The organism is Sinorhizobium sp. 8-89, from assembly GCF_030124325.1.
Taxonomy (GTDB): domain Bacteria; phylum Pseudomonadota; class Alphaproteobacteria; order Rhizobiales; family Rhizobiaceae; genus Sinorhizobium.
This window is the reverse complement of the sequence record NZ_JASKLR010000002.1, coordinates 436528-491918: the sequence shown is the minus strand read 5'-3', so window position 1 is coordinate 491918 and position 55391 is coordinate 436528. Positions and strand designations below refer to the sequence as shown.

Below are 55391 nucleotides of genomic sequence, written 5' to 3'. Positions count from 1 at the left end.
GTGCCACTCGTCCACGCCGAAATCGGCATCGAAGCTGTCGGTGATGGTGAACCACGGGATGTCCCAGCCCATCCGCGCCTTCAGCCGAGCGATCTCGGCCTGCGGTGCACGCGAGACGAAGACGAGGGTGGTGTCGCGGGCGTTGAGATGGGCGAGGTGGGCGACCTGGTCGGCCACCATGGAGCAGCCCCGGCAGGCGTGCTCCGGCCAGCCGAACACGCCCGGCTCGTAGAAGGCGCGGTAGACGATCAGCTGGTGCCGGCCGTCGAAGAGATCGGCGAGGCTCACCTTGCCCTCGGGCCCCTCGAACATGTAGTCCTTCGTCACCGCCATCCACGGCATCCGCCGGCGCTCGGCGGCGAGCGCGTCGCGGGCGCGGGTGAGCGCCTTTTCCTTCACGAGCATCTGCTGGCGGGCGGCCTCCCACGCCTCGGGCGATACGACCGGCGGGGTATGCATGGTGCTTGACGTCGTCATGGCTTTGGAACCTCCAGATTTGCGCGAGCGGCCGCGTCTCATGGGCGAGGCGCAATTCCGTTCGCCGTTCATCGCTCGCCGGACAGTCTCGCACCGGAAAACGGATGGTGCGAGTAACAAGTGTGTCGGTATTCCGACGGAGCCGCTGATTGCAGCCGCGGCGCGTGCGGCCGATGCAGGTGATCCGCGCCGCGCCGGCACGGCCGCTCCCCGGAACGCGATCCGAAGCCTCGCGTGGAACAAAGCTGGTCGCTGCAGGATTTTATGTTCATGAAGAACATGACCATTTTCGCAGCATCACTGGCAACGTCACTGGCAGCATTACTGGCATCGGGCCCTTGTGGCGCCACCGGTCCCGAGGAGCTTCAGCCGGAAGCCGTCAACAAGGCTTCGCTCGCCTCCATACCGCCGGAACGGCCGCCCAAGGCTCCGCCTCGGCCCGACCCCGCCATCGTTCGTCTCCAGGTCCTTCTGGACCGCGCGGGGGCGTCTCCCGGGGTGATCGACGGCTATTACGGCGAGAATGTCGCCAAGGCGATTGCGGGTTTCGAGGCGTTGCACGATCTTCCCGTGGATGGAAAGCTGGACCACGAGCTCGTCGGCCGGCTTTCGGGCGACAAGCCCGAGCCCCCCGTCATCGAGCCCTATGTCATCTCCGAAGAGGATGCCAGGGACCTCGTCGAGCGCATTCCCGAAGACTATTCCGAACAGGCCGAGATGAAGCACCTCGGATATACCAGCGTCGCGGAAAGACTGTCCGAGCGGTTTCACATGGATATCGACCTCCTGAAGGCACTCAATCCGGGTTCGGCATTTGCCGTCGGTGACACGGTGTCGGTCGCGATGCCCGGCGCGGCGAAGGAGGGCAAGGCCAAGCGGATAGAGGCGCGCAGGCGAGGGGGACAGGTGCTGGCCTTCGCCGAAGACGGCTCGCCGCTTGCGGTCTATCCCGCCACGATCGGCAGCGACGAGACGCCATCGCCATCGGGCACACACAAGGTGAAAGGCGTCGCGCGGATGCCGCCCTACATCTACAATCCCAAGGTGAACTTCAAGCAGGGTGACAACAGCGAGGTCCTGACGCTGCCCAAGGGCCCCAACGGCCCGGTGGGAACCGTCTGGATCGATCTGACGAAGCCAACCTACGGGATCCACGGCACGCCGGAACCGTCACACATCGACAAGTTCGGGTCGCACGGATGTGTGCGCCTGACAAACTGGGACGCGGAGGAACTGGCGGCCATGGTCAAGCCGGGGGTGATCGTCGAGTTCACCGAGTAGATCATCTGGCCGCCGAATACTCCGTGCTATTTTTTGCCGCCACGACAACACCCTCCCTCATTCCTGTGCTCGTCACAGGAACCCATCAGCGCCGCGTCTGCGGCGTGGATGACCCTTGGGGGTGTTGCATTGCGGACATGCAACTCAGGATCCGACCACTTGCTCGAGGACTTTGAGCAGGCGACGCTCCTCGGTCGGCTTGCCGACATTGGGTGCTCCGGCCAGGATGTCGCCGCCGATAAGTTCCGGTTGGTCATAGGCGCTTGCGACGACGAAGGGAACATTCTGCGCGTGCAGGGCCTCCGCCACCGGTCTCACCCCGCCGTCCTTGAGGGTTACATCGAGGAGTGCCACGGCCGGCAATTCGTCATCCAGCAAGCGGAGCGCTTCCGCGACCGTCGCCGCCGGCCCGAGCACGAACCAGCCGCCTCTCTCGAGCAGCAGCTTGAGGTCTATCGCGATGAGGAACTCGTCCTCTACGATAAGCACGGTCTTGCGCATGAAACCAGTCTCGATTCATGAGACCGGTCCCAAAGGGGCGACGATCTCGACCGCCAAACCCGCTGGTGCATAGTTCAGTTCCACCCGCCCGCCCAGTTCGCGGCTCACGGCGAAGTCAATGAGTTGCATGCCGAACCCCGGAGAGGCCGGCGGGGCAACCGGGGGGCCGCCGGTCTCCTGCCAGACCAGCCGTACACTTGGACCGCTCGCTTCCTCGACCTCCCAGCGGATGCGGACCTGTCCCGCGGGTGTCGAAAGCGCGCCATACTTAACCGCATTGGTCGCGAGTTCGTGCAGGATCAGGCTCAGCGACATGATTTGCCCTGACGCGAGAGACACGGCAGGCCCGGATTCGACGAGAACCCCGGTCGGCGAATAGGGCTCGAGCGTTCGCTGAAGCACCTCCTGAAGATCAGCCTCGCCCTCTTGCGTGTAAGCCGCATCATGGGCCTGCACGAGCGCATTGAATCGGCCGAGGAAAGCGTCGCGGTATTCCTCGCCAGAACGACCCACGGCCGTGGTCTGGCGCGCCATTGCCTGGACCAAGCCGAGCAGGTTCTTCATTCGATGCCGGAGTTCACCCAAGAGCACATCCTTCTCGGCCTCGCGTTGGCGTCGCTCCGTGGCGTCCACAATCGAGAGCAGCAAGGTGCGGCTGTTGTTGTCGGGATGGAACAGCCGGTGCGCACTGACGAGCATCGCCCGCCGACCGATCGTCGGAAAATCCTGCTCGACCTCATAGTCGACCACCGCCGTGCTCTTCGGGATCACCTCTTCGAGCAGGCGGCGCAGCTCGGGGATGTCCCATTGCCGATTGCCGAGTTCGTAGAGGTGCTGCCCAATTGTCTCGTCGCGGGTGACTTTGAAGGTCGTAAAGAAGGCCCGGCTGGCGGTCCGGACGTACAAGTTCTGGTCAAGCACAAGCAAGGGATCGGGGACTGTGTCGACTATGCCTTGCGCTTCGACATGGCCGTTCCGCAACAGGCGGTAGAGGTCTTCCAGGTTCATCGCTATTTCCGCACATTCAACTTTCCTGGGGATATTACAACATGCCGTCAGAGGTGTGCAAAGGGCGTCGTTCCCGGGCAGGTTGAACAGAATGGCGCCTCGCCCGGCTGGCAAGAGGCCGGTCGTTTTCTTGGCTCCGTTCGAGGGTTTCCGGTGCTCGCCGGCCATCGGAGACGTCGTCGTCCGGGGTGCGACCACATGCTGTCGCGGTCAGTTGAGCCGAATTGCGAAAAAGCGCTGCGCACTTTTCCAGGTTGCGGCTTACGGAAACGTTCGGTCGTCGCCGGTCCGGTCCGACACGAGTTTCAGGGCAGGGGCCCTTGTCGCTGAAAGAGGTCCGGTGCCGGCGGCCGGCCGCTGCGCTTCGCCGGGCGCCTCCGCCGGCTCGGTGATCTCATGGCCGAGTGCGGTGGCGATCTTCCTCAGCATTTCCCTCACACGAAAGGCATGCCGCGCGGCGGCATCGGCCTCGGTCGCGTAATAGGCGGCGCTCATCGCCTCGATCAGGTTGAGGGCGGCGAGATTGACGACGGCGTAGGTTTCGGCACGCATTGGGTTTCCGTCCGGAATGGCGTTACTTCAAGGATCTAGAGCTGTTGGCGATGATTGTGTGTGCCGACGAGGCGCTGGTCCATGCCCATGCCGCCGCCGGAAAATTCGCGCTCGCGATTAAGCTCGAAGAAGGCGTCGTCGGTAAGCTCGGAGGCGGGCAGGGCCTCGCGCTGAAAGACATTGCCGTCGGCGCCGAGATGCCAGGCGAGCGAAGCGAGGCTGGAATAGACGCACGCCAGAAAAGTCTTCAGCGCCTGCTGGTTCTCGGCATCGCTCGACCGGCGGAGATCGGCGGAAAAGAGTTCGTCGATATGGCTGTGCAGGTGGGATCTAATCGTCAGGATGGACATATGGCCGCGCTCGGTCTCCCGGTGTCCGATGGCCGGGGTGCCGGGGCATCGATCATGTCGTTCGTGTTGAATGCAAGATCGCGTACGACACGAATCGTGTCAACACGCATCGTGTTGTTTTGATGTTGTCGACATGGTTTGTATCTGGGGAATCGGGATGCCGGTGCCATTCGTGCGCTGTGAAAGCGGCGACGCTGGATTATCCGTGACGGGCACCATCGGCTGTCCGTGTTTGGATCCTCGGGTCAAGCCCGACGATGACGGGTGGAGTGGGACATGGAGGCACGCGGCGCGCCGCCACGCGCCCGCGCCTCACGCATTCCCGGCCAGCGCGATGTAGTGGACCGAGTGGACGGTGTTGGCGTCGAAGCGGAGTTCCTTCGGCGGGTTGAACTGCTCGAGCACCAGCTCGGCGGTGTTGTGGCGGACGAACTTCTTGACGTAGGCGAGCAGCGCGCCGTTTTCTTCGAGCCGGATCTGGGCGATCACATAGTCGCCGCGCCTCACCGGGCGTTTGGGGTCGACGAAACAGACCTCGCCGTCCTCGTAGCGCGGGTACATCGAATCGCCGGAGACCTTGACCGCGTAGGCGCCGGAAATGTCCGAGAGGATCGGCGGCGCCATGACTTCGTACAACACATTGCCATTCATTAGGAATTCACCATCCACTCCGCCGACGGCCTGACCGAAGACGGGGATCTTTTTGCCTTTGCCGACGACCGGGGTGAGAAGCGTACCGTTCGGCTCGGCGACCCCCACGGGCCCCGCGGGCGGAGCACCGTTGCCGGTCCGGCGGTCGCCTTCCATAAGCCAGAGCGGATCGACATCGAAGCGGCGGCCGTAGATCTTTGCCTCGGCGAGTTCGAAGTCGTTCTGGCCGTTTTCGTGGGCGCGATAGGTTGAGGCGATCACGCCAAGCGCGTTCGCGGCATCGGATGCAAACCGATAACCCGCCTTCAGGCGCGCCTCGCGCAGTCTTTCAGCTTTGTCGCTCATGGCTCGCAGCTTTGTTGCTCGTGGCTGGGGAACATAGCGACACGAATAACACAAATCATGTTGACATGGCAACACGAATAATGTCATTCCTGACGAGGTGAAACGCAGCCGGAAGGAGGGCGACCGATGAAGGACCGGCGTAAGATTTTACTGACCTTCGTCCGCTTCGCGCCTTTCAAGGCGTTGGCCGCGCCCTAGATCAGTCTCGAGGGCATCCGCGCCAGCGATGCTCTCAAGAAATGTCCCAAGGAGGGATTGGGCGGGGTTTAGCAGAAAACCGTTTCGCGCCGATTCCTTCCGGCCTTTGGGCTGCAGGTGCAGGCGGAAACCGCGTCGCACGTTTCCTGACCCGGGTTTCCTTGGGTGCGGGGTGCGGACGCTTTTCCTGCACCTGGGGTTCCCTTGGGATGCGGGGTGCGGACGGAAAACCGCTTCGCACTTTTCCTGCACCTGGGGTTCCCTTGGGATGCGGGGTGCGGGCGGAAAACCGCTTCGCACTTTTCCTGCACCTGGGGTTCCCTCGGGATGCGGGGTGCGGACGGAAAACCGCTTCGCACTTTTCCTGCACCCCGGGGGAACTGATCGCCGCTCTCCTCCCCGGCGATCAGCGCGAAGCCCTGTCGGCTGGTTTCAACCGACAGGGCTTCGCATCCGCCCTGGAAGTGCGCCCTGGCTGTGCGGCCGGGATGTGCCGCGCGGTCTTGGCCGGACGCGTGCGAGGGAGGTTCCGGCGGACGGCGTGGCCCGCGGGAATTCGTGAACATGGATGGGTAGGCGCAGCGAATTCGGCGTCGCGGCGGGGGTTCCCGCGCGTCCCGGAAGATGCGGCGCTGTGAAAGGTGGAACGGAGAATGCGGATGAGCGGCATGCGGATTTCGGCGATCGTGGAGGCGCTGGTGACGGCGGGGGCGACGCCCGAAATGATCCTTTCGGCGGTCTCGGCCGCGGAGGCGCATTCGCTCGAAGCGCTCGAGCGGCGCCGGGCCTCCGACCGTGCCCGCCAGCAGCGTCGCCGGCAAAGGCTGGCGCGCGAGGCGATGGCAGTTGACGGGGCGGAAGGCGAGAGCGCGGCGGCATGTCACGGGACGGTGGGTGACAGCCCCGTGACCGGCCGTGACGCACCCCTTCCCGATAAAGAAAGGTCCCCCGTACCCCCTAAAGAAATTAACCCAACCCGAAACCCAATTTCCGCTGGCGCGGTTCCTGCCGGTTCGGTGTCGGCTGGTCCTCAGCGCCCTGACGTCCGGGGCGCAGCCGCCGGGATCCTACCGGCCGCACCTCGGCAAGGCGAGCATCCGGCGGCGGGGCGTGGGCAAGCCGGGTATCAGTCGACCGAGCATCGGGACGCTCTGCATTGCGGGGCCGAGGCCGCAGCTCCGGGCGCCGTTCGCCGCGAAGGCGAGCATGGGCAGGCCGGAGGCTTGGAGCCGAGGCGGGGCGAGGGCAAACGGGATGAGGGCAAACGGGGCGAGGGAAAGCGGCGGGCGACGCGGCTGCCGGAGGGGTTTGTCCCCGATTGGACCTTTGCCGCCGGCGAAGGTTTTGGCCGGGCGGAGGCCGAAGCCGAGTTCGAAAAGTTCCGCGACTACTGGAGCGCCAAGGCGGGGCGCGAGGCGACCAAGCTCGACTGGCCGGCGACCTGGCGCAACTGGATCCGCAATGCCGGTCGGCCGAGGTCCTTTGGCGGACGGGCGCCGCCCCGGGGAGGGCTCAGACCGAAGGGCGATTTCAGGGCGCACCAGGACGAGGTGCAGCGAGAACTGGACAGGGCGCTCGGACGGGCAGGGGTATCGGGACGCGCAGGAGCATCGGGACGATCAGGAGAATGGGGAGCGGCAGGCGATGACGACTTTACCGGCACGACTTTCGAGCTTGAGCGAGGAGATTGGCAGGCTCGCCGATAGGCTGCGGCCGGCGCCGCCGGAGCGCGTGGCCGAGTGCCTCGACGCACTGAAACGCGGCGGCATGGTGGCCCCCGCCGGCATCGCGCCCGCCGACTTCCTGCGCGAATACGTGCTCGCGCTTTCGAACGTCCCGGCCTGCGGGCTCATGGCGGCGATCGTGAAGCTGAAGCGCGGCGAATATGCAGCGGTCAGGCCCGGCTTCATGCCGGTGCCGGCGGAGCTTGCGGCCCTTGCCCGGCAGGAGGCGCGCGGCGTCCGGGAAGACATGGCCCGGGCGCGGGCGACGGCGGAAACCCTGGGGGCGCTATCGAGGCCGCCGCCCTCGCCGGAAAGCAGGGCGCGGGTGCGGGCGCTCGTTGCCCGTTTTCGGGCCGAGGCGCGGGGCGAGCCGGCAAAGGCCACGCCGTCGGTCGGGCAGGGCGTTGGCGGGCCGGGGGCAGTGCCGCCGGAAGCGCCAAACGCGCCGGAGGTCTCCCGCGCCCCCCGACCTGCGCAGCGGCAGGATTTCTGTGACGGGCACCGGGGTGACGGAGGGTGAGGGTGGCGGTGTCCGGGCGGACGGAATCGTGCGGTACGACGCCGGGTGGTGCGAAGAAACTTAGCCGGCGAATGAATGGCGCTCTTTCATGGGCGCAGGATGACGAAACGGGGTCGGCGGCAGCTCGCCGGCGGCAAAACGGGAGAAAAGCATGACGGAAGTGATGGCTCCGAAGGGGGCAGATGCGGAACTGGCGCGGCAGCAGCGGCACTACGGCGCCGTGCGCGAGCGGCTGATGCGGCCGGCGAACGCGGTCGTCTCGGCCGCCGCGGCGGCGGAGCTCGAAAGGCGGCTGTCGGCGCTTGCCACCGATAATGCTGCCAAGGCGCGGCGGATCGCGGCGCTCGAGACGGAGCTTGCGGACGCCGGGGCGCGGCTGGTCGCCCAGGCGCAGGCGCTGCTCACGGGGCGGGCCGAGGAGGCCGAGAGCGGCGACCGCCGGCCGCCCGTCGAGGAGATCGTCGCCGCGGTACTTGAAGGTTTTCCGGGGGTGACCTGGGAGGACATCATCAGCGTGCGCCGCGAGCGCAGATTGGTCGAGCCCCGGCACGCCTGCATGCGCGCGGTCTACGAGGCGCGCAAGGATCTCTCGCTGCCGCTGATCGGCCGCATCTTCCGCCGCAAGCACACGACCGTGCTCGGCGTGGTGCAGCGGCGGTCCGCCGATGCTTGAGGCGGGTGTGGTGCCGGCGATTGGCGCAACTCTTTCAATGTCTTGCGTGTGGTTCCGGAGAAATCGAATCATGTCTCCTTGATCGGCACGGACAACCGCAAAATTGTTTCACCCCGGCCAGGATTTCTGCCGGTGCGGGGTGGACGGAAAACCGCTTCACACTTTTCCTACCCCGCTTCTTTGGTGACGCGGGGTGGGACGGAAAACCGGCAACCACTTTTCCTACCCCGCTTCCTTGTCGGCGCGGGGTGGACGGAAAACCGCTTCACACTTTTCCTACCCCGCTTGAAAGGACTCCGAAAATGACGAGCAAAGCCCAAAAACTGCGTGCAAAGCGCAAGGCGCAGCTTGGACGCCCGCGCAAGGCCAATGCCGAGCGCTTCGCCTGCGGCAAGATCCGGCCGGAATGGTCGAGGCAGGAGAGCGAGAAGGAGGCGATGGCGGTGGCGCTCGCCGCGCGCAAGCGCATGCACGGGCTCGACACGACGAGCGCCTTCGCCGGCTACACGCTCGGCCGTCTGTTCCTCGATGGCCGCATCACCGCCGAGCAGCGCGAGGCCGGCGACGACTATGCCGCGGCGATGGCGCGCTATTATCACCTGAACGGCATTCCATACCCGAGCGTGCGCGCCCAGGCGCTCGACCGGGTGGCGGGGCATCCCGGCGAGACGAGCGAGGAACGCGCCCGGATGGCGCTGAAGGCGGCCGACCGCATGATGCGGCTCGAAGGCGTGCTTGCCGGCTGCGAGGAGGGCCGGCAGGTGAAAACCACGATCTTCAACGTCTGCGTCATGGACTACGAGGGCCTGCGGCTAATGCCGGAGCCGCAGCTCGCGTGGCTAAGGCGCGGGCTGAACGCGCTCATCTTCGACAAGGGCTTGCGTGAATATGGGGCGGGGGGAGTCTTTGTTTGAGTAGAAATAGGAATATATTCCCTGCGGATTGCGGCGTGGGAGTTCCACTCATCGCCTCCAGTTGAGCTGATCCGGCCAGCAATACAGATGCTCTCGTCCCTGTGCTAGTCGCGGGGATGAGCGGCCCAGGTCGGCGGCGCGGGAGGCTCTGTCTCGACGGCCGTGGCGGCGTCGATCGCCACATGCGTATCGCGTGGCCTCACAGGCCGTGCAAATAGCGCGAGATGTCCTGCCATTCCGGATTCATGGCCTCGATGAGGTTCAGCTTCCACTGCCGTGGCCATTTCTTCATGGTCTTTTCCCACGTGATCGCAGCCGTCAAAAGGTCGAAGTCCTCGAACCAGACCAGGGTCTTGACCCCCTATTTCGATGTGAAACCGGGTGTGAGCTCGTGTTGCTCAAGGAGGCGGCGGGCCAGGTCGCGGGTGACGCCTGTGTAAAGCGTGCCGTTTCGTTTCGACGTGAGGATGTAGACATAGCTTTCATGTCTCTCAGCTTGATTGAAGAATTCGGCATGAGCAAGCAGGAGTTGCTTGCGGCGTGCGGGCGCTGGTACGCGTTGCAGTTTGGCGCGCGCGAACCGCGCTGGCCAGAGAGATCGTTCAGCCCGGCCCCGCGCCGGCGGCGCGGGAGACTCCCGCTTGATCAATGGCGCGAACGGCCGCGGCGTCGCGTCACCCTTCAGCCGGCCGTCGTCCAGAGCCCCTTGCCTTGTCGGCATATCCGACGTCAATCACGGCGCCGACGCGCCGTGGCTGGATCCCTGTGACGAGCACAGGGATGAGGTGCGGATGGTCAGCCGCAGGCGCCAACAGCGACCTCCGTCAGTCCCCGCCTTTGTTTTCCCCTGCCATGACAACGCACTCCCTCATCCGCATGACGCGCACAGGAATGAGCCAACCGCGGCCATGGCCGAGCAAGATCGAGCCAGCCGAGGAATGTTCGGCGGTTGATGCTGGTTGGGCGGCCAACCCAGAACTCCCTCATTCCTGTGCTCGTCACAGGAATCCAGCCGCGCCGCGTCGGCGGCGCGAGCGAGACTCGCTCCGTCGATCGCCTGTCACGAACTCACGATATGCCGTTGCAAACGCTGCTGCTTTGATTCCGCACGCGTTTGCAAGCCACATTTCGGGGGCACCCATGGTCACACAAGGAATGCGGTACAATTCCGCGATTGTCGACTTTCAGAGGAAACGCGGGGGCGACTCCGTCGCGTTCTTCGTGCCGTTTCTTACGCGGGAAATGGACTTGCTCGACATAGGATGCGGGCCCGGCACCATTACCGCAGGCTTCGCCAATGTCGTGCGAAGCGCCACAGGCCTTGACGTGGAGCCGAAAGCCATTGCCGCGGCCCAGCGGACGGCAAGCGATCACGCTAATCTTAGCTTTGTGGCCAATCTGAGCTTTGTGGTAGGCGACATGACTTCGCTGCCATTCGAGGACGGCAGTTTTGACGCGGTGTTCTTCCACGCCGTGCTTTATCACCTCGATGCCGCGAAACTTCAGAAAACGCTGGCGGAAGCGTTGTGGGTGCTGAAGCCGGGCGGGCTGATCGCTACCCGCGATGCCGATGCCGGCGGCAATGTCATCTACCCGGAGACACCGGGCATCCTGCTTTCCCTGGACCTGTGGCAGCGCTGGTATGAGCACTCATCGAGCGACGCCGTTTATTTCGGGCGTCGTCAGGGGGCTGTGCTGCGATCTCATGGTTTCCTGCCGGTCTGGAGCGGCGCAAGCTACGTCAACCACAGCGCCGATGCGCCGAACCGGCGGGAAACCGTCCAGGACGCGAAAAGGAGCCTCGAAAGCCTCTCCGAAGGCCTCGTTCAGCGGGGTCTCGCCGACCGCGAGGAGATCGAGACGGCGCTCTCGGCCTGGGACAGGTGGGGCAGCGATCCGGATGCGGTCTACCTGCGTTGTCGGTGCGAATGTGTGGCTACGGCGCCGAGCGTCTGATCAGGCGCGCAAGGATCGCTGCAGGTCCTTGAACTGCACACATGCAGTAAGACCGTTGGCGGCGGCTCGATGAGCTACTCCCCGAATGGCGTGAAAGACGCAGAGCCCAAGGCTGTGGCGTACCCATCCGGCGAGGACCGCGGTCTGGCCGCCGTGGCACCGTTACACTTCGGAAACTCCTGATTGGCAAACTGCCCGCTCGTTCAGTGAGGAATGCGGATGCGGTGCACGTTGAAGACAGTGTTCCTTTTGCTGGCGGTAATGTTGCTGCCGGAGAGGATCTTTGCCGGAGCAGTTGAGACAGTGCGCGCTCGGGAAAAGACCGCAATCTCCGCTGACGAAATGAAAATTCTCGCAGAGTGCTTTGCCTCTATCCAGCCCGGTGACAGCGCTGCGTTGCTTCCACACGCACCGGCCGAGGTGGTGCAATTCTGCATCGCCTGGAAGGGCTATTCGCAGCGGGCCGCTTCAAACCCTGATCTCAATACCGACTACATCGACGCTCTCGGCGAGTTCTACTCGTCGAGGCCTCGGCGGTATGTGGAGTGTCTGGCAAAGGCAACTGCCTCTTTTGCGTCGTGGCAAAAGCAGCAAATATACGAAGCCGAAGTGTCCGAGCGCGAAAGTCGCCTGTATGAGGCAATTGACCGTAGAAGGATTATGTTTCGAGACGAAGGTCCAGCGCGGGAAGTCAATAATTGCCATCAGTATTAGGGAAAGCAATTGCGGGTCACTTACCCGGCGCATCCGGTTGAAGGGCTCCAACTCCACGGGAGCAATTGCTCGAGCCTGGTGATCGGGTGCCGGCGATGCGAGCGAGCCGCCGACATGGTGCTGCTGAGGAATGCGAGCCTCAGCGCCGTTGTTTGCCCGGACGGAGAGAGCACCTTTTCCCTGGTTCAGGGCGAAGGCGGTGGCATTGGAACAAGCGTGTATTTCGAGTGCGAGAATCTGGACGCAACGGTCCGGGCTCTTCGCGACGTCGGCCTCCGGTTCGCAAGCGAGCCCGAGGATAAGAGCTGGCTCTGGCGAGAGGCCGAGCTATTCGATCCCGGCGGAAACGGAGTAGTCCTCTACTTTGCCGGACGGATCGCATCGATCCTCCGTGTCGCGTGACGCGACACGGATGGGGCCTGCATCCTTGGGACAAGGCTTCATCCTTGTGACAAGGTTTCCGGACGAAAAGCCGCTACAGCCTATCCCGGAATTGCTCTAGCACGCCCGCCGCTCAGGGAGCTGTCGGCGGGGGCGTGATGCCCAGGTAGTAGTCGTTCTGGTGGCTACCCTGGTACTCGTTGGTGTAGCGCTCGCGGGCTGCGCCGAGGTTGGCCGGCGGTATCCGCTCGACGTAGATGCTGCCGGTCGGCATCGGATCGACGTAGATGACTTCCGGGGGTGCCGGCTCGACATAGATGCTGCCTGTCGGCGCGCGATCCAAATAGTACATGTCGGCAAAGGCCGGTCCGGCCGCTCCGATAAGGGCGGCGGAGAGGACGAATGCAGCGGATGATGTTCTCAGGGATACTCTCATGGCATTGCTCCTGTTCGGTCAGCATCGAGCCGCGGCACGTCCCTTTCGGAGGCCGCTTCGATGCTGCGGTCGGAAGAATAACGCCTTACCGGTCAGACCGTTCCGACGGGCGTGAGAACTCCGGAGAGCCGCCGGGTACGGATTCCGGTAAATTCCTGTTCCGTCATCCCGCAATCCGGATCGGCGTGCCGTCCGGCACCCGCGACCAGATTTCGCGCATTTCTTCGTCGGTGACGGCGATGCAGCCGTCGGTCCAGTCGAGGAAGAGGTGGAGCCGGCCGATGAAGCCCCAGCCATTCGGCAGGCCGTGGATCATGATGTCGCCGCCGGGGTCTTGGCCGGCCGCGGCGGCGCGGGTCTTGTCGGCTGCGTCGGGGTAGGAGATATGGAGGCTCAGGTGGTAGCGCGAATTCGGGTTGCGCCAGTCGATCAGGTAGTCGCCCTCCGGCGTCCGCCGGTCGCCCTGGCGCTCCTTGTGGCCCAGCGGATTGCCGCCGAGCGACACGCTGTATTCGCCAAGCGTCGTGCCGTCGCGCAGGAGCCGCAGGGTGCGCTCGGACTTGTCGACGAGCACTTCCTTTGCCTGGAACTCGGGCGCCGCCATTTCGGGCGGAGTGCCGGAGCCGTGGTTTTTCGCCGAAAGCGTGTAAACGCCGGCGCCGGCGATGAGGAATATCGCCGCCAAAAGCGTGTGCTTCAATGTCCGTAATGCCGTCATCGAACGTCGATTATCGAGAGTTCACCAAAAGGCGGGTGGGGAAAAGCGTGAAGCGGCTTTCCGTTCCACCCCGACCATGTTTCCGTAACGGATAAAAACATGCAGCAGTTCAAAGAGCTACAGCGATCTTTGTGCGTCTGAAAGCAGCACCGCGCTGCAGGCATCGCGATGCAACTTACGTGCGGGTTTCGCGTTGTTCTACTACATGGCGGCCGTTTCAATCGGCGCGTGTGATCGGCGCGTTTGCGATCAACAAAATCGCGATTTTTCCGCGCCGGGCGGCGCTCCACCGCGATTCGGCCATTATTGACAGGAATGATTTCCTGTTGCTGCATAATGCCTTGAACCGGAACAGGATTTCGGGACAGAATTATGCGGCAGGTTCAAGGTGCTGCGGCGTCGTTTGCGCGTCATCTCCGACGGCGGGCGCCGTGGAGGAAAAGGTGAAGCCAATGAAGAGGCTAGCAATCATTGCCTTGTCGCTGGCGACGGCGCTGACCAGCGTCCCGCCCGCCATGGCGTTTCCTACCGTTGTCGTGCCGAAGATCGATGTTCAGGAGGCAGAGCCGGTCCAGTACAGGCGCTACCGTGGCGGCTACAACCGCGGATACCGGGGTTACCGTCGAGGCGGCTACTATAGACACCACGACGATGACGACGACGAGCTCGGCTGGGCGCTCGGCGGACTGGCGGCCGGCGCGATCCTCGGCGGCCTGCTGGCGCAGCCGAGGCCGTATTACGACTACGGCTCGACCTATTACGCCCCGCGCTACTATGCACCGGCGCCGCGCTACTATGCTGCGCCGCGCTATTACCGCCCGGCCTATGGCGGCAATGCGCATACGCGCTGGTGCTATGGGCGCTATCGGTCCTACAGGGCTTACGACAACACGTTCCAGCCCTATTACGGCCCGCGCCAGCCGTGCATCTCGCCTTACTATTGACGGCGAGCCTGCGTGAGGGGGCGATCTAAAGCGCCGTGCGCCTTTCCGGGCGCATGAAGGTCGCGGTCGCGACGGTCCGAAGCTCCCGCCGCCCGCGTCATCGGGCCGGAAGGAGCCTTTAAGCGCGGCCGACTTGCGGCTGCCGGATTCCCGTGACGAGCGCAGGGCCGAGGGCGGTTGATGGCTGCGGCCGGGCAAAACCGGCGACGCGGCCGGCGGTAGATGGTCATCGCCCGCGGCTGGGCGGTTCACACCGCACACCTCATTCCCGTGCCCGGTCCAGTGCCTGGCATGGGAATCCAGCTACTCGGCGTGTCGGCGCCTGAGCGACGCCTTTGGCACCGGACGCGCGGGCCGATAGGGCAAGCGGGCGCTTTTGCGAATCGCGCGTCCTTCGCCGGCAGATGGTATAGGGTGGCGTGTTGGATCATTTCCTCCATGAAAATCGTTCCCTCTTGAGAGAAGGGAAAGGTGAAGTCCGTTGAAGATTGCAGCCACCATCGCGCTTGCGTTTATAACCGCCGCCTCCAGTGTGCCGCCGGTCGCGGCCCAGACGACGTGCATCGGCATATGTCCGCCGCTCAGGGGCGACTACGGAAAGACCAACCGGGACAATCCCGGGGTTCCCTCCCGCCACGAGCTTTTCATTGAGCGGGAATACCGCGACTTCCTCAACAGGCGCTATCCGAGCTATGGCGGGCGCTACCGCGGCCAGCGCTATGACATCGGCATCGGCCCGGGCGCTATCGTCGGCGGCCCGCCGCCCGCCGCCCTCGACCGGGGCCGCGTGCGCCAGCGGCTCCGTTACGACGCCACCGCCCACGCCCGCTGGTGCCGCGAACGCTACATTTCGTACCGGTCGACCGACAACACGTTCCAGCCTTTCGAGGGGCCCCGGCGGAGCTGTGACTCGCCGTATAATTGAGGCGGAGCGGGGCGCCCGAGTGTTGTCGCCGGAATCGGGCGAGGCCGTACCGCGAAGGGCGCCTCGACCGGGTTGCGACCTGCGCGTCTAATCGACTGCGATTCAAGCAATAGCTGGCGAAGAGAAATCCGATGACCAGCGGAAAGACTGAAAGATACGAGCTCCGGCTGGAGCGTCTCCTGGATGCGCCGCGCGCGAATGTGTGGCGCTGCTGGACGGAGCCGAGGCTCCTGGAGCAATGGTTCGCGCCGCAGTCCTGGACGACCGAGGCGAAGACTCTGGAGCCGCGTCACGGCGGCACGTCTCACATCGTCATGCGGGGTCCGAACGGCGAGAAGTCCGACGGCGTCGGCGTGTTCCTGGAAGCGGCTCCGGAGCAGCGGCTGGTGTTCACCAACGCCTTTGCCCCGGGCTGGATCCCAGCCGCCCAGCCGGCGGTCGTTCCCTTCATGACCACGATCGTCGAGATCTCCGATGAAGGCGGCAAGACCCGCCATGTCGTGCGCGCCCTGCACTGGACCGAGGAGGCGCGCAGGCAGCACGAGGAGATGGGCTTCCATGAAGGCTGGCGACAGACGACCGGCCAGCTCGAAGCTCTCGCCCGGACGCTCTGAACCGGCCCCGGTGTAACGAGACGCCGCACATCATGGCCGCCGCCGAGCTAGGCCTGACCCGGTAGCGCCGCGTCAATGTTGCCCGGTTGCGTCTGACTGCGGCGGCGCACAATGGCGGTTGTCCTCGACGGCTCATTTTCATATAAGAGCACCACTCACCACGGACCCGGTGAAACTCCGGGTGGCTCTTCTGGCCGCCGATCCGCCAGATAACGCAACAGCATCAAATCCAAGCAGGACCTCCCGCCTGCAGCGATCCAGAGTGTTACAGCGACTTTTGTGCGTCCAAAAAGACGCATGGCGCCGTAGCGCAGTTCTTTTGCGAAGAAAAACCATGAAATTGACACTTGCCAGCTACAAACGCGAATGGTTCTCCAACATCCGCGCCGACGTCCTTTCGGGCATCGTCGTGGCGCTTGCCCTGATACCGGAGGCGATCGGCTTCTCGGTCATCGCGGGCGTCGATCCGAAGGTGGGGCTGTTTGCCTCCTTCGCCATCGCCTGTGTGTCCGCCTTCGCCGGCGGCCGTCCGGGCATGATTTCGGCGGCGACCGCGGCTACCGCCGTGCTGATGGTCACGCTCGTCAAGGAGCACGGCCTCGAATATCTCTTCGCCGCAACGCTGCTGATGGGCCTCATCCAGATCGCAGCCGGCTTCCTGAAGCTCGGCCGGGTGATGCGCTTTGTCTCGCGCTCGGTCATCACCGGCTTCGTCAACGCCCTCGCCATCCTGATCTTCATGGCGCAGCTTCCGGAACTCATCGGCGTGCCGCAGGCGACTTATGTGATGATCGCGGCGGGACTGGCGATCCTCTATCTCTTCCCCTATGTCACAAAGGCCGTTCCTTCGCCTCTGGTCGCGATCGCCGTCCTGACCGGCATCGCCTACTGGACCGGCATGGATATCCGCACCGTCGGTGATCTTGGCGAATTGCCCTCGAGCCTGCCGATCCTTGCCCTGCCTCACGTGCCGCTCACGCTCGAGACGCTGCAGATCATCTTCCCCTATTCGGTGGCGCTTGCCGCGGTGGGGCTGCTCGAATCGCTGCTGACCGCCCAGATCGTCGACGACATGACGGATACGACGAGCAACAAGAGCCAGGAATGCATCGGCCAGGGCGCGAGCAACATCGCTTCCGGCCTCATCGGCGGCATGGGCGGCTGCGCCATGATCGGCCAGTCGGTCATCAATGTCAGTTCCGGCGGGCGAGGGCGGCTCTCGACCTTCGTCGCCGGCGCCTTTCTTCTCTTCCTCATCCTCGTTCTCGACGATCTCGTGCGGATCATCCCGATGGCCGCTCTCGTCGCGGTCATGATCATGGTGTCGATCGGCACCTTCTCCTGGCGGTCGATCGTCGACCTCGGCCGCAATCCTCTGCCGTCCTCCGTCGTCATGCTGGCGACGGTCGCCACCACGGTCGGCACGCACGATCTGGCCAAGGGGGTGCTGGTCGGCGTGCTGCTCTCCGGCGTGTTCTTTGCCGGCAAGGTCGCGCGCCTCTTCCATGTGCGCTCGACGGTCGACGAGAGCCGGAAGGTGCGCACCTACCATGTCGACGGCGAGATCTTCTTCGCTTCGACCGAGGCCTTCATCGCTGCCTTCGACTTCGCCGAGCCGCTCGAGAAGGCCGTCATCGATGTCAGCGAGGCGCATCTCTGGGACATCACCGCCGTCGGCGCGCTCGACAAGGTCGTGCTCAAATATCGCCGCCACAACGTCGCAGTCGAGGTCATCGGCCTCAACGAGGCGAGCGCCCATATGCTCGACCGGTTCGCCGTGCACGACAAGGGTGAGGGCGGGGCGCTTACGGCGCATTGAGCGAGCGGGCCGGCAACCGGCACCCTCATGGCAGCGCGGCTCTTCCGGCTGGAAACCGGCGATGGCTGGCAGGTGGGTTCCTGCTGTGCATTTTTCTTTCTTCGGGCACTTTGCTGCCTGGAAACGCACCTTCTCGTGTCGCGGCGGTGCCGCAGCGCCCGCAAGCGTCCGGTGGAGGGCGCCAATGGCCTGCGTGCCTCGCGGTGTGGTAAGGTCCGCCTTCGGGCCATCTGGAGAGTGCCGACTGCAGAGTGCCATCTGGAGAGTACCATGACGGGTGCATCGACGTTCAACGCCAGCACTGGCGGCGGTTATGAGCTGCAGATGGGGCGTTGGAGCCGCCGGCTTGCTGTTCCATTTCTGGCCTTCGCCGGGGCCTCGAGCGGTGAACGCGTGCTGGACGTCGGCTGCGGCACCGGCAGCCTGACGTTTCTATTGTCCGAGCGGCCCGACCTTGAAGCGATCTGCGGGATAGACTACGCGCCGCCCTACATCGAGCACGCGACCCGCAGCAACTCGGATCCGCGCGTCTCCTTCCGCGTCGGCGACGCATGCGCTCTGCCTTTCCCCGACGCGGCGTTCGACCGGGTTCTGTCGCTCCTGATGCTCCACTTCGTCTCCGAGCCCCATCGGGCCGTGGCGGAGATGCGCCGCGTCGCGCGGCCTGGAGCGACGGTCGCGGCCACCGTATGGGACGCGCGCGGCGGCTTCGTCGCCGGTCGCCTGTTCCTCGATACCGCGGCTGCGCTCGATCCCACCGCTGGATTGCTTCGGGCGCGCGCCTGCACGCGTCCGATGACCCGGCCGGGCGAACTGGAATCGGCCTGGCGTCAAGCCGGCCTTGTCGAGGTCGAGACGGCAGAGCTTGCGATACGCATGGAGTTTTCTTCCTTCGACGACTACTGGGCGCCATACCTCGGCAAGGATGGGCCGGGCGCCGAATATGTCGCGACACTCGATGAGCAGGCACGCACGAGGCTGCGCGATGCGGTCCGCTCTGCTTACCTCGACGGTGACGTCGATGGTCCACGATCCTACATGGCGGTCGCCTGGGCCGTGAAGGGAATCGTGGCGCCCTGAGCCCACGGAGCGGGCATATGCCGATCGGTTCACTGTGCATGATAAAGGGGCGGGGCACTGACGGCACACTGGCTCCTCATTCCCGTGCTCGTCACAGGAACCCGGGAGCGCCGCGTCCGCGGCGCGAAAGGCTCCGCTGGATCGCCAGCGCGCGGCCGTTCCAAGCCCTGTTTCACGGTCCGGCTTCCTATGTTTCCTCCCGCAATTCCGGACGGAAGTTGGAATTGCTTAGGCCGGACGCTCCGCCATCACCAGCAGCAGGAAGGCGGCGAGGTCTCGCCAGCGGGCGAACCGGGGAACGGCGCCGCAGGCCTCGGGCGATGGCTGCGGCTCTTCAATTCGCCTGATCCGCAACCCGGCCGCGGTGACCGCATTGAGGTAATCGCTAATCGTCCGGGGAAAGCGCGGCACGGCGAACGGCACGACCTCCTCGTCTTTCGGGCGATCTCCGAAGCGCCAGTGCTCGGTGAAGCTGGTCCGGTCGAAATAGTTTGACACGCAGAGCGCCACCGTGCCTCCTTCGCGATCCTTCTCCCAATGCAGCCCCGGCGTGATGAAACAGGGATGAAGAACGCTGAAGGCGATGAAGCCGCCGGGGCGCAGCAGCCGATGGGCCTCCTTCATCGCGCCTTCGAAATCGGGCCCGTCCATCAAAGCCATGGTGGAAAGGACGGCATCGAAGGAAGCATCCGGAAATCCCGTGTCGGCGCTGTAGGATGACACCTTGTAGCTGATCCCCAGCGGGTCGGCCTCTTCCGCCCGGCGGGCGTGATCGATCAGCCGTTCGGAAATGTCGATGCCGGTCAGCCGGGCACCCATCCGTGCGAGCCGCCGCGTGTTCGTGCCCTCGCCACAGCCGAAATCGATGACGTCAAGCCCATCGAGCGGCGGCAGGAATTCTTGAAATGCAGGGAAGGTGAAGCGGTCGCGGTAAACGTCGTAGCCATCCCGGACATCGCGCGTCCACTGATCGGCATTCGCGTTCCAGCGCGCGGCCACTTCGGCGTGAGACCCATCCGTCATTGCCCGACCTCCTGCTGCATGGTTCCTTGAATCGGATCGATTCAAGGACAAAACCATGCAGAAATTCAAAGTGCTACAGGGTTAGGTGCCAGGCGGAGGCAGCGCGCGCTCAACCCGGCGAAGTGTCCACAGAAACAATGCAGTTTGAGGATACCCACCCGCAGGCGCTTCGGGTAGCGTGCGCATCAGGGTTAGGAGGACACATGGGCCTATCAGATATTTTCGGTCGACTGGTCGCAATGATCGGCGCCGTAACAATCCTTTTGCGGCACCGGGACGGTGATTCCCTGGAGCCGGCCTATGGCAGCGCGCCGAAAATCCCGAGAGCCAAGCCGCAGGGCATTCCGACCCTGAAGATGCCGACAGCCAAGGGATGGACAGCGGAGCAAGTGCCGACTGCGGCGGCCGGGCTCAAGGTGAACGCATTTGCGGCGGGGCTCAGACATCCCCGTTGGATTCACGTGTTGCCGAATGGCGACGTGCTGGTCGCCGAGGCACTGAGCGAGCCGGGGGGCATCAAATCTGCCTTCGACTACGCCATGTTCAGCACGATGAAGCGCGCCGCCGCAGTGGGCGCAAGTCCGAACCGGATCACGCTGTTGCGGGATGCGGATGGCGACGGCGTGGCCGAGATACGTACGGCATTTCTCGAGGGACTCAATCAGCCGTTCGGCATGGCGTTGCTGGGCGATACGTTGTATGTCGGCAACACGGACGGGGTGGTTGCGTTCCCGTATGAAACGGGCGGCACGCGTATCAGCGCGACAGGGCGAAAGCTTGCGGACTTCAAGGCCGGCGGGCATTGGACGCGGAGCCTGCTTGCGAGCCGCGATGGACGAAAGCTCTTCATCGGCGTCGGTTCGCTCAGCAACATAGGCGAGCGCGGCATGGCGGCAGAGGAAGAGCGGGCCGCCATCCACGAGCTTGACCTCGAGAGTGGTGAGCGCCGCATATTTGCCTCCGGCCTGCGCAACCCGGTGGGCATGGCGTGGGAGCCAACAACAGATGCGCTCTGGACGGTGGTCAACGAGCGCGACGGCCTGGGCGACGAGACGCCTCCCGACTACCTGACATCAGTGCGCGACGGCGGCTTCTACGGATGGCCCTATTGCTACTGGGGGCAGATCGTGGACGACCGGGTGCCGCAGGACCCGGCGATGGTCGCGACCGCCATAACGCCGGACTATGCCTTGGGCGGGCACACTGCATCGCTCGGCCTTTGCTGGCTTCCCGCAGGCACTCTGCCCGGCTTCCCGGACGGTATGGTCATCGGGCAGCATGGCTCCTGGAACCGCAGCACGCTGCGTGGCTACAAGGTTGTCTTCGTGCCGTTCGTGAATGGACGTCCAGCCGGGCCTCCGCGCGACATTCTGACCGGTTTCCTTTCGCCTGACGAACGGGCGTCCTATGGACGGCCCGTTGGAGTTACCATCGGGCCGGACGGCTCCCTGTTGGTGGCGGACGATGTCGGCGATGTGATCTGGCGCGTGACGGGCGAGTGAGGCTGAACGCGCAACGGGTGCCGCGCGCCAAAGCGAAACCGGAATGGGCTTTCGCCAATGCTCTATATATCTACCGAACCAGTTCGATCTCACTTGGCCGCCAGGTCTTGTCGAAGAACGACGGCTTCGGGCTGTAGAGGCGAAGGAGCGTGAACCATCCCTTCTTCGGATCTGTCTGGATCCAGTTGCCCCGTGCCACGCCTTCGGGCTCGGTGGGACCAAAATAAACGGTCGTGGTGCCGTCGGCGGCGGTCTCGGCGGCAGGTGACGGATAGCTCTGGCTGCCGGCCCGCGGGTACTTTTGCGGCGTCTGCAGCATCGAGCGCGTCTGGTTGTCATAGAGCGTGAGCGACCAGAAGGCTTCGGCCGGAATGTCCTTGGGGAGCGTCACCTTGTACGTCTTGGCGCCGTCAAAAGGGTTTCCGTCGGCATCGAGGAAGCCCATCAGATACTGCGAGCCCACGCCGGGAATACGCATAATCATGCCGGGCGAGTCGAGCGTGTAGCCGTAGTAAAAGGCGGTGCGCGAATCGAGGGTGCGCGCGCCGGTCGGTGCAAGCGGCTTGAACATGCCCTTCTCGAAGAGCGGCGGCGGCGTCTCGAAGTACGCGCCGCCCTCCCACAGCATGCTGCCCCACTGCGAACCTTCATAAATGGCCCAATCGGGATGCTGCATCGCATAGCGCCAGTTGAGCGCCCGGCCGGTCGCCTGGCCGAAGGCGGCCGCATCCGACAGGATCTTCTTCATACGGTCGTCAGGCGCAAATTCCTTGCCATGCACGATCCCGATGGCGGCAAGCTGTCCGGCAAGCTCCACGTCATAGCTGGTGGCGGGCTGGCTCTGGACGTTTTCGTTGATCAACTCGAAGAAACCGTAGTCGCTGGGCGGGATGGTGTTGAAGGACAGCCCACTGCCCTCGATGAACTTCATCTCGGGAATCTTCGGTTCGCCTGCGATGCGCACCGTGCCCTCGAGAGCTTGCGCCATGCTCGTTCCGAAGGAGCCCGGCTGGTAGGGATAGACCTTCATGTTTTGCTTGACGTTCTCGACGGCCGGCTTGGGGTCGTTGTCGACGAGATAGGCGCGCGCCGCATAAAGAGCGATGTTTGTCTTTGAGTGCGCAACGAAGTAGCCGCCCTCTGGAAGCGGGCCGTTATAATCCGGCCCGACGATCAGGTACTTGCCACCGAGCCCACGGTCGGGGCCGGGGCCGCCGATGTCGATGATCCAGGAGAACCACATATCGTTGATGGTGCCGACGGCGTTCGACGGCTGCTCGACCACCACCGGCCCTTTGCTCAGATCGAGCGAGGTAAAGTAGTAAATGGTGTCGGCATTCGCCGTCAGGAATAGCGAGTTCGAATCCATAAGATCGGAGAAGATGGCGACATCGCCAGGCTTGGCGCCGATGCTTTCAAAGCCCTTGACGATCGCCAGCGCCGAAGCGCCGCGGAAGCTGTTGTTGTAGGCGTTAAGGGCATTGGCGAAGTCCAGCGTGTCATAAACCTTCTGCGCCGTTTCGGCGGTCGGCACACCGTCTTTGAACTCCAGCGTTCCGGCACTGGTCTCAATCTTGTCAGTGGCGCCAAGCGACTTGAGCGTTGGCTCAGACACATCCGCATAGGCGGCACCAGCACTGACAAGCGCCGCGATCGAGACAGGCCCTATCAGCTTCAACAGAAGATCCATCGGCTTGCTCCATGGGCACAAGGCCATTGCGATGTAAATGCAACCTGACGTTATGGCGGCGACCGTATACGCGTAAAGTTTCCAACAAGTAAAATACGCCGGGTTGCCATGTAGAATACGCCGGGTTGCTTAAGGCAAAGGTCATCTGAGGTTTTGGTAAAGCCGCCGGTCTGCTCGCGGCCAAAATGTCGGTCGGCCATGGACGCCGTGCAATATGGCCGCGTCTGGCGCTTTCAAGCCCATCCCGCCACGTCGCCTTTCGGCATAACCGCCGAGTCAATCCCCCGCGTATGTCGGCGGCGCGGGACATTGCTGCCGTTGCATGCGCAGCGCTTAGTTCTTGGCCAACATGGGCAAGACCAGACCCCACTGCGTTTTCTGAGGTGGTCCAAACGGCTCGAAACCCAGCTTCTTGTAGACGGCTATCGCCCGTGCATTGTCTGGATGCGGATCAGTCGCGATCACAGGTGCCCCCTCATCAAAGAGAGCCTGCATTCTCATGCTGATAAATGCTGATCCATGCCCAACACCGACCATTTCGGGGTCTCCGATGTATTGGTCAATTCCCCGTGAGCCTCTGGGAAGATGGGCAAAATGGTGATCTTCCCACCCGTGAACTGTATAGTCCTGGATGAACGCAAATGGGCGTTCGGCGTTTGAAACAATCCAGCGCGCTACCCGCGGATCAGCCAAGTCCGCGTCGTCGTATGGCTCATCTGAACCCCACCATTCCCGGACATGAGGGTTCGATCGCCATCCCATGAGCATATCGAGATCATCCAGCGTCACCTTGCGAAAACTGTATTGATTGGTTGTCATCATTCGAACAGTTTAGCAGATCGCCCGCCGGTAGCTATGGGCTCGGAGACTCGCAGCCATCCGTCCATGGCTGCAGATTTATGAGTCCACGTCCTGGATCATTTCATTGTTTCATTGAAACAGTGAAACGATCTAACTCTTTGAAACCACGCAATTCCGGGCGGAAAACCGGTACACACCTTTCCTGGAATTGCTCCAAGAGCATCCCGGCTGTGTCACTCTTCGTCGCCGATAAAGCGATATCCAACGCCCGGCTCCGTGCGGATGATTCTCGGGTCGGCGGATCGCGTTCGATCTTCCCACGCAGTTGGCCTATGAAAACTCTGAGGTAGTGCAAGTCTTCGCCGTGCGCCACACCCCAGACCGAGGTGAGCAGCGCCTTGTGGGTGACAACGCGGCCCGCATGCCGCGCGAGCATGACGAGGAGATCGTATTCCTTCGGCGTCAGCCGCAGCGCCTTGCTCACCAGCCGCTTGACGATATCGATCGTCAGTCCGTCGGCAACAAGGCTCGTTTGGCCGCCCTCCATCTGGATACGGTGGCGCAACGCCGTGCGAATGCGCGCGGTCAACTCGCCGATGCCGAAAGGCTTTTCGATGCCGAAATGGCGCGGGAGCAAAATCACGTGCGCTTCCCCCGGAGTGACAGCCGCACTGCATTCAGGTTGGCCCTTGGGGGGCGTGGAGTGTCCGACCCGCTAATCTTTGGAGGTCCACTTCGACCCGCAAACTCGCCATCGAGCGCGTCCGCGCTGAACTCCGCTCACCACCCTTTCACGACGGATCGAACCGGAAAGACCGACCCAATGCGGCCGACGGCCGGTCACACATGGAATGTCCGGTGTCGGCGCGCGAAACAGACATGCTTTGCCGGACCTCGGACTGCTTTGTGCCGGAGGCAGCCGCCGATGGGCTATTTGCTTTGGCGAGTGGGTTAATCCCCTTGGCCTCTTGAGGATCAACAAGAGGTCGTGCTTCGTAGGCGGATCGATGGCCATTTTGCGGCCGATGCGATGATCGACGGCCAGAAGGTCAACCTGCTCGTCGATAACGGAGCAGCGGCAGCGCGCTTACCTATGAGGATGCGGTGAGGCTCGGCCTCACCCGCGAGCCTCCGCTACACGGTAACCGTGATGCCGGCAAACGGCCCGGCGGTCGCTGCGCCGTTTACGCTGGCGGAGATCGCCATCGGCCCGATCGAGCGAAAGGACATTAGGGCGATGGTCGCGGCCGAAGGCAAGCTCGACCGCAGCCTGCTCGGCATGAGCTTCCTGTCGACGCTCGATTTCATGCAGATAGGGACGAGCTGCGCCCTAAGGACTGACCCGGTGCGGACGCAGCGCAGACTTCGCAACAGCAATCAGGCCGGTGGGGTCGCGAACTCCCGACTGATAGGCGCGGATCAGTTTTGCCGCAAGGGCTTCGGCCTCGTCGCTGTCGCTCGACAAGGCTTGTATTTGCAGCTCGCTTTTGAAGATCCCGTCGATCATTGTCAGTTCGTCGGGGCCGATGGGATCGAATCGGAAATCTTGAGCGGTTCTCATGTTGCTCCCTCGTGCATCCCGGGTATCGGGGGCAGCGTCGGACGAAGTCTACGCCTGTTGACAGGAATCACGAGTCAATAAAGGGCCCGGAACATGGTGGGTCCAATACCGTACACATGGGCACCCATCCTCTGCCGCGGCAGCCCGATCGGACACCAATAGGCGGCAGGCCGAGGTTATGCTATTGTGGCAATACGGCCTGCGGATACCCTGCTACATGCAACGGAGAGCGGGTACGCTCCTTGCCTTACCCCCAGGAGCTTGGATGACGGTTTCCTCGCAGAACCCGATGCGCAACCAGTTACTGGCGATCCTCCCCGAGGCGGATTATCGTCAAATTGCATCCCATCTCGAATATGTCGTATTGCCAAGGGGGTCGCTTCTCGCAAGCGCGGGTGAGCCCATCGAGCACGTCAATTATCTGGCATCCGGGATAGGCTCCCTCGTCGCATCAACGCCCGAGGGCAACAAGGCAGAGGCCGGCGTATTCGGCAATGAGGGCTATATCCCGACCTCCGCAGCCATGGGCGTGGAATTGAGCGTCCATGACGTCATCATGCAAGTCGAGGGCGATGCCTTTCGAATGGAATTCGGTTCGTTCCGGAAGTGGATGGAGGACAACAAGAACTTTGCCAGGGTAATGATCCGATGCCTTGAGGCCTTTTCCATCCAGCTCACCTACACGGCAATTTCGAACGCGATCCACGGCGTCGACGAAAGGCTCGCCCGGTGGCTTTTGATGTGCCACGATCGTGTGTCGGGTAATGAGATCAATCTTACGCACGAATTTCTTTCGCTCATGCTTGCGGTCCGTCGTCCGAGTGTCACGACATCGCTCCACGTTCTTGAGGGAAACGGCTTTATCCGCTCCCTGCGAGGGCAGATCATCATCCGCGACCGGGCGGCTCTCGAGGAGTTCGCGCGCGATGCTTATGGCAAGCCGGAGGAAGAATATCGCCGCCTGATGACGGGCCTCTTTTGACGCCGACACGGCTCGCGCTTCCGAGCAAAAGCCGCGTACCTTGCCCTATCGCAAAAAAGAAGGCCCCTCAGTGCAAGAGGGGCCAAGTGTGTCGATGCAAACCACGCTTAGTGCGGGAGCGCTAAAATACGGCGCTTGAAGCAAATGCTCCACCCGCCAGCACCCTTCCGTACGGAAACGGACGAACGTCCGCGACTGACCTCACCTCAGCGATCAGCCAAGAGATTGTTCCGTTTGGCCTTTTGTCGCCATTGGCCGGTGTCCGCCACCGTACCGAGCAGGTGTTACGGCTGGACTGCGGCGACAGGAGCTCTAAATTGGCTACGCGCCTACTAGGGGGTTCCCCGGACGTGAGAACCCGCAAAATCAATGGGAGAAGAAACATGATTCATTCGGTCGCTTCCATCCATGCGCGAACAGCGACCCCTTCACCTCGCACCCACTCTTCCCCTCAGTTCACCGCAGGGACCGACTTCCGCATCCAGAAGAAAACCGAGGGAATGTGGGAGATCGCAGCCTTATCTGATCGCGCCCTCAAATGGCTGAAGACCGAGCATCGTCCAGATTCTGTTCTGCGGGAAGAAACGTTCGGAACCGATCTCGGCGGGGCCAATCTGTTCATTAGAAACGCGCGCGACCAGGGCTACCGCATCGAATATGTTGGGCCGCTTTGTGTGAACTTCTTTTAGCCGCCCCGGCTGGCGGATTGAGGAGGCACGTTGGGATCCCTGGACCGTCCGCAGCCGCTTGCGACGCTTGCCTCGGGAGGCGGTTGATAGGAACATCGATGCCCCAGTCGCTTGCGTGATGGCGAACTCTTCACGTCCATTCAACGCACTCGGCTCAAGAGAATTTGGCCGGATCTTGCCCGGGCAAGTAATGGCCGCTTGTCCACGCAAAGCTGCCGTCCGGCTTCTTCGAACTGAACTTCAGCATCCCACCCATCCGCGACGCTGATGAAGGCGAATTCTCGACCCTACGCACTCATACGACGCTAGCGCCTGGAGCTTCCGGTGTCGCACCCCTGACGGACACAATAAGCGTGGCAAACAGAGCTGCGCTTTATTAGAATGAGCTTAGCAACTCGCCAAGGTCATCAAGCTGATCTACCGATCGGATGATTGCAGTCCGGAGTAGATGAGGCCTGAACTCGAGGTACTCATCTGCGGACTGGTAGCGAAGGTGCCCGCCTAAGCATCAGATCAAGGAAGGTCATTCAATGACGCGATAGGACAAAGCTTGGACAACTCGAAAGAACATCCGGGCTTATTCGACCTACCAGGCATTTCGGCGGGCTTTCAGCTTGCGGTGATCGGCTGCGGAGCCTGGGGCAAGAACCTGGTCCGCTGCTTTGCTGAATTAGGCTGCCTCGGTGCTGTCGCTGACCACAACTCCGAGGCAGTCGCGTCCCTTCTTGGCCAGTACGGCAGTCGCGCCCTTTCCTTCGAGGAGGTACTAGCCGAGCACTCGATTCAGGCAGTGGCCATCTCTACCCAACCGTCAACCCACTACGACCTTGCCAAGCGCGCCCTTCTCGCCGGAAAGCATCTCTTCGTCGAAAAGCCGCTCGCGCTTGAGCTCAAGCATGCCGAGGAGTTGACCGATCTGGCGCGGCGCTTGGATCGACGCCTTATGGTCGGCCACATACTACAATATCACCCCGCCTTTACCCGGCTCCAGAGCCTCATCGCGAGCGGTGCTATAGGCCGTGTCCTGCGCCTTCAGGCCAACCGCATGAATCTCGGGGCGATCCGGTCCGAGGAAGATGTGCTCTGGTGTCTAGGGCCGCATGATGTCTCCATTATATTGACTCTCGTGGGGGCAGAACCAAGCGAGGTTTACGGTGTCGTCGGCGGCTACCACCTGCGAAAAACGATAGCCGACGCGGTCACCCTTCACCTGAACTTCCCGGCCGGGGAGCAGGCGCAAGTCAACCTGTCGTGGTTGCATCCCGTCAAGGAGCACCGGCTCACCGTAATCGGTTCAGAGGCCATGGTCGTGCTCGACGATGGAGCGCCATGGGAAGGCAAACTGCTCCTATATCCGCACATCGTAAATGTGGCTGAGGATATAACGGCAACGATCCGGGCCGAACCACTTCCAGTCACGGTTGAGGAGAATGAACCGCTAAAACTCGAATGTCAGCATTTTGTCGACTGCATCGCGCAGGGTCATGATCCGATGACAAATGGTGACGAAGGGTTACGCGTGATGCGGGTCTTGGCCCAGGCCAGCATGATGCTGGATAGTAGCCGTGGCTGCCAGGATAATCCTGGGCGGACGGGCGCTGTCAAACACCTTTCTCATGTTGGAAGCGACCATGCCAGACCGGATCCTCTTTAACGATCTTGGCGCGCAACGCCGCTATCTTGGACAGGTAGTTGACGAGGCAATCCGCAGCGTTCTCGATCGCGGCCTATATGTCATGGGTCCAGAGGTTGCTCAACTCGAGCAAGACCTCGCCGCGTTTTGTGGCGCAAAGCACGCAATTTCCTGCGGTAGTGGAACCGACGCTTTAACCCTTGTACTCATGGCGAAAAATGTCGAGGCTGGCGACGCGGTGTTCTGTCCGTCCTTTACGTTCGCGGCTACCGCAGAAGCCATAGCCGGGCTTGGCGCGACACCGGTGTTCGTCGACATCTGCGAGGATACCTTCAACCTCGATGTCCAGAGCCTTCAATCCTCCGTAACAGCGGTCAACGACAGCGGACTGAGGGCAGTCGGCATTGTCGCGGTCGATCTTTTTGGCCAGCCGGCCGACTACGACGCTATCGAGGCAATTGCAGATCGCGAGCGCCTGTGGCTGATCTGTGATGCAGCTCAAGCCTTCGGCGCAAACTATAAGGGGCGACAAGTCGGTACGATTGGGCTTGCCACTACGACAAGCTTCTTCCCGACCAAACCCCTGGGCTGCTACGGGGACGGCGGTGCGGTATTCACAAGCGACGACGAGTTGGCTGGCACCATCCGCTCGCTCCGCATTCATGGCCAAGGGAATGACAAGCATGATAATGTTCTGATCGGCATGAACAGCCGTCTCGATACGATTCAGGCTGCCGTTCTCATAGAGAAGCTCAAAATATTTGTGGCTGAAATCACGGCCCGTAACCGCATTGTGAACCGCTACAATGAGCAACTGGGCGATGTTGCCACCGTGCCGAACGCGCTGGCGGGCGTGAGCTCGGTCTGGGCACAGTATACGCTGCGCCTGCCAAGGTGCGACCGGGAGGTGTTCCAGAGTTTCCTGGCAGCGGCGGGCGTTCCCACAGCCGTCTATTATCCGCGACCCACGCACCATCAAGCGGCGTACAGGCACTTCCCGGTTGCCCCGAAGGGCCTTCCCGTCTCTGATCGCCTTGCTGCCGAGGTCGTCAGTCTACCGATGCACGCGTATTTGACCGAACAGGTGCAGGATCAGATCACGGCTGCGGTCCGGGCAGCACTGGCGGCTCAGGCTTGACGTTACATCACAAGCTGGGCGAGCAAGTCATCGTCTAGCGTAGCTTACGGACCCCTGGGAATCTCATTTGCTTTAAAGGAGGGGCGAATCCATCCACCGCCGGTAGGTTGGCCGGACGAGCTTGGAGCGCCCGGTCTGCGGATTTCCGGGGGCCGCTTCACCCGAAACGGTTGGCGGTCGAATCGGACGCGTTGTCAACCATAAGGCGTCTTGGGAGATCAAGTAGGCCTGAGTTTCGGACACTGGCCCTGGGCGGCCGGGGTACGGGCAACTGATCTCTGTGCGCGGAGCTGCGCCGGTTCAAGGTTTGGCTTCAAGACCGAGTGTCGTCGGCGCCGACTGAGAGGAAACGGCGACCTGGAAAGATACGGGCCCTCAAGCGGGGAGCGTTTTCGCGGGAAAGATTCAATCAGTCGTTGTCGCCATCGAGTCCGGGCAGATCTGCCATCGGCACATTAACGCGCGCTCTGATCCTCTTGAATACCTCTTGTTGCGCGTCGAACGGTCGCATCGCGGTCGCGTTGGGATCCTTCGCGGCGACACTTGCGAAGGTTCGCAGATGGCGCTTCTTTCGCATTCCTCGCAAGGCAACGTACGGCAGAGAACCACCCTCCTGCGACGACGATGGGGAACGGGAGAGATCGACCCTTCTCCGACGTTCCTCTCCGCAATCACGCGGCAAGTCTTGATTCATTTCGGTCATTCGCGCGGTGATATGACGTTTCAAACACTGACGCCGAGCCGGAGGTCCGCAAGCGCACGGCGCACTTGCTGGCGGCCTCGGGCTTTCAGGCGGTTGGTTTAACTCGCGAACGGTTGCGATCGGGACCAGAGCCTCGGTGATCGTATCGATCCGACAACCCTGCGAGTAGGGCCGGAGCGACAAGATAAAGGATGGTGGCGATCGTCACGACGCCTGTGAACCCGATATGCATCGCAAGCAGTGTGGCGAGAATCGCGCTCAGCACGGACGCACAGCCATTGATCCCCCACGCCCAGGGAATAAACTCGTCCGAGCGTGCACCGACGTGGCCGAGGCCGAGGGGGAACGGCATGCCCATAAAGACGGCGAGCGGCGCTATGAGGAGGAGTGTGATCGCGATCTTCGCGGCATCCGGGAGTGCCAGCAGCCGTTCGAATATCGAGGGCAGCGCGACGAGGTAGCTGGCAGCCAGGAACGCGATCACCACGACGGCGAGCACAATGCCGCGCACCGGTGATCCGCGTCCGACCGCCGCCATCCACCGTGCGGCGACGGCGCTACCGAAACCGGCGAAGGCAAGGAAACCCGCGAGCACGACAGCGACAGCATAGAGCGGATGGCCGAGGAACAGCACGAAGCGCTGGATGAAGGCGATCTCGATGAAGAGGAAGGCCAGGCCCAAGGCAAGGAAATAGAGCCCGAAGCGCAGCCGATGTACGGCTCCCCCCGGTGCGCGCCGGCGAAGCCAGAGCGGCAGCAGGATCAGGACGGCGCTGAGGGTCGCGGCCTGGACGAGCGTCGTCACAAGGATCAGGTAGCCCCAGTCGAGCATCGCTGCCCCACCCTGGGTGCGCAGTGTCAGGAGTTCGGACAGGGCGCGCCAGCGGAAGAAGTCGAAGAAATAAGGCCGATTGTCAGTGGCCGGTGCAATATCGAACTTGTAGCGCTCGATGAATTCGGCGCGCTCAGGGCCGAGGAGCGCGAGGGCTCCCTGGTAGAGATATTCCTGGTCGAGCTGGTTGTAGCGGTTCACGTCGCTCGCGGAGATGCCCGGCGCCCAGGAGATGTCAAAGAAATTCTCGGCCGCGAAGCCGCGGATGGCTGCGACGTCTTCGCCGGTGAACGGCGACTTGGCGGCGAGCAGGGTTGCAGTATTCCAACTCCGGATCAGCACCAGGTGCCGGCCTGGCTGGGCCACGCCATCCGCTTCAAGGGCAACGGTGGCAGTAGCGAACAGCTTGAGGATGTCGCGCGGCGGTACCCGCAGCCACCGCGTGATCGCGACGACTCCATCTGGTCTCAGCACCGCTAGGTAATCCCGCATTGCCTCCACGGTGTAGGTATAGTTCTCATGCAGGCTCTGCACGCCGGCCGCGGCCGCGCCGAAGGAGTCAAGGAGCGGCATCTGGATCAGGTCGTAACGCTCGCCAGTCGTCGCAGCGAAGGTGCGCGCCTCGGCTAGATGCAGATGCACGTTCGGTCGGCTGAAGATACCGCCGACGACGTCCGCGAAGCGATCCCGAGCCAGGTCGATCATCTGCGGGTTGACCTCTACAGCATCCACGGCATCGGCTCCGGCGCGCAGCGCCAGCAGCACCTGCTCGCCGCCGCCGGCGCCGAGAACTAGCACTCGCGGCCGCTCAAGGATGCGGTACGGGAGCGCCGCCGTCGTCCGGCCGAGATAGGCGACCGTCGCCGGGTCGCCGCCATAGGCGGTGATCGCCGTAATACTGTCGCCGTCGGTGAAGACGGCGAGCTGCGCGGACGGCTCTTGGGTGTTGGCGAGGCTGAGGCCCGGCGCGTAGCGGAAAGGGACGGTCGGGCTCTCGACGACCGTCAGCAGTCCGAGCGGGCTCGATCGCTCCTCGACCACCCGCGCGTTCGGCACTTCGAGAGCCATGCGGAGGCCCTTGTACTGCGACATGTGGGGGCCAGGGGCCATCCAGGACAGTGGTAGCCACACCGTGATGACCGCAGCTGCAAGCCCGAGGCTGCCTGCGGCGAACCACCGATGGCGAGCCATACCCGTCGCGGCGAGGGCAGCCGCCGCGAATCCCAGCGCCGCGATGAAGCGCAACGCCTCGGATGGAAAGACCAGGAACAAGAGGCCGACGGTGCCCAGCGCACCGACCCCTGCGCCGACGAGGTCAAAGGCATAGACGCGTCCGATCTGGTCAGGATGGCGGCTGAAGGCAAGGCCGATACAGGTTGCACCGAAAAAGAACGGCAGGATCAGGAGAACGTAGATGGCCGCAAGCCAACCGAGCTGCCGCGGATTCCAGACGATCTCAAGCGCGTTGAACGGTACACGCTCGGCACAGGCGAAGCTGGCAATCGCAGTAATGCCGAACAGCGCTGCCGACGCTGCGAAGGCGGCCGGGTACCGTTCCACCAACGGGCGGCGGGCCAAGGCAACGAATGTACCGCTCGCGCCGAAGCCCAGGAGCGCGATGCTTATCATCATATAGGCAAAATGATGCCACTGAATGATCGAAAAGAGCCGTATCAGCAGCACTTCGTGGGCAAGGGTTGCCGCCGATATGAGGCCAACCGGCAGCAGGCGCCCCGCTCTCATCGGGCCCCACCTCCACGCAGCGGCACAAAGCTTACCGGCAGCAGCTGCCGGGTCGTAATGCTTCCGTCCATTCGCTTCTCGACCAGCATGAGGAACTGGGTCGCGAAGGGACCTCCTACGGGGACGACCATCCGGCCCCCCTTGGCAAGCTGCTCAACCAGCGGCGGCGGGATGTGGCTGGCAGCGGCGGTCACCACGATGCCGTCGAAAGGCGCGTGCGCAGGCCACCCATAGTAACCGTCGTCTACCTTCACCTCGACATTGTTGAATCGGAGCTCCGCAAGGCGGGCGGCCGCCCTTTCGCCCAGTTCCGGTATGATCTCAATCGAGTAAACCTTCGCTGCGAGCGGCGACAAGACGGCTGCCTGATAGCCCGAGCCAGTACCGATCTCGAGGACAGAGTCGCCAGGCCCGATGTTGATCAGGTCGGTCATCAGCGCGACGATGAAGGGCTGGGAGATGGTCTGACCGTATCCGATCGGCAGTGGCCGATCTCGATAGGCCGCGCCGCGCTGCTCCTCGGGCACGAAAAAGTGGCGCGGCATCTTCCCCATCGTCTTCAGCACCGCCGGATCGATGCCCTGGCCCTCGACCGCCGACGGCGCTGAGCGGGCGTGCCCTTTGATCGTTTCGATCATCGCCGCACGCTCGGCGAAGCGATCCTGAGCGGGCGCGGATGTCGGAATCATGGCGGCTGCGCTCGCGAGAACCACGGCCAGCAACGCTTGGCACTGGGCTAGTCGACGCATGACCTCTCTCCCGGCTATAACGCCGAGTATAGTGGCGGCAGCGGCAATTTTGAACAAATCTCGCTCGGGTCTCCGCCGCGCTCCAGCTTAAGACTCCAGAACAAAGCGATGGCGCTGCCGGAAAGTGGCCGCGCCTCCATAACCGCTCACTCTCAATGATTTGCAGAACATTCATCCACTGAAATCAAGAAAGTTACTGTACTGAACAGGATTGAGGAGGGAGTTGAGACTGGAGCAGGAGCGCGCTGTTAAAAGCCTACCGAAAGGTCCGCAACAAATCGCAAAGGCGAAGTTTCTCAGCGGTGCACCAAAGTCAGAAAACCACCCAAGGCGGATGGTTAGTTGCCGCCCATTGCGATCGCCCGGCGAGATGGACGGTCTGCCGTCTTGACTGGCCGGGCCGCCGGAACACCGTCACGCATTTTGCGACGCCGAGGGAAACATGAAAACTCGACCCGTTGCGGAAGTTGGGTCCTATTGGACGCGCAGCGCTGTAGTGCTCGGGAGCGAGCGCGAACATCGGCCTCGCTGGATAGCGGTTATATGGGCGAAAAGCCGGCATCCCCACATTTTGCACATACGGCCGTTGACGGGCGGATGCGCCTCCCTGGCAGACGTTTGCTCTTCGCGGTCATTTCTATAATCTACCTGAGCTGTCTTCCTGTTCTAACTCTTTGAAACGACGCAATTCCGGGCGGAAAAACGTTACACACTCTTCGTGGAATTGCTCCAAGGATGCGAGCCGACAGGGCATGATCTATCTCCCACGCAAACCCTCTGCGGTCGTTTTCGATATGGATGGGCTGATCTTCGACACCGAAGCCTTGTATCGAGACGCGGTGTTGGCCGCCGCCCTGGAGCGCGGTCTGGATATGCCGCTGCCGCTCTACCTCAGCACGATCGGTCTATCTGGCGAAGCCACTCGAGAATTCCTCGGCAACCATTTCGGCAAGGACTTCAATCTGGAAGGCTTCTGGACGGCTGCAACCAATCACTTTCACATCATGGCTGAAACTCAGCTTCGCCTGAAGCCCGGCGTCATCGAGTTGCTCGACATACTGGAGGATGCTGGTCTTCCGTGGGCGATCGCCACCTCGTCATCCCACCAAAGTGTGCAGCACCATCTTGCTGCCCATGGTCTGCTCAAGCGTTTCAACACAATCATCGCCAGCGGCAACTACACGCACGGGAAACCACATCCGGAACCGTTCCTGAGAGCGGCGGATCTGTTGGGCGTTCCTCCAGAACTGTGCCTCGCCCTGGAGGATTCACACAATGGCATCCGAGCGGCATGCAGCGCCGGAATGATGACGATCATGGTACCGGATCTAGTCGAGCCGACAGACGATATACGCCAATTGTGCCTGGGAGTTGCCACCGATCTGCACGAAGTGTGCGATATCGTCACGTCGGGCAGACGAGATACTGACTCGATGCTCTAACCTCTCCATCCTTACGAACCTTCTGGGACCTACGGCGCGCCTCGCGACCGGTCTTCCGGTGTCTCCTCCGCCGCGTCCCAGGCGCTGAATGCAAGTCATTCGCGGCGCCGACGCGCCGTGGTTCTCCTCGCTGTGACAATCACACGGGGGAGGGAGTGTATGACACCGAGTTGCAATACAGCTTTGCCGCAATGGCGGCCGCCTTCATCGTGCTTCGCGCGGAGCCCCATTGATCCGTGAAGTAGAATTTGGCGATGACAGGCGCATCTGTCGCAAAATCAGGAATTGCGGCGCGCCTTTACTTCCGCAGGCCCGCTTGCCGGAGCAATGCCCGGTTTTGATCGAGCTACTTTCGTGTTAGAGTAGCCGCAAAATTCAGGGGCCATGTCTTGAAACGGGAGGAAGAAACATGGCTATTCAGGTCCCGACGGATTTCCGCCGTGTGATCATTGCCGCGTCGGTTGGAAACATCATCGAATGGTATGACTTCTATATTTTCGGGAGCCTGGCCGCGGTTCTGTCGGTCAAGTTCTTCGAACAGTCGCACCCGGTCGCAGCTCTGTTGAGTACGATTGCGCTGTTCACCGCAGGCTTCCTGATCCGCCCGCTGGGGGCGTTTCTCTTCGGCTGGATGGGCGACAGGGTCGGGCGCAAATACACGTTCCTCATCACGCTGAGCGGCATGGGGCTCGGCACCGGCGCGATCGGGCTCATTCCGACCTACGAGGCGATCGGCCTCACCGCCGCATTCCTTCTCTTCGGCCTCAGGATGATCCAGGGCCTGTGCCTGGGCGGCGAATATGGCGGCGCCATCACCTACGTCGCCGAGCATGTGCCCGACGAACGCCGCGGCTACTATACCGGCTGGCTGCAGACCTCGCCGACGCTCGGGATCGTGGTGTCGCTCGCCGTGATCATCGCGACGCGCACCTATTTCGGCAACGAAGTCTTCGACGCCTGGGCATGGCGCGTGCCGTTCCTGGTGTCGTTCCTGCTGGTCGCCGTCGCCATCTACATCCGGCTGCAGCTCCAGGAGACGCCGATCTTCGAGGAGATCAAGGCCAAGGGGCAGATGACCCGCAATCCCTGGAAGGAAGCCTTCCTCAGCTCCAACATCAAATATGTCGGCATCGCCACCATCGTGCTGATCGGGCAAGGGGTGGTCTGGTACAGCGGCCAGTTCTGGGCCCTGTATTTCCTGCAGCAGGTTTCCAAGGTGGACGCGCTGAGCTCCTCCTACATCGTCGGCGCAGCGCTGCTCATCGCAACGCCGAGCCTGATCTTCTTCGGCTGGCTCTCCGATATCATCGGCCGCAAGCCGGTGATCCTCGGCGGCATGCTGCTTGCGGCGATCACGTACTATCCGCTCTATCTGTGGCTCGGAACCGTGACGCAGCCCGGCAACATCAACTATCCGACCGCGATCTTCATCATCTTCATCCTCGTCTGCTATGTCGGGATGGTCTATGGCCCGGTCGGGGCGTTCCTGGCGGAATACTTCCCCGGCAGGATCCGCTACACCTCGGTGTCGGTGCCCTATCACATCGGCAACGGCTGGGGCGGCGGCCTGGTGCCCTTCGTCACCTCGGCGGCCTTCGCCGCCACGGGCAGCATCGGCTACGCGCTGATCTACCCGATCGCGGTGCCTGCCGTGTGCTTCCTGCTCGCCCTGTACCTGATGCCCGAGACCCGGCAGGTCAGCATATGGAACCCGGTCGAGCCTAAAGTGGGGTGAGGGAGGCGCGGGCGGTTTTCCGCCTGTGGCTAGACCTGATTGAGAGGGTGGCGGCCTCATACTCTCCGGAGCCGCCGCCGCCTGACCGTATTACAGCTTGGGGGCAGCCGCGATTCTCCCGCGCCGGAGACGCGCTCTGGATTCCTGTGACGGGCACAGGAATGAGGAGAGGGGGGTGGCAGAGCGAAAAGAGCTGGCGCGGAGTGTTCGGCGGCCGATGCGTCGATGCAGCAATTCGAAGCGCGATGGCGTCCTTTTGCGGCGCTGTAGCGGCAGAGCAATGGCCGCCCACGGCGCGTTGGTTTTCCGCAGTCGCGGCCAGCGGCAGGTTGGCTCACCTCGGCCGGGCGCTGCCTTCGTACATGAAGGTCATCGGCTTTGGTCCGCGCATGTAGCCGGTCTCGACACGGTCGATCCGAAAACCGGCGCCCTCGATCATCGAGCGGATCGGCCGGTTGAGGTGACAGCCGCCGCCGATGCGCCGCCAGATCGGCGTGAGGCAATTCTGGCACCAGCGCACGCCGCGGTCGGGCGACAGCCCGTGTTCGACGAACAGCAGCGTTCCTCCCGGCCGCAGCACGCGGCGCATTTCCGAAAGAGCCGCGTCGGCCCCCGGAATCGTGCATAGCGTCCAGGTCGTCACCACCGTGTCGACGCTCCCGTCGTCGAGAGGGATCGCCTCCGCGGAGGCTTCGATGAAATCGACCCGAACCCCGGAATGCGGCGCGCGGCGGGCCATCTCCAGGAGACTCGGGGAGGGCTCGAGTGCGAGGACTTCCCGGACCGTCGTACGGTAGAAAGGCAGGTTGAGGCCGGACCCGGCGCCGATTTCCAGAACACGGCCCGCCGCCGCGCCGATCACGCGCCGGCGATAGGGGTGCAGGCGGTCGTTGCGCATGGAACGATCGCAGAGTTTCGGCAGGATGACGTCGCGGTAGATGCCCATATGCTCCCCTCCCGTTCCAATTCTCCCGCAGGTTCCGGCTTCTGACAAGCCGGCGCCCGCAAAGCCTGTAACAACCGAGCAAGAGCGCCGACTACGCCCAAACAGGACGATATCCGCCCCGAGGCAGGCGGCTTTGGCGCGAGGCGGGGAAACGGACGTCCGCGTGCCGGCTGAAGTTGCCGCATGTCTGATCATGCGGCTTGACGTTTGACGTGAGGGGCGGCCGCAAGGGGCGAAGCCCGCTTGTGGACGTCCCCCCAATGGAAGGATCAGGCCTGGAAGGATCAGGCCTCGGGCTCGTGGCAAACCACTTCGATGTTGTGCCCATCCGGACCAATGACGAAAGCTGCATAGTAGTTCGCGTGGTAGTGCGGGCGCAGACCGGGCGCACCATTGTCTTTGCCACCCGCCTGCAGAGCCGCGCGATAGAACGCTTCGACTTGCTGGCGATTTTCGGCCGTGAACGCCAAGTGCAGATGCGCCGGCTTCTCTCCGGTTTGGTACAGGCACAAGGAAGCCTTACCTTTTGGACTAAGCTCGACACCGTACGAAGGCGGCCCCTCCGAGACCACAGCTACGCCGAGCGGTTCGAGTGCCTTGAGGAAGAACGTTTTACTCGCCGCATAGTCGCTGACTCCGAATTTGACGTGGTCGAACATGAGTTCTCCTGAAGTGTGGGGTCCTCGCGAGGCCTAACGTGGTTTGCAGGCATGGGCAAGCGGACGTGCCTGGAATTAGCCGTGGGTGATCGCAGCGCCAGTCAGGGCCAGCATAAGCTGGAAAATGGGCCGTCGGACTCTACTTTCAGAGCGGTCGATCTTGGAGATACAAGCATGAGCGGACATCACCACCACGACGGCACGAGCGGTGGCGACAAACGCATGGCCTGGGCAGTAGCAGTCAACCTGCTGCTGACCTTTGCCCAGGTCGCTGGAGGCATCCTGTCGGGCAGCCTGGCGCTGATCGCCGATGCGCTTCACAATTTCAGCGACGCTGTATCCCTGCTCATCGCCTACGCCGCGCGGAAGATTGCGCGCAAGCCCGCGGACGCGGCGATGACCTTTGGCTATGTCCGCGCCGAGATCGTGGCGGCGCTGATCAACTACACCACGCTGATCATGATTGGCCTGTACCTCGTGTATGAGGCCGTGATGCGCTTCATAACGCCGGCGCCTATTGAAGGATGGACGATTGTCATCGTCGCAGCCATCGCTCTGGTAATCGACATCGTTACGGCGATGCTGACCTATGCGATGTCGAAGACCAGCATGAACATCCGGGCTGCCTTTTTGCACAACGTGGCGGATGCACTGGGGTCGGTCGGAGTTATCGTCGCCGGCAGCCTCGTTCTTCTCTACGGCTGGGTCTGGCTCGATCCTGCCGTTACGATCGCAATCGCAGCCTACGTTCTCTACCAGGCCGTCACCGAGATCGGAGGCTCCATCCGGATACTGATGATGGGAGCGCCAGTTGAAGTCGATGTCGCCGGTCTGCTCCGCGATCTCAACGACGTCGGAGGTATAGGGAACGTCCACGATCTGCACGTCTTCGCGATCGATGAGGAGCACCGCGCGCTCGAAGTCCACGTGGTTATGCAGGGATCGTCCGCGGCCGACGCGGCTGGCATCAGACAAGCCGTACGGGATCTCGCGGAGGAGCGGCATGGCATCGTCCACTGCACCATCGAGATCGAGACCGAGGCCGACCGTTGCGACAAGGATGCGCAGGCGATTGGCCACAGTGTCCGGTCAGCAAGGGTGTGAGCGGTCAAAGATGTAGCGCCGGTTCGCGGCAGCTACTACACCCGGACCCCCTGCGGTCGTACAGCCGACCTCGTCCCCTGAGCTGGCCGGGCGCCGGAAGCGAAGGTCCGGTCCTCGCCAGCATGACTGTCTGCTATGGTCACCCTGGCTTGTTCATGACAACTGACCCGGGATGAAGAAAGTGCTATTTTCCGCGGCACGGCGTCTACGGGAGACATGGGGGGCAAATGGGCGAGCCGTCTTCGATAAGCCCAACCGACCGTCGTTTGGCTTCCGTCGTTGTCGCGGACGTCGTCGGCTACTCCCGCATGATGGAGGCAGACGAGTCGGAAACACTCCGTGCTCTCGCTGAAGCCCGTGCGACCGTTATCGAACCGCTTGTTCGGGAGTGCAGCGGCAGGATCGTGAAGCTCCTTGGCGATGGTCTGCTCCTCGAATTTGCAAGCGTTGTGCGAGCGGTCGACTGCTCGATCCGTATTCAGCGGCAGATGAGGGAAGCCAATGCCCCACTTCCGGACCTGCGAAGGATAGTCTTCCGAATAGGAATAAACCTCGGCGATATTGTCGGTCAGGGCGAGGACATCTTTGGTGATGGCGTCAACATTGCGGCTCGGCTGGAACAGTTGGCCGAGCCCGGCGGCATCTGCGTATCGGGCAAGGTCTTCGACGAGATCCAGGGCAAGATCACCGTTCCGACGAGAGACCTGGGCGCCGTCAAGCTGAAGAATATCCAAAATCCCGTCAGGGCATATGCCATCGACATATCGGGTCCGGCGGCCCAGATCGATCCTCTGGCCGCGCCGGCGAACGCTTCTCGTGAATTTACGACCATCGTCGTCATGCCGTTCGCCAATCTGTCCGGTCGTGACGATCAGAGCTATTTCGCAGACGGAATCACCGAAGACCTCGTAACAGAGCTCAGCAAGCACCGAGACCTGTCCGTCGTCGCCCGCAGCACCGCCTTCGCCTACAAGGATCAGCCGGTGAACGCCGCCGAGCTGGGACGCAAGCTCGGGGCCGATGTTGTCGTGACGGGAGGCATCCGACTTGCGGGTCAACATGTTCGCGCGACGGTGCAACTCGTCGACGCCTATACGGGACGCCAAGTCTTCGCAGAGCGCTTCGATCGCCCTGTCGAGGACATCTTCGCCGTCCAGGACGAGATCGTCGACGCGATCATCGGAAGGCTGTTTTTCAATTTGCAGACAGTTGCGAGCACAGCGCGATCCAGAAATCCGACGACAAGCGTCTCTGCCTATACGAGTTGGCTGCGCGCGGGGGATGCTTGGCGAAACGGCGATGAGGCGACCGCCCGCCAACATATGCATGATGCCGCCGCCATCGATCCGGCGTACGCGCCGGCCCTTGCATCGCTATCGCTGATGTACGCTTATTGGCGGTTCAGCGAACCGGCACGAGAGACGGACCAGGAACGCAAGCGGCTCTCCATCGATTACGCCCGTCTGGCGCTAAGGAGCGGCAAGTCCGATCCGTTCGTCCTGACGAGCGTAGCGGCATGCTTTCTGTTGGCGGGCGCAATGAAGGATGCATTGCGCTATTCGGAAATTGCTCTTGCAATGAGCCCGCGTGACATCAACGTGCAAGTCGCGAGAGGAATGGTTCTCTCATATGCTGGCTCCCACGACGAAGGGCTCTCTCTCGTTCGGCGTGCATGCAGCTTCGAGCCATTGTTGCCGCCGACGTTCGTGTCCAGCTTGGGGGACTGCTGTTATCTGTCCCGCGAATTCGAATCGGCTTTGGAAGCCTATCGATCGCCCATCGATCCTCCGCCCTTCTTCCGGCTGAACGAGGGGGCCTGCCTCGCACAGCTTGGAAGAATCGAAGAGGCCAAGCAGGCTGCGAGCGAGCTACCCGCCGACTTCGACGCAGCATTATACGCACGGATAACCGCCGAAATCTGCAGCTTGAACGAGGATGCTGACCTTTGGACCGATGGATTGCGTAACGCGGGAGTTGCCGTTTGAGCCACATGATCGCGCTTGCCATTTGCGAAGATTCGTAATAATTAAAGTTACATGAAACGCGACAGCCGTCTCTCTTCAGTCCTCCACGCGCTCCTGCACATGGCCGAGCATGACGGCCCCATGACGTCGGAAAGGCTTGCGGAGTGCATGAACACCAATCCCGTGGTGGTGCGCCGCACGATGGGGCTCCTCAGGGAGGCCGGGATCGTGGCCTCAGCGCGCGGGCATGCCGGCGGGTGGACCATCACGGCCGACCTTGGCATCCTCACGCTCCGCCAGTTGCATGAGGTGCTGGGCGAGCCTGCGATCTTTGCCATCGGCAATCGCAACGAGACGCCGGACTGCCTCGTCGAGCAATCGGTGAACGCCGCGCTCGATGCGGCCTTCGCCGAGGCCGAGGCGCTGCTGCTCGACCGCTTTGCCGATGTCACCCTCGCCGATCTCGCCGCCGACTTTGCCCGTCGGCACGCGGAGCGGCGCGCCAGAAAAGGAGTGGGTAATGCAAAATGACGTGATCGTCGTCGGGGGCAGCTATGCGGGCATGGCCGCCGCCCTCCAGCTTCTCCGTGCCCGTCGCAGCGTCCTCGTGATCGATGCCGGGCTCAGGCGGAACCGCTTCGCCAGCCACTCCCACGGCTTTCTCGGCCAAGATGGCGTGGACCCCGCCGAAATCGCCGCGAAGGCGCGGGCGCAGCTCAGCGCCTATCCGACGCTGACGTGGATCGACGGCCATGCGGAAACGGCCGCGGGAAGCAAGGACGCCTTTACAGTCACGATGGCGGACGGCGCGCGGCAGGAAGGGCGTCGGCTGCTCTTTGCCGTCGGCGTGACGGACAGGCTGCCTGAGATCGACGGTGTGGCGGAACGCTGGGGGCGAAGCATCTTCCACTGCCCCTATTGCCACGGCTACGAACTCGACCGGGGCCGGATCGGCGTGATCGCGACCGGGCCGATGTCGGTGCATCAGGCCCAGCTCATTCCCGAATGGGGCGAGGTGACGTTTTTCACCAACGGCGCGGTGACGCTCGACGCGCCGGCCAGCGGCGATCTGAAGGCGCGGGGCGTAACGATCGAAGATGCGCCCATCACGCGGATCGAGGACCACGCCGACGTCCTCCTTGCAGACGGGCGGAGCCTGTCCTTTGCCGGGCTCTTTACCGCCTCGCGCAATGCCCCTGCGACGCCGATTGCCGCGTCGCTCGGCTGCGAGATCGAGGAGACGCCGGTCGGCACGCAGATCCGCACCGATGCCGCTAAGGAAACGACTGTCCCCGGCGCCTTCGCCTGCGGCGACGCGGCGCGCACGCCTCACTCGGTCTCGCTCGCCGTGGGCGACGGAGCCTGGGCGGGCGCGCAATTGCACCGGTCGCTGGTGTTCTGATTTCGGTGAGGAGCGCCCGGCTCGGAACAAGGAGCCGGCCGGGGGCGTTAACCCGGCCTCCGTCGCGTTTGTAGCTGCCCTACAGAACCGCGCATGTTTTTTCCGAGAGACCAAGATGGCCATCCACTTCAATCACACGATCCTGTCGGCGCGCGACAGCAAGGCGTCGGCAGAGTTCCTGGCCGAGATGCTAGGCCTGCCGGCCCCGCGGCGCTGGGGGCCGTTCCAAATGGTCACGACCGACAACGACGCCAATCTCGACTACATGGACACGAAAGGCGAGATCAGTCGCCAGCACTACGCCTTCCTGGTCGGCGACGCCGAATTCGACGCGATATTCGATCGAATCCGCGCGCGGAACCTCGAATATTGGGCTGACCCCGGCCAGCGCAGGCCCGGCGAGACCAACGACCACGACGGAGGGCGCGGCCTCTATTTCGAAGATCCGAACGGCCACCTGCTCGAAATCATCACGCGTCCCTATGGCAGCGGCGGCTGGAATCCTTGAGCCTGGCGTGAACCTAGCCGTCCCCGATGCCGACTAGGCGCGGTCAATGTCGAGCAACGCCTGACTGATGCCGCCTGGCCTTGCTCCAAGAAATCACGCAGCCCGCTTCACCAGCCGGAACACGATTTTGGTCCGGGTGTAGTATTCGAGGGCGTCGGCGAAATCCGGCGTCCAGCCGTCCTCGACGAAGGGGATGAAGCCGTCATATTCAAGCTTGCGCCCCGACACCTCGAAGCCGGCTTTGGAGAAGCAGCGGGCATAATCCGTGATGGATCGGTCCTGGACGACCGTATTCGTTCGCCGGGCAACGAGCTCGCGCCACTTCGGCCAGAGCGGGTTGTCGGTGTGGCAGCCGGTGACCGCGTAATAGACGCCGCCGGGCTTCAGCGCGCGCCAGATGTCTGACGCGTGCGCATCGATATCCGGAATGAGGTAGATGACCTCGTGGCTGATCGCCAGGTCGAACTCATCGTCCCAGCCTTCGAGCTTTGCGCCGACCTGATACTGCAGCGGCTGATTGCCCTTGAGCGCATCGGCCCTGGCGATGGAATCTTCGGCGATATCGACGCCAAGGCCCTTGCGGAAGGGCCGGATGGCATGGAGGTGCCGCAGCAGCCCGCCCTGGTTGCAGCCGAAGTCGAGGACGGTTTTTTCGGAGAGATCGCGCTCGACCACGAGGTCGATGAGGTGACGCCAGATCGGGGCGTGGCCGTCGGCCATTCTGTCCTCGGCATCGGGATCGATGTACCAGGTGCGGATCGTCTGGTTGGCATCTTGTGGCATCGGTGCTTCCTCCGGGAGAGTTCTGGGCAAGTGCAATGGAGCGAGGGTTGTCGTTGGCGCTTTACGACAAAATCGCAGCGAATCAAAGCGTTACGGCGACTTCTGCAGGTCCGGTACAAGGCGTGTCACTGACGGGCGCTGGAGCCTTGTCAACTCGACGTCGAAGTGCGGCGGGCTTTCCGGCGTCACCTGGACGAACCGTCCCCTGACGCGAAAGGTCTTTTCGATCAGGCCGCTTTCGGCAAGGTCACGCGGGGTGCCGTCGAACCGGAGTTCGCCTTTCTCGAGGAGCGAGATGCGGTCGCTGATCGCCACGGCCTGGTTGATGTCGTGGATCGCCATGACGATCGTCACGCCCCGCTCGCGGCTGAGCCGGTGCACGAGATCGAGCACCTCGACCTGATAACCGATATCGAGAAACGATGTCGGCTCGTCGAGAAGCAGGATCCCGGCCTCCTGGGCAAGGGCGGCGGAAATCCACGCGCGCTGGCGCTCGCCGCCGGAAAGCTCCTGCAGGCTGCGATCGGCGAGACCGGTCAGCCCGGTGCTTTCGAGCGCCCATTCGATCGCCTGTTCGTCTGTCCTGTCGTAGGAGCGAAAGAGGCCGACATGCGGGTAACGTCCCTGCCGGACGAGTTGCGCCACGGTCATCTCGTCAGGCGCGGTCGGCTGCTGCGGCAGGAAGGCGAGCTTCTTCGCGATGGCGCGGCGGGACATCGACGCGACCGGGACGTTATCGATCTCCGCGCGTCCCTCCGCCGGCTTGATGAGGCCGGCGAGTGCCTGCAAAGCCGTGCTCTTGCCCGAGCCGTTCGGACCGATCAGCGCGCGAACCTCGCCCTTCTTCATCGACAGCCGAAAGCGGCTCAGTGCCTTGCGACGACCATAGGTGACGGACAACTCGGAGCAGGACAACGGCATCGGGGCCTCACGTGGTTTTGCGGAGCAGGGCAAGCAGCAGGGGCACGCCGCACAGGGCGGTGACGACGCCGATCGGGATTTCTTCGGCCCCGCCTGCCAGACGACCGACGAGATCGCCGAGCGTTACGACGATCGCGCCGGTGACGATGGTCAGGGGAAGGAGAAGCACAAGATTGCGCCCCGCCAGGAAGCGGGCGAGATGCGGCACGATCAGGCCGACGAACACGATCGGCCCGACGGCGCCGACCGCGCTTGCCGCGAGCGCGCAGGAGAGCACCAGCACGATCGAGAATTGCCGGCGGTAGGCGAGGCCGAAGGAGCGGGCGACCGGCGCGTCGAAATGGAGGAGCAGAAGCGGACGGTAGAGGACGGGTAGGGCGGCCATGCCTGCGATCGTGAAAGGCAGCAGGAAGAGCGCGTGCTCCCAGGTCCGCGCGTAGAGGCTGCCGGAGAGCCATTCGAGGATGATCTCGATGCGGGCCGAGCCCCAGCCGGCGATGAGGCCGATGGCGAGGGCGTGCAGGACGGCCCCGACGGCGACGCCGCAAAGCGTGATGCGAAGCGCACCGAGGCCGAGGCGGAAGGCGAGCAGGTAGATGACGCCGCCCGCCAGCATTCCCCCGGCGAGACCCGCCGCCGGCAGCCAGGAAATCGGCAGTTCGGCTAGCGTGTTGGAGCCCGGGGCGAAGATGTAGACCGTGAACAGCAAAAACAGGGTCACAGAGAGCGTCGCGCCCTGAGACACGCCCATCAGTGACGGATCGGCCAGCGGATTGCGCGTGATCGTCTGCAGGAGAAGCCCGGCGACCGCGAAATGGATTCCGGCGAGAATGCCCGTGACGATCCGGGGAAGGCGGATATCGAGAATGATCGAGCGCGCTTCGGGCGAGCCTTCGCCCGTCAGGGCCGCCACGACATCCTCAAAGGGGATATCCGCGACGCCGAGGAAGACCGCGGCCGCAAAGGACATCAGGACGAATACCGCTGCGCCTGGCAGCAGCCATCGGGGCGAGCGGTGTGCAACCGGTGAAAGCGGCGTCGTCGTGGGCCTCGATGTCATGGGCCGTCTCCCGCGAACTCCAATCGGCCTCTCTGGACGAGGTAGATGAAGATCGGCCCTCCGAGCAGCGCCGTCAGAATTCCGACGGGCAGCTCCCGCGGGATGGCGATCGTGCGCGCGATGACATCAGCGGCCGTGACGATCAGCGCTCCGATGGCGGCGCAAAGGCCGATTTCCCATCCGGTTCCGCGCGGGCGGAGGAGGCGGGCGATATGCGGTGCGGCAAGCCCGACGAAGGCGACCGGCCCGGCAACCGGGGCGACGCCGACGACCGGAACGACGCCGAGGACGAGCAGGACCGGCTTCCAGAGGTTGAGCTGCAGGCCCATGCCCGCCGCGGCGTGTTCGCTGAGCGCGAACATGCCGATCACGCGCTTGAGCATCAGCGCGCCCAGGACGCCGCCAACGGTCCACGGCAGCATGTAGACGAGGTGCGACCAGGTGCACCCCTGGAAACCGCCGGCGAGCCAGAAAAGCAGCGATGTCGACTGCGGTCCGGTCAGGAGCAGGACGTAGGTGGTGATCGCCCCGAGAAAGAGGGAAACGCTGACGCCGCCGAGCGCCAGCTGCAGCGGCCGCCCCTGTCCGCCGTGCGAGACCCAGAACGTGACCGAGACCGCGCCAAGGCCGCCGGCCAGCCCGACGAACGGGTACCAGGCGGATGAAAGCCACGGCAGGAACACGAAACAGCAGACGATCGGCGCGATCGCGCCGGCGGTGACGCCGGTAATTCCGGGATCCGCCAGCGGGTTGCGGGTGAGTGCCTGCAGGACATAGCCGGAAACGGCAAGACCGGCGCCACCGGCCGCCGCGGCAAGGCTTCGCGGCAGCCTCAGCGTCCAGACGAGAATGGAGTCGATCTTTCCGTCGGGAGCGTAAAGAACCTGGATCACGGTGCCGAGCGACAGCGATTTCGCCCCGATCAGCAGGCCGAGGATGACGACCAGGACGGTGGCGGTCGCGATGAGCCCTATGGCCACGATGGATTGCCGGGGACTCATCGCCGTCACTGTCAGAAACTCTTACTTCTGCGCTTCGGCGGGGATCAGCCTTGCGGCCTCCGCCCTGACGTCCACAGCCGGGAAGGCGTCGGGGTAAAGATAATGAGCCGCCTCGCGCAGCACGATTTCGCGGGCGATCGGGCCATTGGTTTCGACCCACTGGTCGCCGACGTAAAAGACGCGGTTGTTCTTGACCGCCGACAGCTGCTGCCAGATCGGATTGTTCTCATGCGGGCGGTCAGGGCCGGAATCGTAGACGAAGATGACTTCCGGGTCCTTCTCCAGCATGGTCTCGAGGCTGAGGTCGATGCCGAACTCGCCGCCGGGCTGCTTCGGCCCGGCGATATTGTCGCCGCCGATCGCGGCGACGATCGAGGCCGCCGTGTTTTCCGTATGGAAGGCGAACGGAACCTCGCCGCCCCACATGATCATGAAGCGCGGATGCACGTCCTTGGGCGCCTTGGCTGCGTAGTCGGCGAGATGCTTGCGGAAGTCCGCGTTCAGCTCCAGCCCGCGCTCGGGCTTACCGAGGAGCTTCGACAGCTCCGCGATCTCGCGGTCGCTTTCGGTGAGCAGTTCCATGTTGTAGGCCACATACGGCGCGATCTTCTCGAGCTGCGCGGCGTTGCCGACCGTGTAGCGGCGGATGGCGACGATGAGATCCGGCTTCGCCTCGGAAAGCAGCTCCAGGTTCGGCTTGGCGCGCTGGCCGATCTGCTTCATCCCGGAGGTCAGGCCGAGCAGGAAATCCGGCTCGCGGCCCGAGGTCATGTAGGTGCTGGCAACGGGCTTGATGCCGAGCGCAAGCGCCACGTCGTCGGCGAAATAGGAAATGGAGGCGATGCGTTTCGGCTGGGCCGGAACCTCGACCGTCACCCCGCGGTCGTCGACGACGGAGACCGTCTTCACCTCGTCAGCGTGAGCCGTTGCGGAAAATAGAGCGGCCAGAAGCCCCGCAACCGACGCGAACCTAAGCGCTTGCCTGTACATGAAACACCCTCCCGTTTGACGTGTGGGAACGCTTTATTCAAAAAAGCGGAGTTTCACAATCATGATTTTGCGCATCCGTTCTTGTTATTTCGTTCCGGGTAGCCCGCTCCACCGCACGACCGGTGTTGCCTCCACCGCGTCTCGAAAGATAACGAGTCATTCACGGCGCCGACGCGCCTTGGCTGGATCCCTGTGACGAGCACAGGGAAGAGGGAGGGTTTGGGTTTGCCGCATTGCCGTTGCACTGCAACTGCGGCGCGCTGCCGGCTTCGCTTCATCAAAACAGGGGGCCGCCAGAGAGCATTCTCCGGCTGCCGGATCTTGCTCAGTCATGGCCTCAATCCACCTCATTCCTGTGCTTGTCACAGGAATCCAGCAGCGCCGCGTCGGCGGCGCGTAAGACTCCGCGGCCTGTGACGAGCACAGAGATGAGAGAGGTGCTGTCGTGACCCGGCGGGTCAACCGGGCGCACCCATCACCCTTCGCCGGCGGCGCTCTCAGCGGGAGGTCGGCTTGTCTCGCCGAAGCGCTCCACGAGCCACTGGATGAAGGCCTTCAGCCTTGCGCTCTGATGCCTGCCGGGCGGATAGACGACATGGAACGGCAAGGGCGGGTGGCTCCATTCGGAAAGGATCTCGACGAGTTGCCCCGACTGCAGATAGGGCACGAGGAAGGACTTGAGGTTTTGTCCCACACCTAATCCGGCCAGCATCATCGCGATCTGACCATTGTCTTCATTGGTCGAGAACTGCAGATCGCTGACGATGTGCCTGCGGTCGGGCTTCATGAAAACCAGCGGCTTCATCCTGCCGTCGGCGTGGGAGAAGAAGCCGACCTTGGCGTGCTTGCTGTCGAGGTCTTCCGGCGTCATGGGCGTCCCCATCCGCTCCAGGTAGGCAGGCGACGCGCATGTGACGAACTCGGCATCGAAGAGGTGTCGTGCGACCAGGGATACGTCGCCGATTTCCCCGGCCCGGATGGCGCAGTCGACGCCTTCTCCGATGATGTTCGCGGTTCGATTGCCAATGCCCAATGCGATCGAGACGTGCGGATACCGCCGATGGAAATCCGGCAGATGAGGGATCAGAACATTCTGGGCGAAGGTCGGGTGAGATTCGATGCGAAGATGTCCTCTGGGCGCCAGCTTCTTGCCGCGCACGGCGCCGTCGGCCTCGTCGACCTCCGCGACCAAGCGCGCGGCATGTCGGTAGTATTCCTCGCCCTCCGGCGTCACCACGATGCTGCGCGTGGTCCTGTGCATCAGCTTTGTCCCGAGGTGTTTTTCGAGATCCGTCACAAGTTTGCTGACGGTCGAGCGCGGCACCAGAAGCTGATTGGCGGCCCCCCGGAAAGACCCCGATTCAACGACCCGCACAAACGCTCGCATCGCAAGCAACTGGTTCATCGCGTTTCTCCAAGTATGGGAGATTGTCCACGTTCATGGACAGATATGTCACGGATGCGCCATTTTGTTTCCGATTTCAATCACCAACTATGTCCTGCCTCGGGCAGAGCGCCGATCCGAACTCCAGACTTCTGACAGGAAAGAGCGAGACCATGACAATCGATCCGAAAAAAATTCTGCGCCTGAACCTGCCGCAATGGCAGGGCGGGGACCACCCTGATTACAGAACAGGCGCGCGTGTCCTCGCCGCGATCGCTCCGGAAGCGCGGGGACCGGAGGAAACTGTGGCGGTTCCCGAAGCCCGTGACGATGCCAGGCCGATCGAGCAGGGCATCGTCTCCCGCCGGCCGCTTCTCGATCTCATTGCGGCGGCCAGGTCGGCGATCGACCGGCACAAGCCCGACGCCGTCGTCACCCTCGGAGGCGACTGCCTCGTGGATCTCGCGCCGATCGCCTATCTCAGCGAGCGATACGGCGACGATCTGGCGGTTCTGTGGGTGGACGCCCATCCCGACGTGATGGGGCCGCAGCAGTTCCGAAATGCCCATGCGCATGTGCTCGCTATGCTGATGGGAATAGGCGATCCGGATTTCGTGGCCGCGGTGCCGAAGCCGGTGAAGGGGGATCGAGTCCTCTATGTCGGCCTGACCGAAACCACGCCGTTCGAAACGGACTTCATCGCGAAGCATGGAATGGCGCGTCTCACCCCGGAAGATCTGGCCGGCTCGGCGGAGCCGGTGCTGGCGTGGCTGCGTGCCTCGGGCGCGACGAAGGTCGCGGTGCATTTCGACCTGGATGTGCTCGATCCCACGCTCTACGACTTCCTTCTCTCCCAGGATCCCGCCGCCGCGCCGGATGCCTTCGAAGGCATCGCGAAAGGGCGTATGCGCTTCGAGGAGGTCGCGGGGATCCTGAGAGCCGTGGATGCCGAAGCCGACGTCGTGGGGCTGGCGATCACCGAATACATGCCCTGGAGCGCGATGCAATTGTCGAAGCCGCTGCAGACGCTCCCGCTCCTCGGCAAGCGGTAGACCGTGTGCGTTACAGGCGGGGGTCGCGAAAGCCCCGCCTGTTTATGCAATTCCGGCCGGAAATCCGTTGCACACTTTTCCTGGATTTGCCCTAAATGGACACCGGCCTCTCGAGAGACGGCCAGTCTCCAAATTTGCGCAAGTAGGCGCGGGAGAATGCCGCAGCACTGCCGAATCCGACTTCCCGCGCCACTGCCTTCACCTTGGCCCCTTTGGATAGCTTCCGCCGGGCAATGGTCAAGCGCCATCCCGTCAGATAAGCCAGTGGCGTCGTGCCGACCACGTCGCGAAAAAGAGCCATAAAATGGCTTCGGGACATTCCTGCCGCGCTAGCAAGCTCTTCGCTGTTCCAAGAGCGAGTCGGCGCATCATGCATTGCTACCAATGCGCGGTGCAGAGCAGGGTGGGACAGGCCCGCCAGCAACCCGGGTCGGGTGGCCCCACGGTCAATTGCCGAGCGTAAAATAAGCAAAACCATCACTTCGCAGAGCCGATTGAGTGCCGCGCTCCGCCCGCAACGGGATTCCCAGGCCTCTGCTACGAAAGCGGCTGTCGTGTCGCGCAGCGCCGGCATGTCGTTGATGTCGACCCGGACTTGATCCGGCAAGGCGTTCATGAGCGGGTTATGCGCACCCTCGAAATCGACGGCTACAGTCACGAGAACCGGCGGCTCGGGCGTCGCGTCGCCACGCACGCAAAGGATGACTGCTTCCGCGGGGCCTCCCGGTGGACCTACGACAAACAGCATCGCTTGACCGTCGCTGGCGCGGGCCGGCTCTAACGAGGCCGCCAGCTCGAACATGTCGAAGAAGGCTGAGAGGCGATCTCTTTTCGGATGGGAAATCAGATTTTCGATCATGTTTTTCGGACCAACAATTGTTTCAGGTATGAAAGGTTGAAGTCCCGACGTCAACGCAGCAGCGTCGGCAGTATCACACCAATGGAGTTAATCAATGTTAGTCCCGAGAATGCCGGCCCCTGGCCTGACGGTCAGAACTCTCGATCATGGAACCTTCGATCTTGCCAGCGAAGCGCCCTCGCTCATGACGCTGGTGTGCTTTTACCGTGGCCTCCACTGCCCCCTGTGCGCAACGTATCTGAAAGAGCTTGAACGACTGACGCCATCCTTCGCGGAACGAGGCGTCAGCACAATCGCCATAAGCTCCGACGGCGAAGAACGCGCTCGGCAAATGGCGAACAAGATCGGTGCCGAGCACCTACGCGTCGGCTACGGGCTCCCATTGGGCGTGGCGCGGCGATGGGGCCTTTACGTTTCGACCTCGCGCGGCAAGACGTCTCTTGGTCTCGAGGAGCCGGAACTATTCTCCGAGCCGGGGATCTTTTTGGTTAAGCCAGATCAAACGGTTTATTGGCTCTCCGTGCAATCCATGCCGTTCGCTCGACCCAATTTCGCTGAAATGGTGCAAGCGTTGGATTTCGTGATCAAGAACGACTACCCGGCACGCGGCGAGTATACCGGCGAGGTGTGATCCTCGCCTGCCGCTATCCGTCCCTCGCTCACGTCGATGGCATTCGGACGCCGGAACGCAGCTCTGGCGCATTCGACCTCGTTCCGGATCGTGCAACCTTCGGCGTGATCATTGATCAGGCCCATCGCCTGCATGAAGGCATAAACCGTAGTGGGACCAACGAACGACCAGCCCCGCTTCTTGAGGTCTTTCGACATGGCGATGGATGCCGCCGACGTGGATGCAGTCTGGGGAGTGGCGAGCTCTGTCGGCTTCGGCTCGAAGCGCCAGACATAGGCGGCGAGCGATCCTTCCTGCTTCACCAGTTCCTGGGCGCGTCGGGCGTTGTTGACGACGGCCGTGATCTTGCCGCGATGGCGCACAATGCCGTCATCCTTCAGCAGGCGCACGATGTCGAATTCCGTGAACTGCGCAATGCGGTCGAAATCGAAACCGAGGAAGGCAGCGCGGAAGTTCTCCCGTTTGGCGAGGATGGTGCGCCAGCTCAAACCTGACTGGAAGCCCTCGAGGCAAAGCTTCTCGAACAGACGGTGGTCGTCATCCACCGGAACGCCCCATTCGGTATCGTGATAGGGCAAGAACTCCGGCGCCGCCGCGCACCAGCGGCAACGCGGCCGTCCATCCGGGCCGGAAATCGTTGCGCTCATCGTCTCACGCTTTCAGGAAGGCCAAACGGTCTTCGGTGCGGCCCGGCTCGATTTCAAGAATGTCGGCACTCACGACGCCCTCTGCAACGAACGGGTCTTCCTTCAGGCGCGCTTCGAGATCGGCGCGTGTCGTGTTGTGGGCGAGTACAGCTCCGCCCGCATTCGACCGAAGGCTGCCCGTCAGGAGAAAGATGCTGTCGTCGAAGCCGCGTTTGATCCAGGCATTATGCCCTTCCATCAAGGCAGACGCTTTTGCCCTGTTGTCGGAGAGTTTGAGTGTAACGACGAACATGCGAGATCCTCTTCAGGCGTTCCGGATGGAAATGGTTTCTGGAGAAGCGAATAGCTCGGGCCGTTGCGCCGCCACCCATGCGCACATATCTGCCACCTCGCGTCGAACGAAGGCTTCGTCGCGAAAGGCGGTTGCGAGTGTCGCGACACCTTGGCTTCGCATCAGGATATGCATGGCAAGCGCGTCGGCATCAGCTTCACGGCCGAGTGCCGCAAATTGGCGCGACAGCCAATCGCGAAAGAGAGTGAAAAGCCGCGTCGCCTCATCCTTGGCAGCGTGATCGAGCTTGGCGAGTTCGCTGCAAAGCGTCCCGACCGGGCAGCCATGAGCCATGATCTTTGTCTCGTTCATGATGAGGATGTGGATGAAGCTGCGGATACGCTCCGCGGGGGTTTCCGCCCCTGCCTCCCACGCGTCGAGCTGTTCCCTGATGTTTGACAGGCGATGGGCGATTACCGCCTCGAGAATCTCGTCTTTCGTCCTGAAGTGATAGTAGAAGTTGCCTCGCGAGAGGCCGACCACGGCCGCAATATCGGCGAAGGACGTTGCCTCGAAGCCCCGCTCATAAAAGAGCCTGTCGGCAGCCTCAACAATCTGCCGTCGTGTGGTCGCAGCACCCAAGTTCCCCGATTCCCTTCCGCGATCGCAGTTTTCCTGGAATTGCCCTAGGGCAATCGTCCTACTGAGCTCGTTTAGGACAATCGACGTAGGGCGGTCAAGAGCTTCAAGGTCGTATTCGCATTTTCTCGACGGATCGATGGCGGCTACGCCGAGGCTGTCGCAAACCTTCGGGTGCTTCTCCTCCGGGGAAGCGCGATCAATGCATCAGAGGGCTTGACAGACCTCCTGAATAGGTAGATCGGTCTACATAGTATTTTTGGAGAGACGATATGGCCGGGAGAATGCCAGCCAGGGAGCGCCTGCTGAACGCCGCAGCCGAGCTGTTCTATCGCGAGGGTGTCGGGGCGACGGGCATTGATGCGATCACCGCCCATGCGGGGGTCGCGAAAATGAGCCTCTACAACAATTTTTCGTCCAAGGCCGATCTCGTCAATGCGTATATGCAGAGGCGACTCGATGAATGGCGAGACGTCTATCGGGAGCGGCTAACGAACGCGACGACTCCTCAGGAACGTATCCTGGCGGTCTTCGATTCCTATGTGGACCATGCGGCCCTTGCTTACGAGTGGGGGTTTCGGGGCTGCGGGCTCCTCAATGCCGCCGCGGAGCTTCCAATCGGCGATCCCGGCCGGGCGGTGGTCGCCTTCCAGAAGGAAGAGGTGGAACGGCTGTTCAAGGAGCATCTGCTCGAGATGCAACCGGGAGCCGGTGTCTCGATCGACGAGACGGCGCAGCATCTCTCCTTTCTGCTCGAAGGCGCGATGTCGCGTGCAGGCCTCGACGGGCATGACGCGCGGCTGAAAACGGCGCGCAAGATCGCCGTCTCGATTTTGGAACAGCTATGACGTCGACGGTCCCGCCCGCGACGTCGGGATCGTGCCTCCTCCCACCTCCAGAAACCGGATCCCCATAGATGAGTGAAGCTGTTGCCACGGCCCCTTGCCGTCCGAGGAGCGGAATCTCGGCGATCGTCATCCTGGTCATCCTGGAGGCTGCGCTGGTGATTTCCTGGAGCGCCGGCTTCGTCGGCATCCGGTTTGCGATCGACCACGCGCCGATCTTCCTGATCCTCCTGTGGCGAAGCCTGGTGTCCGGGCTGATCCTGCTTCCCTTCGCGCTCGTGATGGGCCCGGCGATCCGGTGGAAGGACGCGCTTCCGCAGATGCTGTTCGGCGCGCTCGCCATGTCCGGTTATCTCGCCGGCTTCGCGCTGGCGATCTCCTATGGTGTCCCGACGGGTCTCGTCGCCCTGATTACCGACATGCTGCCGCTGGCGGTGGCGATATTGTCCTGGCCGGTTCTCGGAAAGGCGCTGACCGCGCGCCAGTGGCTCGGCTCCTTCGTCGGTCTCGCCGGCGTTCTGATCGCTTCGGGCTGGTCTCTCGACATGGGCGACGTGCCGCTCTGGGCCTATGGCCTGCCGGTTCTCGGCACGCTTTCGCTGGCAATGGCGACGCTGCTCCAGAAACGCAGCCCGACCAGTTCCATGCCTGTCTATCAGAGCCTGTGCATCCAGTGCCTTTCGGCATCGGCGATCTTCGCCCTGTTCGCCTGGCACGAGGG

At 62.9% G+C, this 55391-nt stretch carries 54 protein-coding genes, 4 pseudogenes and 1 other annotated feature (1 of these 59 running past the window's edge); of the genes and pseudogenes, 30 read left to right on the top strand and 28 right to left on the bottom strand.

The window, feature by feature from the left end; genetic code table 11:
• Positions 1 to 477, bottom strand: the 5' portion of a protein-coding gene (locus QN219_RS06890) for a thioredoxin family protein (RefSeq protein ID WP_283998833.1). 288 nt of this gene lie to the left of the window's left edge; 477 of the gene's 765 nt are visible here — the first part of the coding sequence; it begins with the start codon at positions 475 to 477; the stop codon falls past the left edge of the window.
• A gap of 264 nt (positions 478 to 741) precedes the next feature.
• On the opposite strand from QN219_RS06890, the gene QN219_RS06885 reads away from it, so the two are divergent.
• A complete protein-coding gene (locus QN219_RS06885; protein WP_283998934.1) occupies positions 742 to 1758 on the top strand; it encodes a L,D-transpeptidase in 1017 nt (338 codons plus the stop codon).
• 144 nt (positions 1759 to 1902) lie between these two features.
• On the opposite strand, the gene QN219_RS06880 is transcribed toward QN219_RS06885, so the two are convergent.
• The 5 genes from QN219_RS06880 to QN219_RS06860 form a co-directional block, all read right to left on the bottom strand.
• A complete protein-coding gene (locus QN219_RS06880; protein ID WP_283998832.1) occupies positions 1903 to 2259 on the bottom strand; it encodes a response regulator in 357 nt (118 codons plus the stop codon).
• A gap of 15 nt (positions 2260 to 2274) precedes the next feature.
• Positions 2275 to 3267 carry a PAS domain-containing sensor histidine kinase gene (locus tag QN219_RS06875; RefSeq protein ID WP_283998830.1) on the bottom strand — a complete coding sequence of 331 codons (993 nt, stop codon included), beginning with the start codon at positions 3265 to 3267 and terminating at the stop codon, positions 2275 to 2277.
• A gap of 261 nt (positions 3268 to 3528) precedes the next feature.
• Positions 3529 to 3819, bottom strand: a complete 291-nt coding sequence (locus QN219_RS06870) for a hypothetical protein (RefSeq protein ID WP_283998829.1) — start codon at positions 3817 to 3819, stop codon at positions 3529 to 3531.
• Positions 3820 to 3854: 35 nt separating this feature from the next.
• Positions 3855 to 4169: a hypothetical protein gene (locus QN219_RS06865; protein WP_283998828.1), complete on the bottom strand. Its 315-nt coding sequence runs from the start codon at positions 4167 to 4169 to the stop codon at positions 3855 to 3857.
• A 312-nt stretch (positions 4170 to 4481) separates the two neighbouring features.
• Positions 4482 to 5165, bottom strand: coding sequence for a helix-turn-helix transcriptional regulator (locus tag QN219_RS06860; RefSeq protein WP_283998827.1), 684 nt, complete (start codon positions 5163 to 5165; stop codon positions 4482 to 4484).
• 857 nt (positions 5166 to 6022) lie between these two features.
• On the opposite strand from QN219_RS06860, the gene QN219_RS06855 reads away from it, so the two are divergent.
• From QN219_RS06855 to QN219_RS06840, 4 genes are all read left to right on the top strand, one after another.
• The gene (locus QN219_RS06855) at positions 6023 to 7069 is read left to right on the top strand and encodes a hypothetical protein (RefSeq protein ID WP_283998826.1); all 1047 of its coding nucleotides are present in this window, start codon (positions 6023 to 6025) and stop codon (positions 7067 to 7069) included.
• Positions 7008 to 7607 (top strand): hypothetical protein, encoded by a 600-nt coding sequence (locus QN219_RS06850; RefSeq protein WP_283998825.1) that lies wholly within the window; start codon positions 7008 to 7010, stop codon positions 7605 to 7607. The genes QN219_RS06855 and QN219_RS06850 overlap by 62 nt, the downstream gene beginning before the upstream one ends.
• Positions 7608 to 7758: 151 nt before the next feature.
• On the top strand, positions 7759 to 8280 hold the full coding sequence (locus QN219_RS06845) for a helix-turn-helix domain-containing protein (RefSeq protein ID WP_283998824.1): 522 nt from the start codon (positions 7759 to 7761) through the stop codon (positions 8278 to 8280).
• 302 nt (positions 8281 to 8582) lie between these two features.
• Positions 8583 to 9194, top strand: coding sequence for a hypothetical protein (locus QN219_RS06840; protein ID WP_283998823.1), 612 nt, complete (start codon positions 8583 to 8585; stop codon positions 9192 to 9194).
• 199 nt (positions 9195 to 9393) lie between these two features.
• Here the strand turns inward: QN219_RS06840 and QN219_RS06835 are convergent.
• Positions 9394 to 9720: pseudogene (locus QN219_RS06835) on the bottom strand (GIY-YIG nuclease family protein).
• A 122-nt stretch (positions 9721 to 9842) separates the two neighbouring features.
• Between QN219_RS06835 and QN219_RS33945 the strand changes: the two are divergent.
• The 3 genes and pseudogenes from QN219_RS33945 to QN219_RS06820 form a co-directional block, all read left to right on the top strand.
• Positions 9843 to 11150, top strand: a complete 1308-nt coding sequence (locus tag QN219_RS33945; RefSeq protein WP_309486553.1) for a class I SAM-dependent methyltransferase — start codon at positions 9843 to 9845, stop codon at positions 11148 to 11150.
• Between the two features lie 231 nt (positions 11151 to 11381).
• The gene (locus QN219_RS06825; protein WP_283998822.1) at positions 11382 to 11864 is read left to right on the top strand and encodes a hypothetical protein; all 483 of its coding nucleotides are present in this window, start codon (positions 11382 to 11384) and stop codon (positions 11862 to 11864) included.
• Between the two features lie 150 nt (positions 11865 to 12014).
• Positions 12015 to 12316, top strand: a pseudogene (locus tag QN219_RS06820) (VOC family protein); the annotation flags it as partial.
• A gap of 62 nt (positions 12317 to 12378) precedes the next feature.
• Here the strand turns inward: QN219_RS06820 and QN219_RS06815 are convergent.
• Both QN219_RS06815 and QN219_RS06810 read right to left on the bottom strand, forming a co-directional pair.
• Entirely contained in the window at positions 12379 to 12681 is a 303-nt protein-coding gene (locus tag QN219_RS06815; RefSeq protein ID WP_283998821.1) for a hypothetical protein, read from the bottom strand.
• Between the two features lie 163 nt (positions 12682 to 12844).
• Positions 12845 to 13366 (bottom strand): murein L,D-transpeptidase family protein, encoded by a 522-nt coding sequence (locus QN219_RS06810; protein WP_283998820.1) that lies wholly within the window; start codon positions 13364 to 13366, stop codon positions 12845 to 12847.
• A 485-nt stretch (positions 13367 to 13851) separates the two neighbouring features.
• Here QN219_RS06810 and QN219_RS06805 point away from each other — a divergent pair, with 485 nt between their 5' ends.
• From QN219_RS06805 to QN219_RS06785, 5 genes are all read left to right on the top strand, one after another.
• Positions 13852 to 14343, top strand: a complete 492-nt coding sequence (locus tag QN219_RS06805) for a BA14K family protein (protein WP_283998819.1) — start codon at positions 13852 to 13854, stop codon at positions 14341 to 14343.
• A gap of 532 nt (positions 14344 to 14875) precedes the next feature.
• Complete coding sequence (locus QN219_RS06800; protein WP_405052089.1) at positions 14876 to 15268, top strand: BA14K family protein; 393 nt, start codon at positions 14876 to 14878, stop codon at positions 15266 to 15268.
• 131 nt (positions 15269 to 15399) lie between these two features.
• The gene (locus QN219_RS06795) at positions 15400 to 15882 is read left to right on the top strand and encodes an SRPBCC family protein (protein ID WP_283998817.1); all 483 of its coding nucleotides are present in this window, start codon (positions 15400 to 15402) and stop codon (positions 15880 to 15882) included.
• A 159-nt stretch (positions 15883 to 16041) separates the two neighbouring features.
• Positions 16042 to 16097 (top strand) — a sequence feature (sul1 is cis-regulatory element that is thought to sense ions involved in sulfur or methionine metabolism; They are found in Alphaproteobacteria).
• Between the two features lie 119 nt (positions 16098 to 16216).
• Positions 16217 to 17701: a SulP family inorganic anion transporter gene (locus QN219_RS06790; RefSeq protein WP_283998816.1), complete on the top strand. Its 1485-nt coding sequence runs from the start codon at positions 16217 to 16219 to the stop codon at positions 17699 to 17701.
• A gap of 270 nt (positions 17702 to 17971) precedes the next feature.
• Positions 17972 to 18781, top strand: coding sequence for a class I SAM-dependent methyltransferase (locus QN219_RS06785; protein ID WP_283998815.1), 810 nt, complete (start codon positions 17972 to 17974; stop codon positions 18779 to 18781).
• A gap of 228 nt (positions 18782 to 19009) precedes the next feature.
• On the opposite strand, the gene QN219_RS06780 is transcribed toward QN219_RS06785, so the two are convergent.
• Positions 19010 to 19804, bottom strand: a complete 795-nt coding sequence (locus tag QN219_RS06780) for a class I SAM-dependent methyltransferase (protein WP_283998814.1) — start codon at positions 19802 to 19804, stop codon at positions 19010 to 19012.
• 203 nt (positions 19805 to 20007) lie between these two features.
• Here QN219_RS06780 and QN219_RS06775 point away from each other — a divergent pair, with 203 nt between their 5' ends.
• Complete coding sequence (locus tag QN219_RS06775; RefSeq protein WP_283998813.1) at positions 20008 to 21306, top strand: sorbosone dehydrogenase family protein; 1299 nt, start codon at positions 20008 to 20010, stop codon at positions 21304 to 21306.
• A 70-nt stretch (positions 21307 to 21376) separates the two neighbouring features.
• Here the strand turns inward: QN219_RS06775 and QN219_RS06770 are convergent, their stop codons facing one another.
• The 3 genes and pseudogenes from QN219_RS06770 to QN219_RS06760 all read right to left on the bottom strand — a co-directional run.
• The gene (locus QN219_RS06770) at positions 21377 to 22996 is read right to left on the bottom strand and encodes a DUF1254 domain-containing protein (RefSeq protein WP_283998812.1); all 1620 of its coding nucleotides are present in this window, start codon (positions 22994 to 22996) and stop codon (positions 21377 to 21379) included.
• A gap of 333 nt (positions 22997 to 23329) precedes the next feature.
• On the bottom strand, positions 23330 to 23818 hold the full coding sequence (locus QN219_RS06765; protein WP_283998811.1) for a GNAT family N-acetyltransferase: 489 nt from the start codon (positions 23816 to 23818) through the stop codon (positions 23330 to 23332).
• Positions 23819 to 24030: 212 nt separating this feature from the next.
• Positions 24031 to 24413 (bottom strand): annotated as a pseudogene (locus QN219_RS06760) (winged helix-turn-helix domain-containing protein); the annotation flags it as partial.
• A gap of 354 nt (positions 24414 to 24767) precedes the next feature.
• On the opposite strand from QN219_RS06760, the pseudogene QN219_RS34140 reads away from it, so the two are divergent.
• A pseudogene (locus QN219_RS34140) lies at positions 24768 to 25112 on the top strand (TIGR02281 family clan AA aspartic protease); the annotation flags it as partial.
• Between the two features lie 15 nt (positions 25113 to 25127).
• On the opposite strand, the gene QN219_RS06750 reads toward QN219_RS34140, so the two are convergent.
• A complete protein-coding gene (locus tag QN219_RS06750; protein ID WP_283998810.1) occupies positions 25128 to 25358 on the bottom strand; it encodes a hypothetical protein in 231 nt (76 codons plus the stop codon).
• 265 nt (positions 25359 to 25623) lie between these two features.
• On the opposite strand from QN219_RS06750, the gene QN219_RS06745 reads away from it, so the two are divergent.
• From QN219_RS06745 to QN219_RS06730, 4 genes are all read left to right on the top strand, one after another.
• Entirely contained in the window at positions 25624 to 26340 is a 717-nt protein-coding gene (locus QN219_RS06745) for a Crp/Fnr family transcriptional regulator (RefSeq protein WP_283998809.1), read from the top strand.
• A 383-nt stretch (positions 26341 to 26723) separates the two neighbouring features.
• Entirely contained in the window at positions 26724 to 27029 is a 306-nt protein-coding gene (locus QN219_RS06740) for a hypothetical protein (protein WP_283998808.1), read from the top strand.
• Between the two features lie 550 nt (positions 27030 to 27579).
• A complete protein-coding gene (locus tag QN219_RS06735) occupies positions 27580 to 28683 on the top strand; it encodes a Gfo/Idh/MocA family oxidoreductase (protein ID WP_283998807.1) in 1104 nt (367 codons plus the stop codon).
• On the top strand, positions 28661 to 29800 hold the full coding sequence (locus tag QN219_RS06730) for a DegT/DnrJ/EryC1/StrS family aminotransferase (RefSeq protein WP_283998806.1): 1140 nt from the start codon (positions 28661 to 28663) through the stop codon (positions 29798 to 29800). Before QN219_RS06735 ends, QN219_RS06730 begins: the two co-directional genes overlap by 23 nt.
• Before the next feature lie 788 nt (positions 29801 to 30588).
• Here QN219_RS06730 and QN219_RS06725 read toward each other — a convergent pair.
• A complete protein-coding gene (locus tag QN219_RS06725; protein WP_283998805.1) occupies positions 30589 to 33078 on the bottom strand; it encodes an SAM-dependent methyltransferase in 2490 nt (829 codons plus the stop codon).
• Positions 33075 to 33827, bottom strand: coding sequence for a protein-L-isoaspartate(D-aspartate) O-methyltransferase (locus QN219_RS06720; RefSeq protein ID WP_283998804.1), 753 nt, complete (start codon positions 33825 to 33827; stop codon positions 33075 to 33077). The genes QN219_RS06725 and QN219_RS06720 overlap by 4 nt, the downstream gene beginning before the upstream one ends.
• 752 nt (positions 33828 to 34579) lie before the next feature.
• On the opposite strand from QN219_RS06720, the gene QN219_RS06715 reads away from it, so the two are divergent.
• Complete coding sequence (locus QN219_RS06715; RefSeq protein ID WP_283998803.1) at positions 34580 to 35269, top strand: HAD family phosphatase; 690 nt, start codon at positions 34580 to 34582, stop codon at positions 35267 to 35269.
• Positions 35270 to 35678: 409 nt separating this feature from the next.
• Positions 35679 to 37004 carry an MFS transporter gene (locus QN219_RS06710; protein WP_283998802.1) on the top strand — a complete coding sequence of 442 codons (1326 nt, stop codon included), beginning with the start codon at positions 35679 to 35681 and terminating at the stop codon, positions 37002 to 37004.
• Between the two features lie 334 nt (positions 37005 to 37338).
• On the opposite strand, the gene QN219_RS06705 is transcribed toward QN219_RS06710, so the two are convergent.
• Together QN219_RS06705 and QN219_RS06700 are read right to left on the bottom strand one after the other, a co-directional pair.
• Positions 37339 to 37950 (bottom strand): class I SAM-dependent methyltransferase, encoded by a 612-nt coding sequence (locus QN219_RS06705; protein WP_283998801.1) that lies wholly within the window; start codon positions 37948 to 37950, stop codon positions 37339 to 37341.
• 284 nt (positions 37951 to 38234) lie between these two features.
• On the bottom strand, positions 38235 to 38609 hold the full coding sequence (locus tag QN219_RS06700) for a VOC family protein (RefSeq protein WP_283998800.1): 375 nt from the start codon (positions 38607 to 38609) through the stop codon (positions 38235 to 38237).
• 174 nt (positions 38610 to 38783) lie between these two features.
• Here QN219_RS06700 and QN219_RS06695 point away from each other — a divergent pair, with 174 nt between their 5' ends.
• From QN219_RS06695 to QN219_RS06675, 5 genes are all read left to right on the top strand, one after another.
• Positions 38784 to 39713, top strand: coding sequence for a cation diffusion facilitator family transporter (locus QN219_RS06695; protein WP_283998799.1), 930 nt, complete (start codon positions 38784 to 38786; stop codon positions 39711 to 39713).
• 227 nt (positions 39714 to 39940) lie between these two features.
• Positions 39941 to 41698, top strand: coding sequence for an adenylate/guanylate cyclase domain-containing protein (locus QN219_RS06690; RefSeq protein WP_283998798.1), 1758 nt, complete (start codon positions 39941 to 39943; stop codon positions 41696 to 41698).
• A 51-nt stretch (positions 41699 to 41749) separates the two neighbouring features.
• Positions 41750 to 42208 (top strand): Rrf2 family transcriptional regulator, encoded by a 459-nt coding sequence (locus QN219_RS06685; RefSeq protein WP_283998797.1) that lies wholly within the window; start codon positions 41750 to 41752, stop codon positions 42206 to 42208.
• The gene (locus QN219_RS06680; protein ID WP_283998796.1) at positions 42198 to 43079 is read left to right on the top strand and encodes an NAD(P)/FAD-dependent oxidoreductase; all 882 of its coding nucleotides are present in this window, start codon (positions 42198 to 42200) and stop codon (positions 43077 to 43079) included. The genes QN219_RS06685 and QN219_RS06680 overlap by 11 nt, the downstream gene beginning before the upstream one ends.
• Before the next feature lie 115 nt (positions 43080 to 43194).
• The gene (locus QN219_RS06675; RefSeq protein WP_283998795.1) at positions 43195 to 43587 is read left to right on the top strand and encodes a VOC family protein; all 393 of its coding nucleotides are present in this window, start codon (positions 43195 to 43197) and stop codon (positions 43585 to 43587) included.
• 93 nt (positions 43588 to 43680) lie between these two features.
• Here the strand turns inward: QN219_RS06675 and QN219_RS06670 are convergent, their stop codons facing one another.
• The 6 genes from QN219_RS06670 to QN219_RS06645 all read right to left on the bottom strand — a co-directional run bounded on the left by QN219_RS06670 (position 43681) and on the right by QN219_RS06645 (position 49747).
• On the bottom strand, positions 43681 to 44370 hold the full coding sequence (locus QN219_RS06670; RefSeq protein WP_283998794.1) for a class I SAM-dependent methyltransferase: 690 nt from the start codon (positions 44368 to 44370) through the stop codon (positions 43681 to 43683).
• Positions 44371 to 44460: 90 nt separating this feature from the next.
• Positions 44461 to 45291 (bottom strand): ABC transporter ATP-binding protein, encoded by an 831-nt coding sequence (locus QN219_RS06665; RefSeq protein WP_283998793.1) that lies wholly within the window; start codon positions 45289 to 45291, stop codon positions 44461 to 44463.
• Positions 45292 to 45298: 7 nt separating this feature from the next.
• A complete protein-coding gene (locus QN219_RS06660; RefSeq protein ID WP_283998932.1) occupies positions 45299 to 46261 on the bottom strand; it encodes an iron ABC transporter permease in 963 nt (320 codons plus the stop codon).
• An 86-nt stretch (positions 46262 to 46347) separates the two neighbouring features.
• Positions 46348 to 47352 carry an iron ABC transporter permease gene (locus QN219_RS06655; RefSeq protein ID WP_283998930.1) on the bottom strand — a complete coding sequence of 335 codons (1005 nt, stop codon included), beginning with the start codon at positions 47350 to 47352 and terminating at the stop codon, positions 46348 to 46350.
• A gap of 21 nt (positions 47353 to 47373) precedes the next feature.
• Positions 47374 to 48342: an ABC transporter substrate-binding protein gene (locus tag QN219_RS06650; protein ID WP_283998792.1), complete on the bottom strand. Its 969-nt coding sequence runs from the start codon at positions 48340 to 48342 to the stop codon at positions 47374 to 47376.
• Positions 48343 to 48817: 475 nt separating this feature from the next.
• Positions 48818 to 49747: a LysR family transcriptional regulator gene (locus tag QN219_RS06645; protein WP_283998791.1), complete on the bottom strand. Its 930-nt coding sequence runs from the start codon at positions 49745 to 49747 to the stop codon at positions 48818 to 48820.
• Positions 49748 to 49899: 152 nt separating this feature from the next.
• On the opposite strand from QN219_RS06645, the gene QN219_RS06640 reads away from it, so the two are divergent.
• Complete coding sequence (locus tag QN219_RS06640; protein WP_283998790.1) at positions 49900 to 50778, top strand: arginase family protein; 879 nt, start codon at positions 49900 to 49902, stop codon at positions 50776 to 50778.
• Between the two features lie 91 nt (positions 50779 to 50869).
• Here the strand turns inward: QN219_RS06640 and QN219_RS06635 are convergent, their stop codons facing one another.
• On the bottom strand, positions 50870 to 51637 hold the full coding sequence (locus QN219_RS06635; protein ID WP_283998789.1) for an AraC family transcriptional regulator: 768 nt from the start codon (positions 51635 to 51637) through the stop codon (positions 50870 to 50872).
• A gap of 94 nt (positions 51638 to 51731) precedes the next feature.
• On the opposite strand from QN219_RS06635, the gene QN219_RS06630 reads away from it, so the two are divergent.
• Positions 51732 to 52268, top strand: coding sequence for a peroxiredoxin-like family protein (locus QN219_RS06630; RefSeq protein ID WP_283998788.1), 537 nt, complete (start codon positions 51732 to 51734; stop codon positions 52266 to 52268).
• Here QN219_RS06630 and QN219_RS06625 read toward each other — a convergent pair.
• Genes QN219_RS06625 through QN219_RS06615 form a run of 3 tightly spaced genes read right to left on the bottom strand, consistent with a single transcriptional unit; the run spans position 52232 to position 53828 of the window.
• Positions 52232 to 52915: a DNA-3-methyladenine glycosylase I gene (locus QN219_RS06625; protein ID WP_283998787.1), complete on the bottom strand. Its 684-nt coding sequence runs from the start codon at positions 52913 to 52915 to the stop codon at positions 52232 to 52234. The genes QN219_RS06630 and QN219_RS06625 overlap by 37 nt on opposite strands.
• 4 nt (positions 52916 to 52919) lie before the next feature.
• Positions 52920 to 53207 carry a hypothetical protein gene (locus tag QN219_RS06620; protein WP_283998786.1) on the bottom strand — a complete coding sequence of 96 codons (288 nt, stop codon included), beginning with the start codon at positions 53205 to 53207 and terminating at the stop codon, positions 52920 to 52922.
• Between the two features lie 12 nt (positions 53208 to 53219).
• A complete protein-coding gene (locus QN219_RS06615) occupies positions 53220 to 53828 on the bottom strand; it encodes a helix-turn-helix domain-containing protein (protein WP_283998785.1) in 609 nt (202 codons plus the stop codon).
• A 269-nt stretch (positions 53829 to 54097) separates the two neighbouring features.
• Between QN219_RS06615 and QN219_RS06610 the strand changes: the two genes are divergently transcribed.
• Both QN219_RS06610 and QN219_RS06605 read left to right on the top strand, forming a co-directional pair.
• Positions 54098 to 54673, top strand: coding sequence for a TetR/AcrR family transcriptional regulator (locus tag QN219_RS06610; RefSeq protein ID WP_283998784.1), 576 nt, complete (start codon positions 54098 to 54100; stop codon positions 54671 to 54673).
• Between the two features lie 68 nt (positions 54674 to 54741).
• A partial coding sequence (locus QN219_RS06605) for a DMT family transporter (protein ID WP_283998783.1) occupies positions 54742 to 55391 on the top strand: 650 nt, incomplete at its 3' end.

Excerpts from the sequence above, each read along its gene's own strand:
- QN219_RS06630 (WP_283998788.1), top strand. The coding sequence starts at position 51,732 with ATGTTAGTCCCGAGAATGCCGGCCCCTGGCCTGACGGTCAGAACTCTC.
- QN219_RS33945 (WP_309486553.1), top strand. The coding sequence starts at position 9,843 with ATGGCGCGAACGGCCGCGGCGTCGCGTCACCCTTCAGCCGGCCGTCGT.
- QN219_RS06695 (WP_283998799.1), top strand. The coding sequence starts at position 38,784 with ATGAGCGGACATCACCACCACGACGGCACGAGCGGTGGCGACAAACGC.
- QN219_RS06765 (WP_283998811.1), bottom strand. The coding sequence starts at position 23,818 with ATGATGACAACCAATCAATACAGTTTTCGCAAGGTGACGCTGGATGAT.
- QN219_RS06720 (WP_283998804.1), bottom strand. The coding sequence starts at position 33,827 with ATGCGTCGACTAGCCCAGTGCCAAGCGTTGCTGGCCGTGGTTCTCGCG.
- QN219_RS06885 (WP_283998934.1), top strand. The coding sequence starts at position 742 with ATGTTCATGAAGAACATGACCATTTTCGCAGCATCACTGGCAACGTCA.
- QN219_RS06620 (WP_283998786.1), bottom strand. The coding sequence starts at position 53,207 with ATGTTCGTCGTTACACTCAAACTCTCCGACAACAGGGCAAAAGCGTCT.
- QN219_RS06650 (WP_283998792.1), bottom strand. The coding sequence starts at position 48,342 with ATGTACAGGCAAGCGCTTAGGTTCGCGTCGGTTGCGGGGCTTCTGGCC.
- QN219_RS06625 (WP_283998787.1), bottom strand. The coding sequence starts at position 52,915 with ATGAGCGCAACGATTTCCGGCCCGGATGGACGGCCGCGTTGCCGCTGG.
- QN219_RS06745 (WP_283998809.1), top strand. The coding sequence starts at position 25,624 with ATGACGGTTTCCTCGCAGAACCCGATGCGCAACCAGTTACTGGCGATC.
- QN219_RS06610 (WP_283998784.1), top strand. The coding sequence starts at position 54,098 with ATGGCCGGGAGAATGCCAGCCAGGGAGCGCCTGCTGAACGCCGCAGCC.
- QN219_RS06805 (WP_283998819.1), top strand. The coding sequence starts at position 13,852 with ATGAAGAGGCTAGCAATCATTGCCTTGTCGCTGGCGACGGCGCTGACC.
- QN219_RS06880 (WP_283998832.1), bottom strand. The coding sequence starts at position 2,259 with ATGCGCAAGACCGTGCTTATCGTAGAGGACGAGTTCCTCATCGCGATA.
- QN219_RS06685 (WP_283998797.1), top strand. The coding sequence starts at position 41,750 with ATGAAACGCGACAGCCGTCTCTCTTCAGTCCTCCACGCGCTCCTGCAC.
- QN219_RS06730 (WP_283998806.1), top strand. The coding sequence starts at position 28,661 with ATGCCAGACCGGATCCTCTTTAACGATCTTGGCGCGCAACGCCGCTAT.
- QN219_RS06680 (WP_283998796.1), top strand. The coding sequence starts at position 42,198 with ATGCAAAATGACGTGATCGTCGTCGGGGGCAGCTATGCGGGCATGGCC.
- QN219_RS06645 (WP_283998791.1), bottom strand. The coding sequence starts at position 49,747 with ATGAACCAGTTGCTTGCGATGCGAGCGTTTGTGCGGGTCGTTGAATCG.
- QN219_RS06775 (WP_283998813.1), top strand. The coding sequence starts at position 20,008 with ATGGGCCTATCAGATATTTTCGGTCGACTGGTCGCAATGATCGGCGCC.
- QN219_RS06715 (WP_283998803.1), top strand. The coding sequence starts at position 34,580 with ATGATCTATCTCCCACGCAAACCCTCTGCGGTCGTTTTCGATATGGAT.
- QN219_RS06840 (WP_283998823.1), top strand. The coding sequence starts at position 8,583 with ATGACGAGCAAAGCCCAAAAACTGCGTGCAAAGCGCAAGGCGCAGCTT.
- QN219_RS06865 (WP_283998828.1), bottom strand. The coding sequence starts at position 4,169 with ATGTCCATCCTGACGATTAGATCCCACCTGCACAGCCATATCGACGAA.
- QN219_RS06725 (WP_283998805.1), bottom strand. The coding sequence starts at position 33,078 with ATGAGAGCGGGGCGCCTGCTGCCGGTTGGCCTCATATCGGCGGCAACC.
- QN219_RS06660 (WP_283998932.1), bottom strand. The coding sequence starts at position 46,261 with ATGTCCTTTGCGGCCGCGGTCTTCCTCGGCGTCGCGGATATCCCCTTT.
- QN219_RS06670 (WP_283998794.1), bottom strand. The coding sequence starts at position 44,370 with ATGCCACAAGATGCCAACCAGACGATCCGCACCTGGTACATCGATCCC.
- QN219_RS06875 (WP_283998830.1), bottom strand. The coding sequence starts at position 3,267 with ATGAACCTGGAAGACCTCTACCGCCTGTTGCGGAACGGCCATGTCGAA.
- QN219_RS06740 (WP_283998808.1), top strand. The coding sequence starts at position 26,724 with ATGATTCATTCGGTCGCTTCCATCCATGCGCGAACAGCGACCCCTTCA.
- QN219_RS06815 (WP_283998821.1), bottom strand. The coding sequence starts at position 12,681 with ATGAGAGTATCCCTGAGAACATCATCCGCTGCATTCGTCCTCTCCGCC.
- QN219_RS06665 (WP_283998793.1), bottom strand. The coding sequence starts at position 45,291 with ATGCCGTTGTCCTGCTCCGAGTTGTCCGTCACCTATGGTCGTCGCAAG.
- QN219_RS06640 (WP_283998790.1), top strand. The coding sequence starts at position 49,900 with ATGACAATCGATCCGAAAAAAATTCTGCGCCTGAACCTGCCGCAATGG.
- QN219_RS06690 (WP_283998798.1), top strand. The coding sequence starts at position 39,941 with ATGGGCGAGCCGTCTTCGATAAGCCCAACCGACCGTCGTTTGGCTTCC.
- QN219_RS06845 (WP_283998824.1), top strand. The coding sequence starts at position 7,759 with ATGACGGAAGTGATGGCTCCGAAGGGGGCAGATGCGGAACTGGCGCGG.
- QN219_RS06870 (WP_283998829.1), bottom strand. The coding sequence starts at position 3,819 with ATGCGTGCCGAAACCTACGCCGTCGTCAATCTCGCCGCCCTCAACCTG.
- QN219_RS06855 (WP_283998826.1), top strand. The coding sequence starts at position 6,023 with ATGAGCGGCATGCGGATTTCGGCGATCGTGGAGGCGCTGGTGACGGCG.
- QN219_RS06780 (WP_283998814.1), bottom strand. The coding sequence starts at position 19,804 with ATGACGGATGGGTCTCACGCCGAAGTGGCCGCGCGCTGGAACGCGAAT.
- QN219_RS06850 (WP_283998825.1), top strand. The coding sequence starts at position 7,008 with ATGACGACTTTACCGGCACGACTTTCGAGCTTGAGCGAGGAGATTGGC.
- QN219_RS06750 (WP_283998810.1), bottom strand. The coding sequence starts at position 25,358 with ATGAGAACCGCTCAAGATTTCCGATTCGATCCCATCGGCCCCGACGAA.
- QN219_RS06655 (WP_283998930.1), bottom strand. The coding sequence starts at position 47,352 with ATGAGTCCCCGGCAATCCATCGTGGCCATAGGGCTCATCGCGACCGCC.
- QN219_RS06770 (WP_283998812.1), bottom strand. The coding sequence starts at position 22,996 with ATGGATCTTCTGTTGAAGCTGATAGGGCCTGTCTCGATCGCGGCGCTT.
- QN219_RS06790 (WP_283998816.1), top strand. The coding sequence starts at position 16,217 with ATGAAATTGACACTTGCCAGCTACAAACGCGAATGGTTCTCCAACATC.
- QN219_RS06785 (WP_283998815.1), top strand. The coding sequence starts at position 17,972 with ATGACGGGTGCATCGACGTTCAACGCCAGCACTGGCGGCGGTTATGAG.
- QN219_RS06795 (WP_283998817.1), top strand. The coding sequence starts at position 15,400 with ATGACCAGCGGAAAGACTGAAAGATACGAGCTCCGGCTGGAGCGTCTC.
- QN219_RS06860 (WP_283998827.1), bottom strand. The coding sequence starts at position 5,165 with ATGAGCGACAAAGCTGAAAGACTGCGCGAGGCGCGCCTGAAGGCGGGT.
- QN219_RS06705 (WP_283998801.1), bottom strand. The coding sequence starts at position 37,950 with ATGGGCATCTACCGCGACGTCATCCTGCCGAAACTCTGCGATCGTTCC.
- QN219_RS06675 (WP_283998795.1), top strand. The coding sequence starts at position 43,195 with ATGGCCATCCACTTCAATCACACGATCCTGTCGGCGCGCGACAGCAAG.
- QN219_RS06700 (WP_283998800.1), bottom strand. The coding sequence starts at position 38,609 with ATGTTCGACCACGTCAAATTCGGAGTCAGCGACTATGCGGCGAGTAAA.
- QN219_RS06635 (WP_283998789.1), bottom strand. The coding sequence starts at position 51,637 with ATGATCGAAAATCTGATTTCCCATCCGAAAAGAGATCGCCTCTCAGCC.
- QN219_RS06710 (WP_283998802.1), top strand. The coding sequence starts at position 35,679 with ATGGCTATTCAGGTCCCGACGGATTTCCGCCGTGTGATCATTGCCGCG.